Annotated in this window: 45 protein-coding genes (1 of these 45 running past the window's edge); 24 read left to right on the forward strand and 21 right to left on the reverse strand. The window is 70.0% G+C overall.

All coding sequences use genetic code 11. From position 1 onward, the window contains the following. Positions 1–115: 115 nt before the first annotated feature. Together ABZ948_RS27435 and ABZ948_RS27440 are read right to left on the reverse strand one after the other, a co-directional pair. A complete protein-coding gene (locus tag ABZ948_RS27435) occupies positions 116–649 on the reverse strand; it encodes an alkyl hydroperoxide reductase (protein WP_359763809.1) in 534 nt (177 codons plus the stop codon). A gap of 6 nt (positions 650–655) precedes the next feature. After that, positions 656–1,210, reverse strand: a complete 555-nt coding sequence (locus tag ABZ948_RS27440; RefSeq protein WP_020276563.1) for a peroxiredoxin — start codon at positions 1,208–1,210, stop codon at positions 656–658. A gap of 133 nt (positions 1,211–1,343) precedes the next feature. Between ABZ948_RS27440 and ABZ948_RS27445 the strand changes: the two genes are divergently transcribed. Next, positions 1,344–2,294, forward strand: a complete 951-nt coding sequence (locus tag ABZ948_RS27445; protein WP_359763811.1) for a LysR substrate-binding domain-containing protein — start codon at positions 1,344–1,346, stop codon at positions 2,292–2,294. Between the two features lie 18 nt (positions 2,295–2,312). Here ABZ948_RS27445 and ABZ948_RS27450 read toward each other — a convergent pair whose 3' ends face one another. The 5 genes from ABZ948_RS27450 to ABZ948_RS27470 all read right to left on the reverse strand — a co-directional run bounded on the left by ABZ948_RS27450 (position 2,313) and on the right by ABZ948_RS27470 (position 7,146). Next, the gene (locus ABZ948_RS27450) at positions 2,313–4,652 is read right to left on the reverse strand and encodes an ABC transporter permease (protein ID WP_359763813.1); all 2,340 of its coding nucleotides are present in this window, start codon (positions 4,650–4,652) and stop codon (positions 2,313–2,315) included. Further along, a complete protein-coding gene (locus ABZ948_RS27455) occupies positions 4,649–5,338 on the reverse strand; it encodes an ABC transporter ATP-binding protein (RefSeq protein ID WP_359763815.1) in 690 nt (229 codons plus the stop codon). The genes ABZ948_RS27450 and ABZ948_RS27455 overlap by 4 nt, the downstream gene beginning before the upstream one ends. Next, positions 5,335–5,859, reverse strand: coding sequence for a PadR family transcriptional regulator (locus ABZ948_RS27460; protein WP_031119687.1), 525 nt, complete (start codon positions 5,857–5,859; stop codon positions 5,335–5,337). Before ABZ948_RS27460 ends, ABZ948_RS27455 begins: the two co-directional genes overlap by 4 nt. A 112-nt stretch (positions 5,860–5,971) precedes the next feature. Continuing rightward, complete coding sequence (locus tag ABZ948_RS27465; RefSeq protein WP_435857619.1) at positions 5,972–6,265, reverse strand: type II toxin-antitoxin system antitoxin; 294 nt, start codon at positions 6,263–6,265, stop codon at positions 5,972–5,974. Continuing rightward, positions 6,211–7,146: an SPFH domain-containing protein gene (locus ABZ948_RS27470; protein WP_359763819.1), complete on the reverse strand. Its 936-nt coding sequence runs from the start codon at positions 7,144–7,146 to the stop codon at positions 6,211–6,213. Before ABZ948_RS27470 ends, ABZ948_RS27465 begins: the two co-directional genes overlap by 55 nt. 261 nt (positions 7,147–7,407) lie before the next feature. Between ABZ948_RS27470 and ABZ948_RS27475 the strand changes: the two genes are divergently transcribed. Beyond that, positions 7,408–9,693, forward strand: coding sequence for a transglycosylase domain-containing protein (locus ABZ948_RS27475; protein ID WP_359763821.1), 2,286 nt, complete (start codon positions 7,408–7,410; stop codon positions 9,691–9,693). 93 nt (positions 9,694–9,786) lie between these two features. Here ABZ948_RS27475 and ABZ948_RS27480 read toward each other — a convergent pair whose 3' ends face one another. The 4 genes from ABZ948_RS27480 to ABZ948_RS27495 all read right to left on the reverse strand — a co-directional run bounded on the left by ABZ948_RS27480 (position 9,787) and on the right by ABZ948_RS27495 (position 16,325). Next, positions 9,787–11,931: a SpoIIE family protein phosphatase gene (locus tag ABZ948_RS27480; RefSeq protein ID WP_359763823.1), complete on the reverse strand. Its 2,145-nt coding sequence runs from the start codon at positions 11,929–11,931 to the stop codon at positions 9,787–9,789. A gap of 466 nt (positions 11,932–12,397) precedes the next feature. Further along, positions 12,398–13,090, reverse strand: a complete 693-nt coding sequence (gene fomD, locus ABZ948_RS27485; RefSeq protein WP_359763825.1) for a cytidylyl-2-hydroxypropylphosphonate hydrolase — start codon at positions 13,088–13,090, stop codon at positions 12,398–12,400. 83 nt (positions 13,091–13,173) lie between these two features. Further along, positions 13,174–14,577 carry a class II fumarate hydratase gene (locus ABZ948_RS27490; protein ID WP_359763827.1) on the reverse strand — a complete coding sequence of 468 codons (1,404 nt, stop codon included), beginning with the start codon at positions 14,575–14,577 and terminating at the stop codon, positions 13,174–13,176. A gap of 77 nt (positions 14,578–14,654) precedes the next feature. Continuing rightward, on the reverse strand, positions 14,655–16,325 hold the full coding sequence (locus ABZ948_RS27495; RefSeq protein ID WP_359763829.1) for a fumarate hydratase: 1,671 nt from the start codon (positions 16,323–16,325) through the stop codon (positions 14,655–14,657). 167 nt (positions 16,326–16,492) lie between these two features. Between ABZ948_RS27495 and ABZ948_RS27500 the strand changes: the two genes are divergently transcribed. Together ABZ948_RS27500 and ABZ948_RS27505 are read left to right on the forward strand one after the other, a co-directional pair. Next, a complete protein-coding gene (locus ABZ948_RS27500; RefSeq protein WP_359763830.1) occupies positions 16,493–17,200 on the forward strand; it encodes a DUF1707 SHOCT-like domain-containing protein in 708 nt (235 codons plus the stop codon). A gap of 114 nt (positions 17,201–17,314) precedes the next feature. Further along, the gene (locus ABZ948_RS27505; protein ID WP_031119678.1) at positions 17,315–17,692 is read left to right on the forward strand and encodes a WhiB family transcriptional regulator; all 378 of its coding nucleotides are present in this window, start codon (positions 17,315–17,317) and stop codon (positions 17,690–17,692) included. Between the two features lie 79 nt (positions 17,693–17,771). On the opposite strand, the gene glpX is transcribed toward ABZ948_RS27505, so the two are convergent. Further along, complete coding sequence (gene glpX / locus ABZ948_RS27510; protein ID WP_351345385.1) at positions 17,772–18,806, reverse strand: class II fructose-bisphosphatase; 1,035 nt, start codon at positions 18,804–18,806, stop codon at positions 17,772–17,774. A gap of 127 nt (positions 18,807–18,933) precedes the next feature. Here glpX and ABZ948_RS27515 point away from each other — a divergent pair, with 127 nt between their 5' ends. Then, a complete protein-coding gene (locus tag ABZ948_RS27515) occupies positions 18,934–19,458 on the forward strand; it encodes a DUF4245 domain-containing protein (RefSeq protein ID WP_359763833.1) in 525 nt (174 codons plus the stop codon). A gap of 88 nt (positions 19,459–19,546) precedes the next feature. Here the strand turns inward: ABZ948_RS27515 and ABZ948_RS27520 are convergent, their stop codons facing one another. The 4 genes from ABZ948_RS27520 to ABZ948_RS27535 form a co-directional block, all read right to left on the reverse strand. Beyond that, positions 19,547–20,137, reverse strand: coding sequence for a malonic semialdehyde reductase (locus ABZ948_RS27520; RefSeq protein WP_359763835.1), 591 nt, complete (start codon positions 20,135–20,137; stop codon positions 19,547–19,549). 154 nt (positions 20,138–20,291) lie between these two features. After that, on the reverse strand, positions 20,292–20,537 hold the full coding sequence (locus ABZ948_RS27525; RefSeq protein ID WP_359763837.1) for an exodeoxyribonuclease VII small subunit: 246 nt from the start codon (positions 20,535–20,537) through the stop codon (positions 20,292–20,294). Between the two features lie 9 nt (positions 20,538–20,546). After that, entirely contained in the window at positions 20,547–21,755 is a 1,209-nt protein-coding gene (xseA, locus tag ABZ948_RS27530) for an exodeoxyribonuclease VII large subunit (protein WP_359763839.1), read from the reverse strand. Between the two features lie 47 nt (positions 21,756–21,802). Continuing rightward, a complete protein-coding gene (locus tag ABZ948_RS27535) occupies positions 21,803–23,185 on the reverse strand; it encodes an APC family permease (protein WP_359763841.1) in 1,383 nt (460 codons plus the stop codon). 102 nt (positions 23,186–23,287) lie between these two features. Here ABZ948_RS27535 and ABZ948_RS27540 point away from each other — a divergent pair, with 102 nt between their 5' ends. Both ABZ948_RS27540 and ppgK read left to right on the forward strand, forming a co-directional pair. Beyond that, on the forward strand, positions 23,288–24,313 hold the full coding sequence (locus tag ABZ948_RS27540) for a 4-hydroxy-3-methylbut-2-enyl diphosphate reductase (protein ID WP_359763843.1): 1,026 nt from the start codon (positions 23,288–23,290) through the stop codon (positions 24,311–24,313). 67 nt (positions 24,314–24,380) lie between these two features. Continuing rightward, positions 24,381–25,127 carry a polyphosphate--glucose phosphotransferase gene (ppgK, locus tag ABZ948_RS27545; RefSeq protein ID WP_359763845.1) on the forward strand — a complete coding sequence of 249 codons (747 nt, stop codon included), beginning with the start codon at positions 24,381–24,383 and terminating at the stop codon, positions 25,125–25,127. 47 nt (positions 25,128–25,174) lie between these two features. On the opposite strand, the gene ABZ948_RS27550 is transcribed toward ppgK, so the two are convergent. Next, positions 25,175–25,759, reverse strand: coding sequence for a DUF6542 domain-containing protein (locus ABZ948_RS27550; protein ID WP_359763846.1), 585 nt, complete (start codon positions 25,757–25,759; stop codon positions 25,175–25,177). A gap of 171 nt (positions 25,760–25,930) precedes the next feature. On the opposite strand from ABZ948_RS27550, the gene ychF reads away from it, so the two are divergent. From ychF to ABZ948_RS27565, 3 genes are all read left to right on the forward strand, one after another. Next, positions 25,931–27,019 (forward strand): redox-regulated ATPase YchF, encoded by a 1,089-nt coding sequence (ychF, locus tag ABZ948_RS27555; RefSeq protein ID WP_359763848.1) that lies wholly within the window; start codon positions 25,931–25,933, stop codon positions 27,017–27,019. Positions 27,020–27,513: 494 nt separating this feature from the next. Then, positions 27,514–31,179, forward strand: coding sequence for a laminin G domain-containing protein (locus tag ABZ948_RS27560; RefSeq protein ID WP_359763850.1), 3,666 nt, complete (start codon positions 27,514–27,516; stop codon positions 31,177–31,179). 177 nt (positions 31,180–31,356) lie between these two features. Next, entirely contained in the window at positions 31,357–37,914 is a 6,558-nt protein-coding gene (locus ABZ948_RS27565; RefSeq protein WP_359763852.1) for an RHS repeat domain-containing protein, read from the forward strand. 712 nt (positions 37,915–38,626) lie between these two features. Here the strand turns inward: ABZ948_RS27565 and ABZ948_RS27570 are convergent. Further along, a complete protein-coding gene (locus ABZ948_RS27570; protein WP_359763854.1) occupies positions 38,627–39,208 on the reverse strand; it encodes a Uma2 family endonuclease in 582 nt (193 codons plus the stop codon). 163 nt (positions 39,209–39,371) lie between these two features. On the opposite strand from ABZ948_RS27570, the gene ABZ948_RS27575 reads away from it, so the two are divergent. From ABZ948_RS27575 to ABZ948_RS27590, 4 genes are all read left to right on the forward strand, one after another. Next, the gene (locus tag ABZ948_RS27575) at positions 39,372–41,549 is read left to right on the forward strand and encodes a DEAD/DEAH box helicase (RefSeq protein WP_359763892.1); all 2,178 of its coding nucleotides are present in this window, start codon (positions 39,372–39,374) and stop codon (positions 41,547–41,549) included. A 293-nt stretch (positions 41,550–41,842) separates the two neighbouring features. Further along, on the forward strand, positions 41,843–42,292 hold the full coding sequence (locus ABZ948_RS27580; RefSeq protein ID WP_359763856.1) for a nitroreductase family deazaflavin-dependent oxidoreductase: 450 nt from the start codon (positions 41,843–41,845) through the stop codon (positions 42,290–42,292). Between the two features lie 181 nt (positions 42,293–42,473). Further along, the gene (locus tag ABZ948_RS27585) at positions 42,474–44,084 is read left to right on the forward strand and encodes an FAD-binding oxidoreductase (RefSeq protein ID WP_359763858.1); all 1,611 of its coding nucleotides are present in this window, start codon (positions 42,474–42,476) and stop codon (positions 44,082–44,084) included. A 26-nt stretch (positions 44,085–44,110) separates the two neighbouring features. Further along, on the forward strand, positions 44,111–44,965 hold the full coding sequence (locus ABZ948_RS27590) for an aldo/keto reductase (protein ID WP_359763860.1): 855 nt from the start codon (positions 44,111–44,113) through the stop codon (positions 44,963–44,965). A gap of 61 nt (positions 44,966–45,026) precedes the next feature. On the opposite strand, the gene rfbA is transcribed toward ABZ948_RS27590, so the two are convergent. Further along, positions 45,027–45,902: a glucose-1-phosphate thymidylyltransferase RfbA gene (gene rfbA, locus ABZ948_RS27595; RefSeq protein WP_078650605.1), complete on the reverse strand. Its 876-nt coding sequence runs from the start codon at positions 45,900–45,902 to the stop codon at positions 45,027–45,029. 286 nt (positions 45,903–46,188) lie between these two features. On the opposite strand from rfbA, the gene ABZ948_RS27600 reads away from it, so the two are divergent. Both ABZ948_RS27600 and ABZ948_RS27605 read left to right on the forward strand, forming a co-directional pair. Then, a complete protein-coding gene (locus ABZ948_RS27600; protein WP_114255073.1) occupies positions 46,189–46,443 on the forward strand; it encodes an acyl carrier protein in 255 nt (84 codons plus the stop codon). A gap of 269 nt (positions 46,444–46,712) precedes the next feature. Further along, positions 46,713–47,483 carry an AfsR/SARP family transcriptional regulator gene (locus ABZ948_RS27605; protein WP_359763863.1) on the forward strand — a complete coding sequence of 257 codons (771 nt, stop codon included), beginning with the start codon at positions 46,713–46,715 and terminating at the stop codon, positions 47,481–47,483. 79 nt (positions 47,484–47,562) lie between these two features. Here the strand turns inward: ABZ948_RS27605 and ABZ948_RS27610 are convergent, their stop codons facing one another. Further along, entirely contained in the window at positions 47,563–48,420 is an 858-nt protein-coding gene (locus ABZ948_RS27610; RefSeq protein ID WP_359763865.1) for a class I SAM-dependent methyltransferase, read from the reverse strand. A 187-nt stretch (positions 48,421–48,607) separates the two neighbouring features. On the opposite strand from ABZ948_RS27610, the gene ABZ948_RS27615 reads away from it, so the two are divergent. The 5 genes from ABZ948_RS27615 to rdmE are packed head-to-tail and all read left to right on the forward strand — an operon-like array spanning position 48,608 to position 53,474. Next, positions 48,608–49,045: a SnoaL/DnrD family polyketide biosynthesis methyl ester cyclase gene (locus ABZ948_RS27615; RefSeq protein ID WP_359763867.1), complete on the forward strand. Its 438-nt coding sequence runs from the start codon at positions 48,608–48,610 to the stop codon at positions 49,043–49,045. 41 nt (positions 49,046–49,086) lie between these two features. Next, entirely contained in the window at positions 49,087–50,190 is a 1,104-nt protein-coding gene (locus ABZ948_RS27620; RefSeq protein WP_359763868.1) for a methyltransferase, read from the forward strand. A gap of 4 nt (positions 50,191–50,194) precedes the next feature. After that, positions 50,195–51,091: an anthracycline biosynthesis tailoring methylesterase RdmC gene (gene rdmC / locus ABZ948_RS27625; protein ID WP_359763870.1), complete on the forward strand. Its 897-nt coding sequence runs from the start codon at positions 50,195–50,197 to the stop codon at positions 51,089–51,091. A 32-nt stretch (positions 51,092–51,123) separates the two neighbouring features. Beyond that, a complete protein-coding gene (locus tag ABZ948_RS27630; protein ID WP_435857624.1) occupies positions 51,124–51,837 on the forward strand; it encodes a class I SAM-dependent methyltransferase in 714 nt (237 codons plus the stop codon). Between the two features lie 41 nt (positions 51,838–51,878). After that, positions 51,879–53,474, forward strand: a complete 1,596-nt coding sequence (gene rdmE / locus ABZ948_RS27635) for an aklavinone 12-hydroxylase RdmE (RefSeq protein WP_359763874.1) — start codon at positions 51,879–51,881, stop codon at positions 53,472–53,474. Between the two features lie 255 nt (positions 53,475–53,729). Here the strand turns inward: rdmE and ABZ948_RS27640 are convergent, their stop codons facing one another. Next, positions 53,730–54,764, reverse strand: coding sequence for a Gfo/Idh/MocA family protein (locus ABZ948_RS27640; RefSeq protein WP_359763876.1), 1,035 nt, complete (start codon positions 54,762–54,764; stop codon positions 53,730–53,732). Positions 54,765–54,926: 162 nt separating this feature from the next. Between ABZ948_RS27640 and ABZ948_RS27645 the strand changes: the two genes are divergently transcribed. The 3 genes in view from ABZ948_RS27645 to rfbH are tightly spaced (at most 11 nt apart) and all read left to right on the forward strand, a layout consistent with a single transcriptional unit that may run on beyond the window. Next, the gene (locus tag ABZ948_RS27645) at positions 54,927–56,066 is read left to right on the forward strand and encodes a cytochrome P450 family protein (RefSeq protein WP_359763877.1); all 1,140 of its coding nucleotides are present in this window, start codon (positions 54,927–54,929) and stop codon (positions 56,064–56,066) included. Continuing rightward, entirely contained in the window at positions 56,063–57,382 is a 1,320-nt protein-coding gene (locus ABZ948_RS27650; RefSeq protein ID WP_359763879.1) for an activator-dependent family glycosyltransferase, read from the forward strand. The genes ABZ948_RS27645 and ABZ948_RS27650 overlap by 4 nt, the downstream gene beginning before the upstream one ends. An 11-nt stretch (positions 57,383–57,393) precedes the next feature. Continuing rightward, a protein-coding gene (gene rfbH, locus ABZ948_RS27655) for a lipopolysaccharide biosynthesis protein RfbH (RefSeq protein WP_359763881.1) crosses the window boundary here: on the forward strand, positions 57,394–57,671 show its beginning. It continues 1,024 nt past the right edge of the window; 278 of the gene's 1,302 nt are visible here — the first part of the coding sequence; its start codon is at positions 57,394–57,396; its stop codon lies off the right edge, out of view.

Below are 57,671 nucleotides of genomic sequence, written 5' to 3' on the forward strand. Positions count from 1 at the left end.
GCACTCGTAATGCGTAGGTCTCGGGTTCGAATCCCGAAGGCGGCTCCAGCAAAGGCCAGGTCAGATGCGTTCTGACCTGGCCTTTTGTACGACGAGTGAGGGGTGCGGCCGAGGGTTACTCGGACAGGACCGCCTCGGCGTCCAGCGTCACGCCGACCGCCTGGATCACGGACGCGATCTTGAACGCCTCCTGGATGACCTCGCGGTCGAGGCCGGCCTTGCGCAGGACCTGCTCGTGGGAGTCGAGGCACATGCCGCAGCCGTTGATCGCGGAGACCGCGAAGGACCACAGCTCGAAGTCGACCTTGTCGACCCCCGGGTTGCCGATGACGTTCATCCGCAGACCCGCGCGCAGGTTGCCGTACTCGTGGTCCGACAGCAGGTGGCGCGTGCGGTAGAAGACGTTGTTCATCGCCATCACCGCGGCCGCGGACTTGGCGGCCGTGTACGCCTCCGGCGACAGGTTCGCCTTGGCCTCGGGCTCCAGCTCGCGCAGGACGATCGGGGAACGCGAGGCGATGGCGGTCGCCAGCACCGTGCCCCACAGCTGCTGGGCGGGCAGGTCCGAGTTGCCGATGACCGAGCCCAGGTTGAGCTTCAGGTCCTTGGCGTAGTCCGGTATGGCGGACTTCAGTGCGTCGAGGGACATGTCAGATCACTCTCCGGCGAGCAGCGCGACCGGGTCCAGGGTCTCGTCGCCCTTGGACCAGTTGCAGGGGCACAGCTCGTCCGTCTGGAGCGCGTCCAGGACCCGCAGGACCTCCTTCGGGTTCCGGCCGACGGAACCGGCGGTCACCATGGAGAACTGGATCTCGTTGTTCTGGTCCACGATGAAGACCGCGCGCTTGGCGAAGCCGTCCTCGCCCTCGATGCCGAGGTCGCGCATCAGCTCGTGCTTGGAGTCGGCCATCATCGGGAAGGGCAGGTCACGCAGGTCGTCGTGGTCCTTGCGCCAGGCGTGGTGGACGAACTCGGAGTCGCCGGAGAAGCCGAGGACCTGGGCGTCGCGGTCGGCGAACTCGTCGTTCAGCTTGCCGAAGGCGGCGATCTCGGTCGGGCACACGAAGGTGAAGTCCTTGGGCCACGCGAAGATGACCTTCCACTGACCCTCGTAGGTCTTGTGGTTGATCTGCTGGAACTCCTTGCCCTTCTCCAGCGAGACGCAGGCGGTCAGGTCGAACTCGGGGAACTTGTCACCGACGGTGAGCACACACACTCCTTGCAGCGAAGAAACTCCCGGATCGCGGGGGTTTCCCATGGGTTGGACGGTGTTGATGTTGGCACAGGCTCGATTGATTACGGAAATAGCTACACTCGGTCGAGTTGATCGGAGGTAGTTATCAGTGACTGTGGGTAATAAGCGCAGGCAGCCGAGTCTCGCCCAGCTGCGTGCCTTCGCCGCCGTCGCCGAGCACCTGCACTTCCGGGACGCCGCCGGGGCGATCGGCATGAGCCAGCCCGCCCTCTCGGGCGCCGTCTCGGCGCTGGAGGAGACACTCGGAGTGACGCTCCTGGAGCGTACGACGCGCAAGGTGCTGCTCTCGCCCGAGGGGGAGCGGATCGCCGTACGGGCCAAGGCGGTGCTGGGGGAGGTGGGTGCCCTGATGGAGGAGGCCGAGGCCGTCCGGGCGCCGTTCACGGGGGCGCTGCGGCTGGGGGTCATTCCGACCGTGGCGCCCTACCTGCTGCCCACCGTCCTGCGGCTCGTCCACGACCGGTATCCGCACCTGGACCTCCAGGTGCACGAGGAGCAGACCGCCAACCTGCTCGACGGCCTGGCCGGCGGGCGGCTCGACCTGCTGCTGCTCGCCGTGCCGCTGGGGGTGCCGGGGGTGGCCGAACTGCCGTTGTTCGACGAGGACTTCGTGCTCGTCACCCCGCTCGACCACTGGCTCGGCGGACGCGAGGGCATTCCGCGTGAGGCGCTGCGCGAGCTGAACCTGCTGCTGCTCGACGAGGGGCACTGCCTGCGCGACCAGGCCCTCGACATCTGCCGGGAGGCCGGCCGCGACGACGTGCCCGTCACCACGACCGCCGCCGGGCTGTCCACGCTGGTGCAGCTCGTCGCGGGCGGCCTCGGTGTCACGCTGCTGCCGCGCACCGCCGTCAAGGTCGAGACCTCCCGCAGCAACCAGCTCCTCACCGGGTACTTCGCCGATCCGGCCCCCACCCGCCGTATCGCGCTGGCGATGCGGGCGGGGGCCGCGCGCGGCGGCGAGTACGAGGAGCTGGCCGCCGCCCTGCGGCAGGCCCTGCGACCGCTGCCGGTGCGGGTCCTGGACCAGGACGCCTGACTCGGCGCCGACCGGGGCCTACTCGGTCCGCAGCCCGTCCGGCCGCATCAGCTTCAGCAGCGGCGGCAGGCTCAGCAGCGTCACCACGAGGACGACGCCCGCGCCGATGCCGGTCATCGACAGCACGCTCGGCCAGTCCACCCGGACCGACGTGTTGGTCATCCGCAGCAGGACCGCGCCCAGGGCCATGCCCACCGTCGCCGCGAGCAGCAGACCCAGACCGATCGGGATCGCCGTCTGCCACAGCACCGACAGGCCGAGGGTCCGGCGCCGGGTGCCGAAGGCGACCAGCGACGACAGCAGCTTGCGGCGCTCGCGCAACTGCTCCAGCTGCGAGACCAGCATGCTCGCCCCGATCAACGCCAGGACACACGCCGCGCCGACGGACAGGCCCGTGCGGATGGCGGCGTAGCGGTCGTTGCTCTCGATGCTGTGCCAGGTCATCGGCGGGACCGTCGGGTCGAGCCGCGCGGCCGTGTTGCGCACGTGGTCGAAGGCGTCCGGCACCGAGGGATCCACGCTCAGGAAGAGCCGCGTGGAGGCGAAGGCGCCGAGCTTCTCGGGCAGTGCGCCGGGGGTCATCAGGATGCCGCCGCGTTCGTATCCCGTGGGGTCCTCGCGGGACTCGGCCTGCCGGATGTCCCGCGGCACGGTCCAGGAGACCGCGCGGTCGCCTGGGCGGCCGGAGTCGTCCGACTCGGCCCACAGGGTCGTGCCGGGCTTCGCCAGGCGCTCGCTGTCACCGTCGTACTGCGATCCCTTGACCGCGAAGACGTCACCGTCGCGGCAGTCGGGGAGCGTGGCCACTTCGCGCAGCGAAGCGCAGTCGGCCACGGTGATCTGGATGAGCGTCTCCGCCTCGCCGCGCCGGTCGCCGAGATGGAAGTCGGACAGGGCGGTGACCTTGCGCATGCCCTCGGTGTCGCGGTACTTCGCGATGATGGCCGCGGTGTCGGCGCGGTCCGGCACGTCCACGCTCATCTGGGCCCGGGAGACGTCGTACCGCGACGCCCTGGTGTAGGTGCCCTCGACCCCCGCGAACAGCATCTGCAGCGCGATCGCCCCGGCCACCGCCACCGCGATGCCGTTGACCATGCGGGCCGCCACACCGCTGCTCAACTGGAGTCGGCGCACGGCCAGTTGCCAGGCGACCCCGCCCGGGCCGAGCCGGGCGACGACCGTCTCCACGACCCAGGGAAGCAGCGCCGTGACACCGATCAGGAGCAGCATCACGCCGCCGACGACCAGATACTGGTTGAAGTTCCCGCCGTCGTCGCCCTGCCCGATCATCGGGTAGAGCAGCGCCAGCCCGCCCAGCGGCAGCAGCAGCCGCCACCACAGCCGGCGCCGCGCGGGCTTGGCCGTGCGCACCACGCCGAGGGGCTCGATGACCACCCCGCGCAGGGCGAGGATCGTCACGAGGACCGCGGCCGTCGGCACCGCCAGCGCGACCAGTACGGCCAGCAGGGGAGAGGGGTTCAGATAGCTCGGGAACACGCTGATCCGGAACACCTCGGCGGACGCCGCCAGTTGCCGTCCGAGCAGGAAGAACCCGGTGCCGAGGACGAGCCCCAGCACGGACCCGGCGAGGGCCTCGCCGGCGGCGATGCGCCGGGTCATCCGGCTGTCGGAGCCGACCAGCCGCAGCGCCGCCAGCCTGCGGTCGCGCCGCTCGCCGCCGAACCGCACGGCCGCGGCGATGAACACGGCGACCGGCATCAGCAACACCACGAAGACGACGAGGACCAGCAGGAGCAGCACCGGATCCCAAGGGTCCGACGACGCCAGGTCCGGGTTGCCGAAGCTGTCGATGCGGGCCCCGCCGGCGGGGCCCTCCAGTCGCTCCATGAGCCCCTTGCCGCCCGCGTAGTAAGCGAGTTCCTGCGAGCCGACGAGACCCTGTTCGCCGATGGTGCCCGCTATCCGGTAGGGCAGCCGCTCCCGCAGCAGCTTCCCGTCGTCGGAGGCGAGGAGTTCCTTGAGCGCGGGGGAGACGACCATCTCGCCGTCCGCCGGGAACGCCGCGACTCCCGGCGGCCGCGGAGCCTTGGCGCCCTCCGGCTCCAGCAGCCGCCCGCGGACGTCCCGGTCCCGGTACGTGGTGTCCGCGTCCACGACGACCAGGGTGTTGTCGGCCCTGGGCAGCTCCTGCTGGCCGAAGGTGTGGTCGCTGCGCGCCTCTTCCCGCCGGTCCCGTTCCGCCAGCGCGTTCGGGATGGCGGTGGTGAGCAGCAGCAGTGCCACGCCGAGTCCGACGCCGACGGCCGTGAGCAGCGCCCGGGTCCACCCCTCGCGCCCGCCCGCGAAGGCGAACCGGGCCCCCATGGCCAGATCCCGGCCCCACTGCCTCGCACTCATACGACGCGCTCCATGTCCCGGGACCTGCCGTCCCGTACGACGATCTCGCGGTCGGAGTAGGCGGCCACCCGGGCCTCGTGCGTGACGAGCACCACGGCCGTGTTCGCGGACCGGGCGGCGTCCGTGAGGAGTTCCATCACGCGTTCGCCGTTGAACGAGTCGAGCGCGCCGGTCGGCTCGTCGGCGAACACCACACGCGGGTTCGTCACCAGCGAACGGGCCACGGCGACCCGCTGTCCCTGGCCGCCGGACACCTCCCCGGGCCGCTTCTTGCGCAGGTCGTCGACCTCCAGCCGCTCCATCCACGCCAGGGCGGTCCGCTCGGCCTCCTTGCGGGAGGATCCGCTCAGGCGGAGCGGGAGCGCGACGTTCTCCACGCAGGTGAGTTCCGGCACGAGCTGCCCGAACTGGAAGACGAACCCGAACTCGGAGCGGCGCAGCGCGCTGCGCTCGGCGTCGCTCATCGCGGTCACCTCCCGCCCGTTGTAGGTGATCGAGCCCGAGTCGGGCGTGACGATCCCGGCGAGGCAGTGCAGCAGCGTCGACTTGCCCGACCCGGAGGGGCCCATCACGGCGACGACCTCGCCCGGGTGGATGGAGAACTCGGCTCCGTCGAGCGCGGTGGTCGGCCCGTACGCCTTGCGCAGGTCCCGGGCGACGAGGAGCGAACCGGCGGGAGCGGTCACCGGGCCACCGCCTCACGGAGCTTGTCCAGTCGGGCCGCGGTCAGCTCCAGCCAGCGCAGGTCCGCCTCCAGGTGGAACAGGGCGTGGTCGCAGATGAGCTGGTCGGCCAGGTCGCCCTTGCGCTTGCGGTCGGTGAGGATCCGCATGCTGCGCAGGTGCTCCGAGCGCTGGCCGTCGAGGATGTCGGCGGCGTCCCGGTGGGTGAGGAGCGCGAGGACGACCTTGGTGTAGAGGGTCGACTGGAGGTACGGCTCCGGCTTCTCGGGCGTGGCGAGCCAGCGCTCGACGTCGGTGATGCCGGCCTCGGTGATCGCGTACCGCTTGCGCTCGGGCCCGCCGCCCGCCTCGATGCCGTCGACTTCGACGAGCCCGTTCTTCAGCAGCCGCGACATCGTCGAGTAGACCTGGCCGTAGTGCAGCGGCCGGTCATGACCGAACTTCTCGTCGAAGGCCCGCTTCAGGTCGTAACCGTGCCGCGGGCCGGACTCCAGGAGTCCCAGGAGAGTGTGACCGATGGACATGACCCGGACAGTACACGGGGTGTATACGCGGCATGTATACGCGGAGTGTGCAGTCCCTGGCAGGGGGTGCGGGGGCGCAGGTCGGGGGCTGTTGTCACGGTTCCGCAACAGGCTATGTCTCGGGGTCGCGGGGTGGGCGTCCCCGCCGGGGCAGCGGTCCGGTGTCCCGCGGCAGGCGCCCCGCCTCGGCCAGGGCCCGGCGCAGCAGGAACTCGATCTGCGCGTTGGCCGAGCGCAGTTCGTCCCCGGCCCACCGCGCCAGCGCCTCGTACACCGCCGGGTCCAGCCGCAGCAGCACCTGCTTGCGCTGCTGCGGCCGTCCCTTGGGGGCGGAACCCTCGGAAGGGGCCGTCACTGGTAGAGCGTCCCGGCGTTGAGGACGGGCTGCGGGGCCCGGTCGCCGCACAGCACCACCATCAGGTTGGACACCATCGCGGCCTTGCGCTCCTCGTCGAGGGCGACGAGGTCCTGCTCGGTGATCCGGGCCAGCGCCGACTCGACCATGCCCACGGCGCCCTCCACGATCTGCCGCCGGGCCGCGACCACCGCTCCGGCCTGCTGCCGCTGGAGCATCGCCGAGGCGATCTCCGGGGCGTAGGCGAGGTGCGTGAAGCGCGACTCGATGATCTGCACGCCGGCCGCCTCGACGCGCGCGTGCAGTTCGACGGCGAGCTTCTCGGTGATCTCCTCGGCGTTGCCGCGCAGTGAGAGGCCGTCCTCCTCGTGGGCGTCGTAGGGGTACTCGATGGCGATGTGCCGCACGGCCGCCTCGGTCTGCGTGGAGACGAACTCGATGTAGTCGTCCACCTCGAAGGTCGCCTGGGCGGTGTCCTCGACGCGCCACACCACGACCGCGGCCAGCTCGATCGGGTTGCCGTAGGCGTCGTTGACCTTCAGGACGGCCGTCTCGTGGTTGCGCACACGCGTCGAGATCTTCGTGCGCGAGGTGAGCGGGTTCACCCAGCGCAGGCCGTCCTGGCGGATCGTGCCCCGGTACCGGCCGAAGAGCTGGACGACCCGGGCCTCGCCGGGCGCCACCATGTTCAGCCCGCACATGGCCAGGAACGCCGCGAGCGCGACCAGGATGCCGCCGATGATCAGGCCGGCCTTGGCGCCGGTGGCGTCCACCGTCGTGGCGGCGGCGATCAGGCCGGCGCCGGCCAGCAGTCCGACCAGGCCGAGCAGCAGGGCGAGCCCGCCGCCGATGCTGTGCGCGGCGAACTCCCGTACCCGGGGCGCCGGCATCTCGGGCACGTCGGCGGTGACCTGCGGTTGGTGTGCGGACATGGGTGATCCCCCGTTCCTCGCGGGAAGCCGTTCCTGCCTGGCTTCCATCTATCTAAGTGATATCACTTTTCGCCGTCCTGGCAACCCTGCGGGTGACTCGTACGTCGGTTCCGTTGGGGTGGGTGCTGATTGTCACGTCCGGAAAGAGCCGGATCGGCGGCCCTTTCTCTTATCTCCCGGTGTTAGCTTTCTGAGCTGACCTGAGCGGCGAACCTGTGTGACGCATGAGCACACATGAACGAAGCGGAGCGGATCGGACCCATGGGACGAGCGGAAGAGAGACGCGCCCGACAGCGCGGTGGGCGCCGGGCGGCACCCAGGCGCCGCCGTTCGTCGGACGCGGCCGGGAAGAGCGGCATACGCAGGCTCTTCACCTGGAAGAAGATGCTCGGCACCTTCCTCGGCGTGTGCCTGCTGGGCATGGGTGCCTTCATCGTGCTGTACATGGTGATCGACATTCCCGAGGGGAACGCCGACGCCAAGTGGCAGAGCAACGTCTACAAGTACAGCGACGGCACGCTCCTGGCCCGCACAGGTGACCGCAACCGCGAGATCGTGGACCTGGGCAAGATCCCCAAGCCCGTCCAGAAGACGTTCGTCGCCGCCGAGAACAAGACCTTCTACAAGGACGCCGGCGTCGATCTGAAGGGCACTGCCCGCGGCCTGTTGAACACGGTCTCCGGCAAGGGGGCCCAGGGTGGTTCCACCATCACCCAGCAGTACGTCAAGAACTACTACCTGACGCAGGAACAGACCGTCTCGCGCAAGCTGAAGGAACTGGTCATCTCGCTGAAGCTGGACCGCGAGAAGTCCAAGGACTACATCCTGGCCGGCTACATCAACACCAGCTACTACGGCCGCGGCGCCTACGGCATCCAGGCCGCCGCCCAGGCCTACTACCAGGTCGACGCGCAGGACCTCTCCGTCGAGCAGGGCGCCTACCTCGCGGCGCTGCTCCAGGCGCCGAACCAGTACGACTGGGCGATCGCCAGCGACGAGGGCAAGAGGCTGGTGCGGGCCCGCTGGAACTACGTCCTCGACAACATGGTCGAGGAGGGCTGGCTGAGCAAGGACAAGCGCGACGCCATGGAGTTCCCGGTGCCGAAGGCGCCCAAGAACGACCCCAGCCTGGAGGGCCAGACCGGCTACCTGGTGAAGTCGGCCGACGCGGCGCTGGAGAAGCAGCTGGTCGCCCAGGGCACCGCCGACGACCTGAAGACGGCCCAGGCGATGGTCGACCAGGGGGGCTGGACGCTCACCCTGAACATCGACAAGAAGAAGCAGGCGGCCCTGGAGAAGGCCGTCAAGCGGCAGCTGGACAGCAAGCTCGACCCGAAGAAGCGGTCGGTGGACGCGGACGTCCAGGCCGGCGCCGCCTCCGTGAACCCGAAGACGGGCGCGGTCGTCGCGATGTACGGCGGCGAGGACTACCTGCGGCACTACGTCAACAACGCGACCCGCACGGACTACCAGCCCGCCTCCACCTTCAAGCCGGTCATCCTGGCCGCCGCCCTGGAGGAGAACGCCGAGACCCAGGACGGCAGGCCGATCACGGCGAGGACGGTCTACGACGGCACGAGCAAGCGCCCGGTCGTCGACAACGGCACCAAGGTCGGGTTCGCCCCGGAGAACGAGGACGACCGGAGCTACGGGAAGGTCACCGTCCAGCGGGCGATGAACGATTCCATCAACTCCGTCTTCGCGCAGATGGGCGTCGACGTCGGCATGTCCGAGGTCGTGAAGGTCGCCGGCAGGCTCGGGATGGACACCGAGAACATGGAGGCCGTGCCCGCGCAGACCCTCGGCACCATGGGCGCGAGCCCGCTGCAGATGGCCGGCGTCTACGCGACCCTCGACAACCACGGCAGGAAGGTCACCCCGGCGCTCGTCAAGTCCGTCGAGCACAACACCCGGACGGTCACCTTCCCCGACCCGGTCGGTGAGCAGGTCATCAGCCGCGAGGCCGCCGACTCGGTCACGTCGGTGCTGACCGGCGTGGTCGACGACGGTACGGCCAAGAGCTCCGTGCAGGGCAACACCGCTCGCGACGGGCAGCAGGTCGCGGGCAAGACGGGTACGTCCGACGACAACAAGTCGGCCTGGTTCACCGGCTACACGACCGACCTGGTCACGTCGGTCGGTCTGTTCGGCGAGGACGACAAGCCGCCGCACGCGCAGGTCCCGATGTACAAGGCGGGCGGCGAGCCCCGGGTCAACGGCGGTGGTTTCCCGGCGCAGATCTGGGCGGCGTACATGTTCGGCGTGACGGCCCCGAACACCGAGTTCGATCTGGAGACCGACCAGGGAGCGGCCGTCCAGCCGACCTGGACGCCGACGCCGACGAAGGAGCCGACCACGCGGGCGCCGTCGCCGACGCCGACGACACAGAGCCCGTCCCCGACGCCGACGACGCAGCAGCCGTCCCCGACGCCGACCACGCAGGCGCCGTCCCCGACGCCGACGACCGGCCGGCCCTCGATACCGCCGACGGACGGGCCGACGGACGGCGGCAGCCTGGAGCCGCCGGGATTCGGCGACGACCAGTAGCGGCAGTGCGGCCCGCCGGCAGCAGAAAAGGACCGCCCCCGGAGAGACTCCGGGGGCGGTCCCGTGCTCTGTGCGCTCACGCGCCCGGGACGGTCAGCCGCGGTTGAGCTCGAACCACACGACCTTGCCCGTGCTGAGCCGGGTCGCGCCCCAGCGCCGGGCCAGCCGGTTCACCAGGTACAGCCCGCGCCCGCCCTCGTCGGTCGCGCGGGCCTGGCGCAGCCGCGGCAGCTGCGGGACGTCGTCGCCCACTTCGCAGCGCAGCACGTCCGTGCGCAGCAGCCGCAGGGTGACCGGCCGGGACGCGTACCGCACGGCGTTCGTCACGACCTCGCTGACCAGCAGCTCCACGGAGTCGCTGAGCTCCTCCAGGCCCCAGCGCTGCAGCGCGCGCCGGGCCAGCCGGCGGGCCCGGCCGGGGGCGGCGTCCTCCGGCTCCAGGAACCAGTACGCCACGTCGCTCGGCGCGATTCCGTCGAAGCGGGCGGCGAGCAGCGCGATGTCGTCGTCCCGGTCGCCCGGGCCGAGCATGTCGAGCACCTCGTCGCACAGCGCCTCCAGGGGCGGCGGGTGGTCCGGCCCGGTGAGCTGCGCGGTCGCGGCGAGCTTCTCCCGCAGTTGCTCGATGCCGGTCCACACGTCCCGAAGGCGCGACTCGACCAGGCCGTCGGTGTACAGCAGCAGGGTGGCCCCGGCGGGCGCGTCCAGCTCGACCGCCTCGAAGTCGACGCCGCCGACCCCGATGGGGGCACCGGCCGGCACGCGCAGCACCTCCGCCCGGCCGCCCAGGTGGAGCAGGACGGGCGGCGGGTGACCGGCGTTGGCGATGGTGATGCGATGCGATACCGGGTCGTAGACGGCGTAGAGGCAGGTCGCCATGCGGTCCACGCCGAGGCGCTGGGCCTGTTCGTCGAGGTGGTGCAGGACCTCCTGCGGCGGCAGGTCGAGGCCGGCGAGCGTCTGGGCCGTCGTGCGCAGCTGGCCCATGATGGCGGCCGACGTCATGGAGTGGCCCATCACGTCACCGACGACCAGGGCGACCCGGCTGCCGGGCAGCGGGATCGCGTCGTACCAGTCACCGCCGACCCGGGCGGTCTCCGCCGCCGGCAGGTAGCGCGAGGCGAGCCGCACGCCCGTGGGGCGGGGCAGCGTCTCGGGCAGCATGGTGCGCTGCAGCTCGTCCGCGATGTAGGCCTCGCGGCCGTACAGCACGGCCTTGTCGATGCCGAGCGCGCTGTGCGTGGCCAGTTGCGCGGCCACCAGCAGGTCGTCCGGCTCGAAGGCGATGCGCTCGGGGCGGCGCAGGAACAGGGCGGCGCCGATGACCCGGCGCCGGCCGCGCAGCGGCGCGAGGATCGCGCGCTGCCCGTCCGGTACGCCGAATTCGCCCCCCTCGCCGAGCAGTTCGGGCAGCGCCGCGCGGGCCGCGGGCGCGTCGGTGAAAACCGGGCGCACGCCCCGCAGGACCTCGGCCAGCGCGCTGCCGGGCCGCACCTCGCACAGCTCGGCGCCGACCGTGTCCAGCTCGTTCGGCTCGGGCTGCGCGGCCGGCAGGAAGCCGTTCTCGGTGTCGCGCTCCGCCGGTATCCGGTCGGTGCGGCGCAGCCGCAGCACCAGCGGGCCGGTGGGCCGCTCGTCGCCGACCGGCAGCGGGTCGCGCAGATAGACCAGGATCGCGTCGGAGAAGGTGGGCACGGTGGCCCGGCACAGCCCCATCACGATCTCGTCGAGGTCGATGCCGCGGGCGATCCGCCGGGTGGCGGCCCCGACGAACCTGAGCCGGTCGCCGTCCCGCCGCATGGGCGTGGGCCGGCCCGGCGGCAGACTCTGGCCGGAGCGGCGCTCCTGCCCGTCGGCGCTCGGCGCCTGCCGGTCCTGTTCGTCGGCCGGCTGCAGCGGAATGTGCTCGGGGGCGGGGCGCGGCCGAGGGGTGTCGCGCTCGGCGGTCTGCTCGGCACCCGGCTGGGAGTGCTCGGAGGCGGGGTCGCTCACGGTGTCCTTGCCCTTGCCGAACGGCGTGGAGGTGCCCGGCTCCGACGTGCCCGGCGAGAGGTGCGCCGTCGTGACCGGGGCGGTGACTTCGCCGCTGGAGCGGCTCTGTGCCGGTAAGGCGCCCGCGCCGGGCGCACGCGCCGGTGTCGAGGTATGCACGAGCGCCCCGCGGGGGTCCGCGGGGTCGACGCCCGGCTGGGGGCGCTCGAAGGAGGTCGGCTGCTCCGTCACGCGTGTCGAATCCATCCGTCCGGGGCTGCGCGCCGCGCGCGCAGTTGGTCCCGCCGAAACTCCGATACCCGGAATACGTGCCCCAGGAACGGAATTCCCGCGTGGTCAGAGGTTGTTCCTGTGCCACCGGCGGACCGTCTGCGGCCCTCAGGGGCCTTCTGATGGATCGCCGCAGCGTCGCGACGCCCGGCACGCCCGCTCGCCGCACGGTGCGCAGGGCCAGGTGGCTCCGCCACATGACCCTGCGCACCGCACGCCGATCGCACGCACCGAACGCCGCTCCTTCTCCTGCGGCGATCCATCAGAAGGCCCCAGGAGCCTGTGGCGCAGGCCCTGCCGGTGTTGCCCTCGTACCCCTCGCTCACGTCCTGCCGCCCCTCGGTGACGATCGGTCAAGCTCAGCGCGTGCTCCGGTAGTTGCCGCCGCGCGCCCTTGCGGAGGACGATCCTACGTTTCTTGCCCGGGGGCGCATCAAGGGTCTCATGAGGACAGATGCGCGGGCGTACGATCCCAGTCCTCCGGCAGTGACGGTACCCCCCAGGACGGATCCGGGCGCCAGTCCTGCCAGCCATCCGAGAACGGCGGCCCCCAGGCGCGGATCACCTCCACCGCGGCCCGGCCGGCCGTCCGTACCTTTTCGACCTGTTGGTCGTCCATCAGCCCGTCCCTCCGGGCCTGGGCGAACTCGTCCTCGTCGCGCCAGTGCCAACTGCGGTCGGGATGCACCGAGATGTCCAGGAAATGGTCCTCCGAGTCGACGCCGCCCTCCCAACGGGTCAGCGGCTCCTCCAGGTTCACGTACCAGTTCTTGAACAGCCAGCCCGGTTCCCAGAACAGCCAGACCGACCAGGGCTCGCCGGGCCGGGCGAGCTTCAGCACGCCCGTGCCGAACCACCGGTCGCGCTGCACGGCCCGCGGCTTGGTGTAGCGCGTCCGGAGCGGCTCCAGGTGCACGGGGGTGCCGTCGGCGAGCACGGGCTTCACGCACTCGGTGCCGGGCGCCAGCCAGACGGCGAGCAGATCCGCGTCGTCCCGTACGACGGTGACGGGGCGCGCGATGTGGACGTGCGTGCCGCCGTTCTCCCGGTACCGCCACAGGATCCGGCTCCCGGGCGCCCAGAAGCCCGCCGCACCACCCGTTTCCACGCGTCTCATCGCTCCACCGTCTGCCATGCACAGATATTAGGTGCCCTGGGCATACGACGCTGCGGCGCGTGTCACGGTTCACGCGCCGGGCGTACGTGTGCCGCGAAACGTCACGGGTGCGTCATCCGCAGGACATCCAGCGCCTCGTCGAGCTGCTCCAGGGTCAGGTCCCCGCGCTCCACGTACCCGCTGGCCAGGACGACCTGACGGATCGTCTTCCGCTCGGCGAGCGCCTTCTTGGCGACCTTCGCGGCCTCCTCGTACCCGATGTACTTGTTGAGCGGCGTCACGACGGAGGGGGAGGACTCGGCGTACTCGCGCGCCCGCTCGCGGTTCGCGGTGATGCCGTCGACGGTGCGGTCGGCGAGCAGCCGCGTCACGTTGGCGAGCAGCCGGATCGACTCCAGCACGTTCTTCGCGATGACCGGCAGCATCACGTTGAGCTCGAAGTTCCCGGCGGCGCCGGCCGTGGCGACGGTGGCGTCGTTGCCGACGACCTGCGCGCACACCATGAGCACGGCCTCGGGGATGACCGGGTTCACCTTGCCCGGCATGATCGAGGAGCCGGGCTGGAGGTCGGGCAGGGCGATCTCGGCGAGGCCCGTGCGCGGCCCGGAGGACATCCAGCGCAGGTCGTTGGCGATCTTCGTCAGGCCGACGGCGATGGTGCGCAGCTGGCCGCTGGTCTCGACGATGCCGTCCCGGGCGCCCTGCGCCTCGAAGTGGTCCCGCGCCTCGGTGAGGGGCAGTCCGGTCGTGCGGGCGACCTCCTCGATGACGGCGGCGGAGAAGCCGGGCGGGGTGTTGATGCCGGTGCCGACGGCCGTGCCGCCGAGGGGGAGTTCGGCGAGCCGGGGGAGGGAGGCCTCCAGCCGCTCGATCCCGTACCGCACCTGGGCGGCGTACCCGCCGAACTCCTGCCCCAGCGTCACGGGCGTGGCGTCCATCAGGTGGGTCCGCCCCGACTTCACGACGTCGGAGAACTCCCCGGCCTTGCGCTCCAGGGCGGCGGCGAGGTGCTCCAGGGCGGGGACCAGGTCGCGCGTCACGGCGGCGGTGGCGGCGATGTGGATCGAGGACGGGAAGACGTCGTTGGACGACTGGGAGGCGTTGACGTGGTCGTTCGGGTGCACGGGGCGCCCGAGCCGCTCGGTGGCCAGGGTCGCGACGACCTCGTTGGTGTTCATGTTGGACGAGGTCCCGGACCCGGTCTGGAACACGTCGACGGGGAAGTGCTCGTCCCACCGGCCCTCGGCGACCTCCCCGGCCGCCTCCTGGATCGCCTGGGCGACGTCCTTGTCCAAGACCCCCAGCTCGGCGTTGACCTTGGCCGCGGCCCCCTTGATCCGGGCCAGCGCCTCGATGTGCGCGCGCTCGATGCGCTGCCCGGAGACCGGGAAGTTCTCCACGGCCCGCTGGGTCTGCGCCCGCCACTTGGCGTGGGCGGGCACCCGCACCTCGCCCATGGAGTCGTGCTCGGTGCGGTACTCGGTCCTGTCCTGCTCGTCGGTCATCGACGATCACCTCCACGTGTCACAGCGTCAGCGCCGCGACCACTGTTCCCCGTGGAGGCGAATCGTCACCGTCCTCGTCAGGCGAGTCCGGGGCCGCGTACCGGAATGGACGTGAACGTCGGAGCCGGGGCCGGGTCCTGGAAGAAGTCGTTGCCCTTGTCGTCGACGACGATGAACGCCGGGAAGTCCTCGACCTCGATCTTCCAGACGGCCTCCATGCCGAGCTCCTCGTACTCGACGACCTCGACCTTCTTGATGCAGTCCTGGGCGAGGCGCGCGGCCGGGCCGCCGATGGAGCCGAGGTAGAAGCCGCCGTGGGTGTTGCACGCGTCGGTGACCTGCTTGCTGCGGTTGCCCTTGGCCAGCATCACCTTGGAGCCGCCCGCGGCCTGGAACTGCTCCACGTAGGAGTCCATCCGGCCGGCCGTGGTCGGGCCGAAGGAGCCGGACGCGTAGCCCTCGGGCGTCTTGGCGGGACCGGCGTAGTACACCGGGTGGTCCTTCAGGTACTGCGGCATCTCCTCGCCCGCGTCCAGCCGCTCCTTGATCTTGGCGTGGGCGATGTCGCGCGCCACGACCAGCGGGCCGGTCAGCGACAGGCGGGTCTTCACCGGGTACTTGGTGAGCTCCGCGAGGATCGTCTCCATCGGCTGGTTCAGGTCGATCTTCACGACGTCCGAGGACTCGTCGAGGTGCTCGTCCGTCGTCTCCGGCAGGAACCGCGCCGGGTCCGTCTCCAGCTGCTCCAGGAAGACGCCCTCGGCGGTGATCTTCGCGACGGCCTGGCGGTCGGCGGAGCAGGAGACGGCGATGGCGACCGGGCAGGAGGCGCCGTGGCGGGGCAGGCGCACCACGCGCACGTCGTGGCAGAAGTACTTGCCGCCGAACTGCGCGCCGATGCCGATCTTCTGCGTCAGCTCGAAGACCTTCTGCTCCAGCTCCTTGTCCCGGAAGCCGTGCCCCAGCTCGGAGCCCTCGGCCGGGATCTCGTCCAGGTAGTGCGCGGAGGCGTACTTCGCCGTCTTCAGCGCGTACTCGGCGCTCGTGCCGCCGACCACGATCGCCAGGTGGTACGGCGGGCAGGCGGCCGTGCCCAGCGAACGGATCTTCTCCTCCAGGAACTTCATCATGGAGGCCTCGTTCAGGACGGCCTTCGTCTCCTGGTACAGGAACGACTTGTTGGCCGAGCCGCCGCCCTTCGCCATGAACAGGAACTTGTAGGCGCCGCCGTCGGTCGCGTACAGCTCGATCTGCGCGGGGAGGTTGGAGCCGGTGTTCTTCTCCTCCCACATGGTGAGCGGGGCCATCTGCGAGTAGCGCAGGTTGAGGTTCTGGTACGCGTCGTAGATGCCGCGGGACAGGGCCTCCTCGTCGCGGCCCGCCGTCAGCACGTTCTGGCCGCGCTTGCCCATGACGATCGCCGTGCCCGTGTCCTGGCACATGGGCAGCACGCCCGCAGCCGCGATGTTCGCGTTCTTCAGCAGGTCCAGCGCCACGAACTTGTCGTTGCCCGACGCCTCGGGGTCGTCGATGATGCGGCGCAGCTGCGCGAGGTGGGCCGGGCGCAGGTAGTGCTGGATGTCGTGGATGGCCTCCTCGGCGAGCTTGCGCAGCGCCTCCGGCTCCACCTTGAGGAAGGTCCGCCCGTCCGGCCCCTCGACCGTGGAGACACCCTCGGAGGTCACCAGGCGGTAAGGCGTGGTGTCCTCTCCCTGGGGGAGCAGATCGGTGTACGCGAACTCAGGCATGTCGCCCATTCCTCACTCGACAGACGGCGGCCCGCCTCCATCGGCGAGCGCCCACCAGACTAGAACCCCGGCGGTGGCCGTGAGCTTGTGAGGTAAGGCTCAGTTCGTCACAGCCGGCCGCGATACGGGGGGTGTCGCGATCTATCGTGTTTCGGTACTCTGCTGTCGTGGACCTTCAGAAACAGGACCTTCAGAAGCAGGACCTTCAGAAGCAGGGCGCACCCGCCGCCTCCGAGTTCCGCGCCTCCGACGCCGAGCGCGACCGGATCGCCGACATCCTGCACGACGCCCTCGCCGAGGGCCGTCTCACCGCCGAGGAGCACGCCGAGCGCGTCGAGGGGGTGCTGCGCGCCAAGACGGTCGGCGAGCTGGAGGTCTTCATACGGGACCTGCCCGCGGCCCACCGCCGGGTTCCCGGCCCCACCGCCCCGCACCGCCCCACGGTCGGCGCCATCCCGATCGAGCCGGACGACAACGTCGTGGCGATCTTCAGCGGCGCCGTCCGCAAGGGCCGCTGGCGCGCGGGCCGCCGGATCCACGCCTACGCGATCTTCGGCAGTGTCGAGATCGACCTCAGCGAGGCCCTCTTCGACCACCAGCAGGTCGTGATCAAGTCCTTCGCGATCTTCGGCAGCGTCGAGATCCGCGTCCCGGAGAACGTGTCGCTGCGCGGCATGGGTGGCGGCGTGCTCGGCAGCTTCGAGGTCGACACCCTCGACTCGGGCGAACCGGAGGCTCCGGTCGTCTACGTCGACGGGTGGGCCGTCCTGGGCAGCGTCGAGGCGCGGCCCCGGCGCGGCAAGGTCGTCGCGGACATCCTGGACCGGGTGCAGCGCAAGGTCGACAAGAGTTTGCGCAAACACCTGGGGCATTGACAGTCGCGAATCCCTCGAAAGCGACGGATCGGAACTCAGTGCATAGGCGCGCGCACAGCGGGTAGGCCTTGCTGCATCGTCTCTCGCTCGCGAAGCCGTCGTCAGGAGTAGACCGTGCTGCAACCGCCGCATTCGTCCCTGCAGGTAGCTGCCGTTCCGGCCCCGCGGGTGCCAGCGCGAGACAGGGACCAGGACGCCCCGTGGCACACCGAGGCGGTGTGCCGGCGTGACGAGGCCGGCCTGTTCTTCGCCCCCTCCAAGGAGCCCACGGCCGCCCGGCTCTCCCGGGAAGAGGCGGCGAAACGGGTCTGCGCCCGCTGTCCGGTCATGGTCGAATGCCGCGAGCACGCCCTGCTCCAGCCCGAACCCTACGGCGTCTGGGGCGGCCTCACCGCCGCCGAGCGCCGCGTGGTCCTGGCCCGGCGCCGCCGCCGCGACCTGGAGCTGAAGAAGACGGCCCGCTCGGCGAACCGCATAGCGGCGGCCGGCTGACGGAACGAGATGCGCGAAAGGGCGTCCCCACCGCACCGGGGACGCCCTTTTCTTGCAGTAGACGCGGAGCCGGGTCGCGCTACTTCCCCTTGTCGAAGTCGATCGCGCTGTACGCCCGCAGCTTGGACAGCCGGTGCTCCGAATCGATTCTGCGCACCGTGCCCGACCGGGAGCGCATCACGATCGAGTCGGTCGTGGCGGTCTCCGCCCGGTACCGGACCCCGCGCAGCAACTCCCCGTCCGTGATCCCCGTCGCGACGAAGAACACGTTCTCCCCGGTGACCAGGTCCTCCGTGGTCAGTACCCGGTCGAGGTCATGCCCCGCGTCGACCGCCCGCTGCCGCTCCTCGTCGTCCTTCGGCCACAGCTTGCCCTGGATGGTGCCGCCCAGGCACTTCACCGCGCAGGCCGAGATGATGCCCTCGGGCGTGCCGCCGATGCCGAGCAGCAGATCGACCCCGGTGCCCTCCCGCAGCGCCAGGATCGAGCCGGCCACGTCACCGTCGGAGATCAGCTTGATGCGCGCACCGGTGTCCCGGATCTCCTTGATGATGCCCTCGTGCCGGGGCCGGTCGAGGATCACCACGGTGACGTCCTCGGGCGCGGACCGCTTCGCCTTGGCGACCCGGCGGATGTTCACCGACACCGGCGCGTTGATGTCGACGAAGTCGGCCGCCTCGGGCCCGGTGACCAGCTTGTCCATGTAGAAGACGGCGGAGGGGTCGAACATCGACCCGCGCTCGGCGGCGGCCAGCACCGCGATCGCGTTCGTCATGCCCTTGGCGGTCAGCGTCGTGCCGTCGATCGGGTCCACGGCGATGTCGCACTCGGGGCCGGTCCCGTCGCCCACGCGCTCCCCGTTGAACAGCATCGGGGCCTCGTCCTTCTCGCCCTCGCCGATGACGACGACGCCGTTCATCGAGACGGTGGAGACGAGGGTCCGCATGGCACGCACCGCGGCGCCGTCGGCGCCGTTCTTGTCACCGCGTCCGACCCAGCGGCCCGCGGCCATCGCCGCCGCCTCGGTCACCCGGACCAGTTCCAGGGCGAGGTTGCGGTCGGGGGCCTCGGAGGGCACATCGAGTTCGGACGGCAAGTGATGATGCTCGGTCATCGGAGCGCACCTTTCTGTACGACGACGGCCGGATGAGGGTGTTGTCGCCCGACTCTATCGCCGAGCCCGCAAAATGAGCAGGGGCCCCCACGGATGAGCGCGGCGGAGACCTGCGACGATAGGGGGCGTGGCAGGCACGAACGGTAAGCAGAAGACGGCGCGGGACATGATCCTCTCGATGGGGGTCATCGTCCTCGTGGCGGGCGTCATATACCTCTTCATCCCCCACGACGACAGCCCGCCCGACTTCAAGCGCGTCGACTACCGGGTCGAGCTGCTCACGGCCCGCCGCGCCGCCCCGTACCCCATCGCCGCGCCCCAGGGACTGCCCGACACCTGGAAGGCCACCTCCGTCCGCTACCAGGCCGACGAGTTCGACACCTGGCACCTCGGTTTCCACGACCCCGAAGGGGAGTACGTGGCGGTCGAGCAGTCCACTCAGCGGCGGCCCGTCTTCCTCGACGAGGCCACGCAGGGCGCGCGGGAGACCGGGAAGACGGAGAAGATCGACGGCCGGACGTGGACCCGCTGGGAGGGCGGCCGGTACGACGCGCTGGTCCTGGAGGGCACCGACGGCTCGACCACGGTCGTCACGGGCACCGCGTCGTTCGCGCAGCTGACGAAGATGGCGGGGGCGCTGGAGACGAAGTGACCGCGCGCGAGGACCGCGCACGAGGAAGGCCCCCGGCGAATTCGCCGGGGGCCTTCCTCGTGTCCGTGGCTCGGACGATGTCCGTGGCTCAGACGGTCGTGACGACCTGGTCGAACTCCAGGCGCGGGGAGCGCGGGTACCAGGCGTCCGGGCCCGGGCGGCCGATGTTGACGACCATCAGCGGGGTGTGGTCGTCGTCCAGGAACTCCTTGCGCACGCCCTCGAAGTCGAAGCCGGTCATCGGGCCGGCGGCCAGACCGGCGGCGCGGACGCCGACGATGAAGTACGCGGCCTGCAGGGCGGCGTTCAGCGCGGCGGCGCTCTCGCGGGCCGGGCGCTCGGCGAAGAAGGCGTCCTTGGCCTGCGGGAAGGCCGGGAACAGGTGCGGCAGCTCCTCGTGGAACTCGTTGTCCGCGGAGAGGATCGCGACCAGCGGGGCGGCGGCCGTCTTGGGCTGGTTGCCCTCGGCCATGTGCTGCACCAGGCGCTCACGGGCCTCGGGGGAGCGGACCAGGGTGATGCGCAGGGGGGTCTGGTTGAAGGCGGTCGGGCCGTACTTGACCAGGTCGTAGATCGCCTGCACCTGCTCGTCCGTCACCGGCTCGTCGGTGAAGGTGTTGGCGGTGCGGGCCTCGCGGAACAGGAGGTCCTGGGCTGCGGGGTCAAGAACGAGAGACATGAACGGAACCTTCTCGGGGTGTACGTCGGGTCCGGGGTGCCGGACCGGCTGACGTCTTCGACCGTACGGCAATGAAGTTCAACGTTCAACCATATCCAGGGTGTGGTGATTCACCTCACAGTGAGTCACCCATGGTCCCGTGGTTCCGGCGGAGCTACTCCGCGTCCTCGTCCTCCGCGGCCTCCTCCGCCAGCGCCGCGTCCAGCCGCGCCCGCGCCCCGTCCAGCCAGCGCCGGCACACCTTGGCCAGCTCCTCGCCCCGCTCCCAGAGCGCGAGCGACTCCTCCAGCGTCGTACCGCCCGCCTCCAGACGGCGGACGACCTCGATCAGCTCGTCCCGCGCCTGCTCGTACCCGAGCGCCTCGGCCGTGCCCGGCGTCTCTTCCACCTCGCTGGTCATCCACCCACCCTATGTGTCCACTCGTACGGAGAACTCACCCTCGGAGACCCGCGCGCGCAGGGCCTCGCCGGCCGCCACCTCGCCCGGGTCGCGGACGGCGTGCCCGTCCGCCTTCTGCAACACGGCGTACCCGCGCTTCAGGGTCGCGGCGGGGGAGAGGGCCACCACGCGCGCGTGCGTGTGCGTCAGCTCCGAGTCGGCCCGGTCCAGCTGGTGCCGCAGGCAGCGCCGGCCCCGGTCGAGCAGGTCCGCCACGTGGTCGGCGCGTTCGTCGATCATCCGGTGCGGATCCTCTATCGACGGCCGCGCGAGCGCGTGGGCCAGCCCCCGCTCCTCACGCTCCACCAGCGCCGCCACGCACCGCCGCGCCCGGTCCCGCAGCAGCCGCACCCGCTCGTACTCCTCGCCGACGTCCGGTACGACCTTCTTGGCGGCGTCGGTCGGGGTGGAGGCGCGCAGGTCGGCGACGTGATCGAGGAGCGGATTGTCGGGCTCGTGGCCGATCGCGGACACCACGGGCGTACGGCACTGCGCCACCGTCCGGATCAGCTGCTCGTCGGAGAACGGCAGCAGGTCCTCCACGCTGCCGCCGCCCCGGGCGACGATGATCACGTCGACGTCGTCGATCGCGTCCAGCTCCTTCACGGCCTGCACGACCTGTGGCACGGCGTGCACGCCCTGCACGGCGACGTTGCGCACCTCGAAGCGGACGGCGGGCCAGCGGTGCCGGGCGTTCTCCAGCACGTCCCGCTCCGCGGCCGAGGCCCGCCCGCAGACCAGCCCGACCAGCTGCGGCAGGAACGGCAGCGGCTTCTTGCGCTCCGGCGCGAACAGGCCCTCCCGCGCGAGGGCCTTCTTCAGCTGCTCCAGCCGCGCGAGCAGCTCCCCGACCCCGACGGGCCGTATCTCGGCGGCCCGCAACGACAACTGGCCGCGCGGGGCGTACCACTCGGGCTTCGCGAGGACGACGACCCGGGCGCCCTCGCTGACCACGTCCGCGACGGCGTCGAACACCTGCCGGTAGCAGGTCACGCTGACGGAGATGTCGTACGACGGGTCCCGCAGCGTCAGGAACACCACACCCGCGCCCGGCCGCCGCGACAACTGCGTGATCTGCCCCTCGACCCACACCGCCCCGAGCCGGTCGATCCACCCCCCGATGAGCCGCGACACCTCACCGACGGGCAGCGGGGATTCCGCAGACGTGTTCACAGCCATGCCCGCGAGCGTAGTGGCCACCACCGACAAACCCGATCAGCCGGCCATCAGCCGGCCATGGGGGGCAGTGCGGCCCGGCGTCGCTCCTGGACCATCAGGACCACCACTCCGGCCGCCAGCCACGCCGCGCCGGCCGTCCGGGCCGTGCTCGACGCCTCGGCGATCACGGCGACGGTGATCGCCGCTCCCGCCACCGGCACCAGCACGTGCCGCCACCAGATCACCGGCCCGCCCCGCCGCCGCACCGCGAACCAGCCGATCACGCTCGCGTGCAGCAGCGTGAACGCGGTCAGCGCGCCGATGGCGACCACCGACACCAGCTGGTCCATCCCGTCGTCTCGGCGCGCCGCCCACACCGCCGCCGTCAGCGTCACGACCGCCGCGCACAGCAGCGCCACCCTCGGCACCCCCGCGTGCGTCCGCGCCAGCACCCGCGGCAGCCGCCGCTCCCGGCCCATCGCGAACAGCAACCGGGCCGCCGCGGCCTGCCCGGCCAGCGCGGCGAACGCGGCACCGACCGCCTTGCTCACCGCCACCAGGTCGTGCAGCCAGGTGCCCACCGAGGCGTCCACGGTGTCGTAGAACGCCGATCCCTGCCGCCCCGGCTCCGCCGCGAGCCGTGCCGACGACACCGGCTCCAGCAACGCCACCAGGTACGTCTGCGCCACGAACAGCACCCCCGCCAGCGCCAGGCAGAACAGCAGCGCCCGCGCGATCCGCGCCGACCCGCCGGTGACCTCCTCCGCGAACGTGGCGATCGCGTCGAACCCCAGGTACGACAGCACCGCGACCGACACCGCCCCGAGCACCGCCGACAGCGCGAACGCGCCCTGCGTGCCGTCCCCCGACAGCGGCGACAGCCAGCCCCGCTCGGCGCCGTCCCGCGCCAGCACCACGAGCGCCGCCCCGACGAAGACGACCAGGACCACGACCTCCAGCACCAGCACCACGAAACCCACCCGGGCCGCGGCCCGTACGCCCCACAGGTTCAGCAGCGTCGTCACGACCACCGCGAGAACCGACCACACCCACCGCGACACCTCGGGGACCAGCGCGTTCATGGCGACCCCGCAGAACAGGTACGCCACCGCCGGGATCAGGACGTAGTCGAGCATCGCCATCCAGCCCGCCACGAACCCGGCCTCTTTCCCGAGCCCCACGCGCGCGTAGGCGAACACCGAACCCGCCTGCGGAGCCACCCGCACCATCTGGGCGTAGCTGAACGCGGTGAACGCCATCGCGACCGTGGCGACGAGGTACACCAATGCCACCGCCCCGTGCGACGTGGCGTCCAGCGTGCCGAACACGCCGACCGGGGCCATCGGAGCGATGAACAGCAGCCCGTAGACGACCAGGTCCCGGAAGCCCAGACCGCGCCGCAGGGCCTGTTCCCTACCGGTCGCGGGGGCCTCCGTCCCGGTCTCGGCCATCGTCCCTCCGCCGTCCGTGCCCGTCACTCACGTCACGCCCTGTCAGTCTTCCCAGGGACTCCACAGCGGCGCGATCTTTGACCCGCCGAACGCGGCCTTACGATGGGACGCATGTCTGCTTCGCCTGGCCGCCGTGTCCTGCTCGCCGCCCCCCGTGGCTACTGCGCGGGTGTGGACCGCGCCGTGATCGCCGTCGAGAAAGCCCTGGAGCAGTACGGCGCTCCGGTCTACGTCCGCCACGAGATCGTCCACAACAAGTACGTCGTGCAGACCCTGGAGAAGAAGGGCGCGATCTTCGTCGAGCAGACGGAAGAGGTCCCTCCGGGCAACATCGTCATGTTCTCGGCGCACGGCGTGGCACCCGTCGTCCACGAGGAGGCCGAGCGCGGCCGCCTCGCCACCATCGACGCCACCTGCCCGCTGGTCACCAAGGTCCACAAGGAAGCCGTCCGCTTCGCGAGCGACGACTACGACATCCTCCTGATCGGCCACGAGGGCCACGAGGAGGTCATCGGCACCTCCGGTGAGGCCCCCGACCACATCCAGCTCGTCGACGGCCCCGGCGACGTCGAGAAGGTCGAGGTCCGCGACCCGTCCAAGGTCGTCTGGCTCTCCCAGACCACGCTGTCCGTCGACGAGACCATGGAGACCGTCGACGCCCTGAAGGAGAAGTTCCCGCAGCTCATCTCCCCGCCCAGCGACGACATCTGCTACGCCACGCAGAACCGCCAGCTGGCCGTGAAGCAGATGGGCGCCGAGTCGGACCTGGTGATCGTGGTCGGCTCCCGCAACTCCTCGAACTCCAAGCGGCTCGTGGAGGTCGCCAAGATCGCGGGTGCCCGCGCCGCCTACCTCGTGGACTTCGCGGACGAGATCGACGAGGCCTGGCTGGAGGGCGTGACCACGGTCGGCGTCACCTCGGGCGCCTCCGTCCCGGAGGTCCTGGTCGAGCAGGTCCTGGAGTGGCTCTCGCAGCGCGGCTTCGAGGACGTCGAGATCGTCAAGGCCGCCGAGGAGTCCATCACGTTCTCCCTGCCCAAGGAGCTCCGCCGCGACCTGCGCGAGGAGGCGGCGGCGCTGGTCGCCGAGCGCGGCGGGGCTGGGACCGGTGAAGATTCCGCGAAGTGACCGTACGGGCCGGGCGGCGACCGCCGTCCGGCCTGTGACTGTCAGTCGTTCGTCGTAACGTAGGGCCATGCAGATCTTCGGTGTGGACATCGGCGGTTCCGGGATCAAGGGTGCCCCGGTGGACCTGGACAAGGGCGACCTGGCGCGGGAGCGCCACAAGGTCCTCACCCCGCACCCGGCCACGCCCGACGGGGTGGCCGACGGCGTCAAGCAGGTCGTCGACCACTTCGGCTGGACGGGACCGGTCGGGATCACGTTCCCGGGCGTGGTCACCGACGGAGCCACGATCCGCACGGCGGCGAACGTCGACGACAGCTGGATCGACACCGACGCCCGCGCGCTGCTCGGCGAGCGGCTGGGCGGCCTGCCGGTGACGGTGGTGAACGACGCGGACGCGGCGGGCGTCGCCGAGATGCACTTCGGCGCCGGCCGCGACCGCCGGGGCACGGTCATCCTGCTGACGTTCGGCACGGGCATCGGCAGCGCGGTCTTCGTCGACGGCGTCCTGGTCCCCAACACCGAGCTGGGCCACCTGGAGCTGGAGGGGCACGACGCGGAGAAGCGCGCCTCCAGCAAGGCCCGCGAGGACCACGACATGACGTGGGAGCACTGGGCGGTGCACCGCGTGCGCACGTACCTCGCCCATGTCGAGATGCTGTTCTCGCCGGACCTGTTCATCATCGGCGGCGGCGTCAGCCGCAAGTCCCACAAGTTCCTGCCCTACATCGAGGGCATCAAGGCGGAGATCGTCCCGGCGCAGCTGCAGAACAACGCGGGCATCGTGGGCGCGGCGATGCGGGCGGCCGGGCACTAACCGGCCGGGTACTAACCGGGTGGGCACTGACCGGGTGGGCGTCGCCGTCACACCGGCGGACGGGCCCCGGCCGTCCGCCGCCGGTGCACCAGCCTGATCCGCCGGACGATCACGATCAGTCCGGCGATCAGGGTCCCGCCGTACAGCCACCCGGCCTGCGTGGCGAGGGCCGTCACCAGCCCCATCAGCCTGCCGCCGGTCCCTCCGTCGCCCTCCGCCAGCGGCAGCAGCCCCACGGCGAACGCGATCGGCACGACCACGGGCGCCGTCATCAGGTCCCCCCGGCGCACCCAGAGGGCGGTCAGCACGCACACCGGCAGGAACAGCACGCCGTACGCCGTCAGCGACGCCCCGAACAGCGCGGCGCACAGCGCGCCCAGCAGGAACATCACCACCGCGCAGAACAGACCGCTGCCCAGCCCGGTCAGCCGCGGGTTCGGCAGCCGCCCGGCGGCGGGCGCCGGCGCGGGCGCGGGCCGCCGCACCGGCGCCGGACGGCGCTGCGCCCCCGGCGGCCGGGCCGTGCGCGCGGGTGCGCCGCCCGCCCCCCGTTTCGCCTGGGGCGGCAGGGGCGGCCTCGGCCGGTCACGTCGCGGTGCGTACTGAGCAGGTCGCGTCCTGTATTGCTCCACCGCACCAACTTAGGTCGTTCAATATGCCGAATGGCCCGTCAGACACGCCGGGGGCCGAGGCTTGGCCAAGCGTTCGATACGCCTCCCGGGGCCGTTCCGGGTACGCCGTAGACTGGTGGATCGGCCGGTCCCCTGGCCTCCTGGCCCTCTCCACTCACGGGAAGTCGCAACGTGTCGCTCACGATCGGAATCGTCGGTCTGCCGAATGTCGGCAAGTCGACCCTGTTCAACGCCCTGACCAAGAACGACGTGCTGGCGGCCAACTACCCGTTCGCCACGATCGAGCCCAACGTCGGTGTCGTCGGCGTGCCCGACCCGCGCCTGACGAAACTGGCCGAGATCTTCTCCTCACAGCGGGTCCTCCCGGCCACGGTCGACTTCGTCGACATCGCCGGTATCGTGCGGGGCGCGTCCGAGGGCGAGGGCCTGGGCAACAAGTTCCTCGCCAACATCCGCGAGTCCGACGCGATCTGCCAGGTCATCCGCGCCTTCAAGGACGAGAACGTCGTGCACGTCGACGGCAAGGTCTCGCCCAAGGACGACATCGAGACGATCAACACCGAGCTGATCCTCGCGGACCTCCAGACGATCGAGAAGGTCCTGCCGCGCCTCCAGAAGGAGTCGCGGATCAAGAAGGACATCGCGCCGAAGGTGAAGGCCGTCGAGGAGGCCAAGGAGATCCTGGAGAAGGGCGACACCCTCTTCGCGCACGGCATCGTCCAGGGCACCGAGCGCAACGAGCTCCTGCACGACCTGCACCTGCTGACCACCAAGCCGTTCCTCTACGTCTTCAACGTCGACGAGGACGAGCTGGTCGACGAGGACTTCAAGAACGAGCAGCGCGCCCTGGTCGCCCCCGCCGAGGCGATCTTCCTCAACGCCAAGCTGGAGGCGGACCTCGCCGAGCTCGACGAGGACGAGGCCCTGGAGCTCCTGCAGTCCGTCGGCCAGGAGGAGCCCGGCCTCGCCACCCTCGCCCACGTCGGCTTCCGCACCCTCGGCCTGCAGACCTACCTGACGGCCGGCCCCAAGGAATCCCGCGCCTGGACCATCAAGAAGGGCGCCACCGCCCCCGAGGCCGCCGGCGTCATCCACACGGATTTCCAGAAGGGCTTCATCAAGGCGGAGGTCATCTCCTTCGACGACCTGGTCGAGACGGGGTCGGTGGCGGAGGCCCGCGCGAAGGGGAAGGCGCGGATGGAGGGCAAGGAGTACGTGATGCAGGACGGGGACGTGGTGGAGTTCCGCTTCAACGTCTAACCGGTGACTTGACGCCACTTCGTTGATCTGGCAAACGGGCAGGTCAAAGGGGTCTGACTCTTCCGAGTCAGGCCCCTTGATTTTTTACTGTGCTGGACTCGTATTGGATGCCGACGGAACGCGCGGGCGTCACGAGCGTGCGTGCCGTGCGGCGGAGGCTGTAGCCCTGGCTGCCGGACCTGCGGCCGGCCTGGTGTGCACACCCGGTGAGTTGAGCACCGGGTCGCTCTCCACGGAGCACTCACATGCGCGAGCGGTGTCCAACTGCTGCACAGGTCAGCAAGTTATGTCTAGTGCATGCCAATAGGATTTTCGACACTATTGACCGTCGCGCCGGATCGTCACATGATCGCCACAGTGTGTTGTTAAGGAAAAATTAAGGGGCGGGTGGGGCGGGCGTGTTCACGCGAAGACGGCGGCACGGCTGGCGGCATGCGGCGGGTAGCGGTGCGGTGGCCGTTGCGTTACTTGGGGGAGCGCTCCCCGGAGTCGCGGTGGCGGGCGTTCCTGTCGCGGTGGCGGAAGGCCAAGCCGCCGCCGGAGCTGGAAAGACTGCGGAGTCGGTGGCAAGTGCCCTGGCAGCCGAGTCTGGTGAGCGAGTAGCCGTGGAAGGGGCGACGACCGAGTCCTCTCGGGTCTTCGCCAACCCGGACGGCACCTTCACGCAGGAGATGAACGCGGCTCCGATTCGAGCGCGCAAGGACGACGGTGCATGGGCCGCCATCGACACCACTCTCGTGCGCGACGCTGACGGCGAGATCCGGGCCAAGAACACGACGGCTGACGTCACCTTCGCGGGCGGGGGCAACGGTGATGGCCTGGTCAGGCTGGAGGACGAGGGCCACTCGCTGAAGCTCGGCTGGCCGACCGCACTCCCTGAGCCTGAACTCAAGGGTGCCACTGCCACCTACCCTGACGTCTTTCGAGACGTCGATCTGCAATTGACCGCTCTGAGCACCGGTTACACCTCGGTCCTCGTGGTCAAGACTGCGGAGGCCGCGGATAACCCGGCGCTCGCGAGCATCAAGATGACTGCCTCCGGCGATGACCTGGACATCGCCCCTACGGCCGACGGCGGCTTCGTCGCCAGGGACCAGGACGGCACCCCTGTGTTCGAGAGTCCGGCCGGACGGATGTGGGACTCAGCCGGCGACAGCCCGACCAGCACACCCGCCGAAGTGACCCCAGGGGTCAGCACGCAACTCGCACGCACGGCACCGGCAACCGGCACGAGGACAGCGGAAGAAGCGGAGCCCGGGGAAACAGCCCCTCTCCCCGAGGCCAAGGGTGAACCTTCACCTTCAGAGGGTCCTGGCAGCGGTGACGCGACGGCCGAACTCCCGCTCAAGGTGACGGACACGAGCCTGGAGATCACGCCGGATCCGGTCCTACTGCGCGGCGAGGACACCGTCTTCCCGCTCTACATCGACCCGCCGACCAAGGGCATAGCGCTGGGTGACTGGACTGCTCTGGCTTCGAACGGGACCAAGTACTGGGAGTTCGACGGGGACAAGGGAGTGGGGCGCTGCTCGAACTACGGCGGCTACCTGTGCTCCAACAGCCCGTACACCCAGCGCATGTACTTCGAGTACCCGCTGTCGTCGATACACGGCAAGAAGGTTCTGGACGCGACGATGGAGGTGTACCAGGAGTGGACGTTCACCTGTGAGCCGCGCTGGTACGACCTGAGCCGTGTGGACAAAGGCATCTCCTCCAGCACCACCTGGTCGTCCCGCCCCAACGCGGTGGACCTGATGGGTGACCGGGAAGTGGCCTACGGCCGGGGCGGCTTGTGCACTCCGCCGCAGCCGGCGAATTGGGTGCGCTTCAGCGACAACGTGGGGGACGAGAGCAACGAGAACCTCACCACCACCCTCGCGTCCTACGCCTCGAAGAAGGCATCGCAGATCACCTTCTCCCTGGCGGCGCACGACGAGTCGAACGCGGCGGCCTGGGCGCGGTTCCGCAACGACGCCAAGCTGTCGGTGACGTACGTTTCTTACCCGTCCAAGCCGACTTCGTACGGTGTTCAGCAGGGCACCACCGGGCGGGCCTGCAACGCATCGACGCAGTCCTTCGCCACCAGCGACACCACCCCGAAGATGCTTGCCGCGGTGCAATCGGCCGACGGCTCCAACTCCCAGCTGCGTGCCGCGTTCGAGGTGTGGAAGGCGGACGGATCCAGCCGCGCCTGGTCCGCCGCCTCACCGGACAGCACCTGGGTGGCCGACAACGCCCCCCGCACCGCGACGTCCAGCACGCTCCCGGCTCAGACGGACTACCGGATGCGGGTCAAGACGCAGGCGCACTACAAGACCGACCGTGGCGCCACCGGGGTCCTGGACTCTTCCTGGTCGTCCTGGTGCTACTTCCGGATCGACACCGACTCGCCCCCTCCTCCGGTGGTGAGCAGCGCGGACGGCATCTACAAGCCCGCTGAGACCGACCCCGCGGCGGGCGGCGTGGGCACGCCGGGCAAGTTCACCTTCACCCCCGGAGATGCCAACCCCACCACAGCCGGCATCCAGTCGGACGTGGTCACCTACAAGTTCAAGCTGAACAGCGGCGCGATGTCCCCGCCGATCCCCGTCGCCAAGGGCGCGGCCACCACCCAGACGATCACGCCGAACCAGGCCGGTGAGAACACCATCCAGGTCTGGGGCTTCGATGCCGCTGGGCACAGCTCGCTTACCGGCTACTACAGCTTCCTGGTGAAGGGCGCAGAGAAGCCCTCGGGCATCTGGCACCTGGACAGTTCCCTCACCGACGCCACCACGGCCACCCCGCATCCGCTGACCTCCTCGGGTGCCACCTGGGACTCCCTGTCCCGCAGCGGATCCGCCGCAGCGAAGTTCAACGGCACCACTGCCTACCTCTCCACTTCTGGTGCGGTGCTGGACACCACCAAGTCCTTCACTGTGTCGGCCTGGGCACGCCTGGAGAAGAAGGACGTCAACTACACCGTCCTGTCGCAGGCGGGAACGAACGCCTCCGGATTCCAGCTGTACTACTCCACCGCCTACAACGCCTGGATCTTCAACCGCCACCAGACCGACGTCACCAGTCCGACGATCGTGCGGTCGATCGGCACCAAACCACCCGTCTTGAAGGCATGGACACACCTGGCGGGCGTCTACGACGCCGCCGCGCAGAACCTGCAGCTCTACGTCAACGGCATCGCGCAGGGCAAGCCGGTACCGTTCACCGCCACACCCTGGAAAGCGTCCGGTGGTCTGCAGGTCGGACGGTTGTGGGACGACGCCGCAGGCAAAGAGAACTTCGCTGGGACCATCGACGAGGTGAAGGTGTGGTCCCGGGCGCTCGCGGACACCGAGGTCGCCCACGAGGCGTGGCTGGAGGACGAGGATCTCAGCGACGGCACCGCCGGCGATCCGGTCCCGGCGCTGGTCGCCAAGTGGGACGCCACGGACATGGCCAACGCGACCGGTACCACGGTCAAGGACACCAGCGGTTTCGGCCGTAACCTCACCCTCAACGGGGCCGCGCTCACCCACATCACCACCGGTGATCCGGAGATCGGCGAAGAGGTCACGACCACGCAGACGATGTCCCTGAACGGGATCAGCGCGTATGCCACTGCCACCGGCCCGGTCGTCGACGACTCCGGTTCGTTCACCGCGACCGCCTGGGTCACGCTGGACCCGGCCAAGTTCGCCGACATCAGCAAGTCCTACGCGGTGCAGGTGTTCGGGCAGTCCGGGACAAGCCAATCGTCCTGGGGTGTCTGGTACGAGCAGCCCTCCGGCAGCACGCAGGGGCGATGGACGTTCGGCCGACCCGACAAGGACGGCACCGGGGCGGCCTGGACCGAAAACGAGTCCACCGCATTCACCACGGCCCAACTGGGCGTACCGGTCATGCTGACGGTCGTCTACGACGCCCAGGCCGCAGCGGACCCCGACGACACCTCCCAACTCGGCGCGCTCAAGCTCTATGTAGACAGCGCACAGATGGGCGACGAGGACGGCGTTCCGTACTACGCCCCGTGGCAGGGCAGCGGAGCCTTCGAGATCGGCCGGGCGAAGATCAACGGCACTGCTGCCCGTTACTTCCCCGGAATGATCGACAGCGTGCGCGTTTGGGCCGGAGCCACCTCAGCCGACGTGATCGCCAACCGGCGCAACACCGAGCAGCAGTAGGAGTGAGGTAGGGCGGGCATCCCCGCCCTACCTCACTCCTCCTCTCCTCCGCCAGCTTCGGTGCTCGAACGGGCGCGCGTCCCAGCGCGGACGCCCCGCGAGATTAGGCATCTGGGCAGCGAGGCCGCTGCCAGGCGCATCCTTTTCTATTCCTTTTCCTAGAACCGGGAAGTCACCGTGTCCTCAAGACCCTTCCGCAAGCGGTTGCCAGGGGCGGTCGTACGCCGCTGGCTTGGCCGCGGCGCGGTCGTCGCCTCCCTCTCTCTGCTGCCCCAGGTCGTGGTTCCCTCGGGATACGACTTCGCTGCGCAGGCCCAGTCCGTGGCTGCTCGCAAGAAGCTCGAGGACCGGCCTGAGGCGAAGATCGACAAGGTAGGGGTGCTCAGGCCCGGCACGTCCAAAGCTCCGAAGGACAAGTCCGCCTCGGCGTCCCGCAAGACCCGCGAGAGGCTGAAGGAGGCTGCCTGGCCGAAGTCCGGGAAAGCAACCGCCGAGGTCACGGTGAGCTCCGAGGCCACTGTCACTGTCGGCGGGCTCGGAATGGAGCTGACGCAGGAGCCCGTCGCAACGACAGCCAAGTCCGCGAAGGCCGGGGCAAAGAGGAAGGCGACGGGGCCGGCGGAGAAGGTGGCGCTTCGCGTCCACTCCCGGGCAGCCGCGAAGAAGGCGGGCGTCAACGGCGTCCTGCTCACTGTCGACCCGTCGCACACCGAATCCAGGAAGGGGGCGGAGGACACCGACGGGCTCCGGGTCTCCCTGGACTACTCATCGTTCTCCGACGTCTACGGCGGAAACTTCGGCCCCCGCCTGAGCCTCGTGAAGCTCCCGGCGTGTGCGCTGACCACGCCGGAGAAGAAGTCCTGCCGCACCCAGACCCCCGTGGCCGGCACGGACAACGACGCCCAGTCCCAGACCCTGACCGGCACTGTGCCCGCCCGCAGCCTCAAGGCCGGCACGCCGATGCTGCTGGCCGCCGCGGCCGACAGCTCGGGTGGCGGGGGCGACTACAGCGCCACTCCGCTGTCCCCGACGGCGACTTGGGAGGCCGGCGGCAGCACGGGTGACTTCACCTGGAACTACCCCCTGCGAGTCCCCCCGGCCACGGCCGGTCCCTCGCCGAACCTGTCCATCTCCTACAACTCCGCATCCGTGGACGGCCGTACGGCCGGGGAGAACAACCAGACCTCGTTGATCGGTGAGGGTTTCTCGATCACCGAGTCCTACATCGAGCGCAAGTACAGCTCCTGCAAGGACGACGGCCAGTCCGGTAAGGGCGACCTGTGCTGGAAGTACGCCAACGCCACCCTGGTCCTCAACGGCAAGGCCGTCGAGCTGGTCAACGCCTGCGCCGACAAGTCGGCCTGTGACACCGCAGCCCTGTCCGAGGCATCCGGCGGCTCGTGGAAGGTGAAGAACGAAGACGGCACGCGCATCGAGCACCTCACCGGAGCCAGCGGCAACGGCGACAACAACGGCGAGTACTGGAAGGTGACCGACGCCTCCGGCACCCAGTACTACTTCGGCAAGCACCGGATGCCCGGCTGGAGCGACAAGGGCACCACCGACACCGCCGACGATGACCCGTCCACCTACTCCACCTGGGCCGTCCCCGTCTTCGGCGACGACTCCGGCGAGCCCTGCCACAAATCCAGCGGCTTCACCGACTCCTCCTGCAATCAGGCATGGCGCTGGAACCTCGACTACGTCGTGGACACCCACGACAACGCCAGCACCTACTGGTACAGCAAGGAGACCAACTACTACTCCAAGAACGCCGACACCACGGTCAACGGCACCGGCTACACCCGCGGCGGCTATCTCAACCGCATCGACTACGGTCTGCGCAGCGACCTGATCTACTCCAAGCCCGCCGCCCAGCAGGTCCGCTTCACATACGGCCAGCGCTGCATCGTCACCAATGGCTGCTCCAGCCTCACCGAGGACACCAAAGCCAACTGGCCCGACGTGCCCTACGACATGATCTGCGCGGCCAGCACCAAGTGCACCACCCAGATCGGTCCTTCCTTCTTCACCCGCCAGCGCCTCGTCGACATCACCACCTCGGTGTGGACCGGCACCGGCACCACCCGGCGGGACGTCGACACCTGGCATCTGTCCCACGACTTCCCCGACACCGGCGATGCCTCCTCGCCGAGCCTGTGGCTGAAGTCCATCCAGAACACCGGCAAGGCCAACACCACCACGGCCGCAATGCCGCCCGTCGTCTTCGGCGGCATCCAGATGCCGAACCATGTCGAAGGCAGCGGCCAGGACAACCTGCGCTACATCAAGTGGCGCGTGCGCACCATCAAGTCCGAGACCGGCTCGACCCTCACCGTCAACTACTCCGACCCTGACTGCATCTGGGGCAGCAGCATGCCCTCGGCGGTCGACAAGAACACACGGCGCTGCTTCCCTGTGAAGTGGTCCCAGTCCGGGACCACCCCGGTCACCGACTGGTTCCACAAGTACGTGGTCACGTCCGTTCTCCAGGACGACCCCTACGGTCACAGTGACACCGGCGAGACCTACTACGACTACCAGGGTGGCGCCGGCTGGGCCTACTCAGACGATGAGGGCCTGACCAAATCGTCCAACCGCACCTGGTCGCAGTGGCGCGGCTACGGCAAGGTCGTGACGACTTCGGGCAACTCGGAGGGCCCGCGCTCCAAGAAGTCGACGCTCTTCATGCGCGGCCTGAACGGAGAGAAGGAACTCGACGGCACGGCCCGCGTGGAGAAGGTGACCGACTCCACCGGCACCGCCATCGACGACTCCCGCCAGTACGCCGGCTTCGTCCGCGAGACCATCGCCTACAACGGCGCCGAGGAACTCAGCGGCACCATCAACACCCCCTGGTCTCACAAGACCGGAAGTCATACCTACGGCTGGGGTACCACCGAGGCGTGGATCGTCCAGGCCGGTGAGACAACCACCCGCACCAAGATCTCCACCGGCACCCGCACGGTCAAGCAGAAGACCACGTACGACACCACGTACGGCATGCCGATCACCGTTGAGGACAGCGGTGACGCCGCCAAGACCGGTGACGAGTCGTGTGTGCGGACCAGCTACGCCCGCAACACCTCGGCATGGCTGGTGGACAAGGTCTCGCGCACCGAGACCTACTCGGTGCCATGCGCGACCATCCCGTCGATCCCCGCCGACGTCGTCTCCGACATCACCACGGCCTACGACGCCAAGACGGTCGGCGCGGCGCCCACCAAGGGTGACATCACCGCCACATACCGAGTCGCCAGCTACGACGCGGCGGACAAAACTCCCGTCTACCAGCAGGTCTCCAGCTCTACGTTCGACAAGCTGGGGCGCCCGGTCACCGAAACCAACGCCCTCAACCGCACGGTCAAGACAAGCTATGTGCCCGACGACACCGGCTACGGACCGCTGACGTCCAAGACCACGACCGACCCCAAGCTCTTCACCGCCACCACCGAGGTGGACCCGGCCTGGGGAGCGGCCTCCAAGACCACCGACGCCAACGGCAACGTGACTGAGTGGTCCTTCGACGCGCTCGGCCGCCTGAAGTCGGTCTGGAAACCGGACCGCTCGCGCACGCTCGATGACGCGGCCAGCATCGTCTACGCCTACAGCATCAACAACGACAAGGAAACCTGGGTCCGCACCGACGCACTCAAGGCAGACGGCAAGACCTACAACAGCTCATACGAAATCTTCGACAGCCTTCTGCGGTCCCGCCAGAAGCAGGTCCCCGCGCCGAACGGCGGTCGGGTGATCTCCGAGACGCTCTATGACGACCGCGGCCTGGCGTACATCTCCAACGGCCAGGTTCACGACGACAGCGCCCCCTCGGGCACCCTTGCCAACACCTACACCGGTTCGGTCCCCGCCTCCACGGAGACGGTATTCGACGCCGCCGGCCGCGCCACCGACTCGGTCTTCCGCGTCTACGGGCAGGAGAAGTGGCGCACCAAGACCGACGCACAGGGCGACCGCACGGCCGTGACTGCCGCAGCAGGCGGCACCGGCACCCTCACGATCGTCGACGCCCGAGGCCGGGTCACTGAGCGACGCGAGTACGGCGGCCCGGCCCCGACCGGCACCGACTACACCCGAACCCTGTATGAGTACACCCCCGGCGGCCAAATCAAGAAGATGACCGGTCCGGACGGAGCGGTCTGGACCTACGGCTACGACCTACGCGGCCGCAAGACCACTTCCACTGATCCCGACAAGGGCAGCATCACCACCACCTACAACGACGCTGACCAGCCGCTGACGGCCACCACGACCCTCGACGACGTCTCCCGCACCCTGATCAACGACTACGACGAACTCGGCCGACCGATAGGCACCTGGGACGGGACAAAGGACAACGCCCACCAACTCACAAAGTTCACCTACGACTCCCTGGCCAAGGGACAGCCCACCGCGGCAATCAGATATGTCGGCGGCACCACTGGCAAGATCTACTCCCAGTCCGTCACCGGCTACGACGCGCTCAACCGCCCCAAAGGCACCAAGACCGTCATCGCCGCCACCGACCCCCTGGTCGCTGCCGGTGCGCCGCAGACCTTCATCACCTCCACCGCCTACAACATCGACGGCACTGTCCAGTCCACCTCGATGCCCGCGGTGGCCGGCCTGCCCGCCGAGACCGTCAAGAACACGTACAACAGCCTCGGGCTGCTCACCGGCACCGACGGCATGACCGACTACGTCCAGCACATCGGTTACTCGCCCTACGGTGAGATCGAGGAAACCCGCCTGGGCACCTCCACGGAAGCCAAGCAGCTCCAGGTTCTCAACCGCTATGAGGACGGCACTCGCCGCCTGGCCAACACCCACACCCTCGACCAGACCAACGTCGGCTACACCAGCGACGTCGACTACCTCTACGACGCCACCGGTAACGTCAAGTCGGTCACAGACAAGGCCAACGGCAAGGACACCCAATGCTTCGCATACGACGGCTATCGCCGCCTGACCGAAGCCTGGACCCCGTCCTCAAATGACTGCGCCACCGCCCGCTCTGCATCCGCTCTCGGAGGCCCGGCCCCGTACTGGACCAGCTGGACCTACAAGCCCGGCGGTCTGCGCGATACCCAGACCGAGCACAAGACCACAGGCGACACCAAGACCGTCTACGGCTACCCGGCCGTCAACGACTCTGGCACCGGCCAGCCCCACACCCTGACCTCCGTCACGGTGGGCAGCGGCAGCGCCAAGAACTACACCTACGACGAGCACGGCAACACCACCAGGCGCTACGGCCCTACCGGGACCGCGCAGAGCCTCACCTGGAACATCGAAGGAGAACTCACCCGCCTCACCGAAGGCGCCAAGACCACCGACTACCTCTACGACGCCAACGGCGAATTCCTCATCCGCCGCGGCCCCGACAAAACCGTCCTCTATCTGGCCGGTCAGGAACTGCACTACGACGCAGCCGCCGAGAAGTTCACCGCACAGCGCTACTACCCGGCCGGCGACGCCACCGCTGTCCGCACCGAGACCGGCCTGTCCTGGATGGTCGACGACCACCACGGCACCGCCTCCATGACGGTCGACGCGACCACTCAGGCGATTACCCGCCGCTACACCAAGCCCTTCGGCGAGGCCCGCGGCGTCGCACCATCGGCCTGGCCCGACGACAAGGGATTCCTCGGCAAACCCGCAGATGCTGACACGGGACTGACCCACATCGGCGCCCGCGAGTACGACCCGACGCTGGGGCGATTCCTCTCCGTCGACCCCGTCCTCGCCCCCGACGACCACGAGTCCCTCAACGGCTACGCATACGCCAACAACACCCCCGTCACGCTCTCCGATCCCACCGGACTCCGCCCCGATGGCATGTGCGGCGGATCCTCCAGCTCCTGCGGCGGAGGCACCGAAACCTGGACCTTGAACAGCAAGGGCGGTTGGGACTGGTCGTATACGAAGACGTACACCAAGAAGTTCACATATCAGACCGGGAACGGCGGTACCGGCACTGGCACCATGACCACCACCGTTCGCACGGAGGTGGGCCACAAATCTGTGCGGATCGTGTTCAAAAAGGGCCCCGAACCGAAGCCCGCGAAAAAGGACGGGCAGTGCAGGTCCTGCTGGGCCATGGGAACCAACCCGAATTACTCGCCAGGCGCCACCGACGACTGGATCGACCGACCCAAGCTTGAAACCTGGCAAAAGGTCGTGCTTGGCGCGATCTCGGTTGTGGCGGCCGGCGTGATCCTCGCTCCCGTGGCCATCGCCGTGGGACAGGGATGCCTGGCCGCAGCCCCAGTGTGCGCCGCGGAAATCGCGGAGGCAGCCACAGGCGGCGCATCTGGGGGGAGTGCGGTAGTGGGAGCCGGTGCGATCGCTGGCACAACCGGTCTCGCCCGTAGAACCACGAATACTGGTGCATTCTCCGAACTGCAGGTCCCGATGCAGAAGCGTGTAGTCAACGAAGTCGCTGGCAAAGCGGGTGTTGGACTCGATGGCGTCAAGGTCAAGATCAACCGTGACTCTGACTTGATCGGGCGGGGTCTGTACGGACACACCTCTCCGGATGGAACCATTACTCTTTACCCGGACGCGTTCTCTTCCACTGAGAACCTGGTCAAGACCCTTGGGCACGAGCGCATGCATGTCATGCAAACTCAGGTGTTCGGAAAGGCGTCGTCACTTGAGCAAGAAGCGGCCTGGGAGAAGGCTGCTTACGCGGCCGAAGAGCAGTTCTGGAACCTGTATAAAGGAAAGCTGGAGTGATGTCAGCTAGGCGGGACTGGTTGAGAGTGCTAGCCGCGGCGACAGATAGGGATGGCGATGTAAAGAGTATGTCGTGCCCGGACTGCGGGGCAAGCCAACTGGCGCTCCGCTATGTTGTCGATCCTGATACCAGGGTCGGATACGCGCTGCTGTGGTGCGACGCAAATTTGCACGGCATCACCGTATCTCGAGTGCACGCTCCTGAGGGAGCTTCGATTTTCCCAATCGGAGAGCCAGCTGCGGTGGAGGGAGTCCCGGACTTCTATCGGCATGAGTGAATTCCGTCGATGAGTGCTCGTGTTTCAATCTGTGCCTCAACGACTCGTGATGTAGCGGCCCACCTAGCGGTGGGTCGCTACCCGCATTTTCATGGCCACGCCGGCCTTCCAGGCCGCGTGACCGGACCTGTCCCCCGCACCTGTATCAGGCCCGATGGCTCAAGGCGAGAGCGACGTGCCGTCGTTGGCTTATGAGCCTGATGTGGTCTGTACGTGAGGCTCGCAGGCTTCGTGCTTATGCGGGCGCCGTCGGGTACATTTGGTGATCTTGGGTCTTTTCGTGCTAGCCGCGGCGCCCGTGCTGGATCGGTGCTGGATATTCGGGCATTTCCGCAGGTCAAATCCTTATGGAGGAGTTCCGCTTCAACGTGTGAGCGCCCGTGGAAGGGCTGGGCTCTGGCGAGCTCAGCCCTTCTGCGTTCCCGTGTTGACTCCTAGGCGCCCGTCGGCGGCGTCAGCTTGTCGAGATCCAGGCTGATCTCGAAGGGCACAGGACGCGTCAGAGTGCCTCGGAAAATGCCCGCGGGAGCATAGACGCCAGTCGGTTCGTCGAGTTCGTAGACGTGGACGACAGGGGCGCCGCCTTCGTCCTCGATGCACCAGTAATGCGGGATACCGGCCTCCGCGTACTTACGCAGCTTGACGGTGCGGTCCCGGTGCGCGGACTCGGGTGAGACGACCTCGATGACCAGTCGCACCTCGTCCGGCGCGAACCAGGTGCGGTCTCCGTCGTAGTCGGCTGTGGTGACCAGCAGATCCGGCTCGGGCCGGTTTCGCTCGTCGAGCTTTATGGTCATCTCGCGGCCGACCCTCACAACGCCGGGCGCCTGCTCCATAAGAGCGACGGTGAGCATGGTGACGAGGTGGCCGTGCCACCACCTCTGCGGCGACATCATGAAGACAAGCGCTCCGTCGATCAGCTCGGTGTGGCGGGGCGCCTCGGGAAGGCGGTCCAGGTCGTCCGCGAACCAGCCTTCCGCGCGCGGCGGGCGCATCCAGTCGGGCAGTGCGGTCATGGCTCAACCGTAGCGACTCCACGAGGACCGGGCCACGAGGCCGTCGACGGGAAGGCGGCGGCCCCGACCCATGGGCTCCGGTCGTGTGCAAAGCGCCGGGAACGTCCGTGGTACCGGTGTCGCGGTGGGAGGATCCGGGGAGGGCGGAAGAGGGGCGGGAGGCGTGGGGCGTGGTGAGAGGGACACCGTTGCGCGGGGAACGCGACTGTACGAAGCGGTGCGGGCACTGGTCGGTGATCACGGCAGGGCGGTCGAGGCGGTCCGGGCGGCGCTGAAGCCGATCCACGACGCGGCGGTGAAGCGGGAGCTCTACGCCATCCCTGTCGTCCGGCTGCAGGACGCCACCCAAGGGCGGCTGCGGTTGGCGAGCGTCGAGGAAAACGGGCTGCGCACAGTGGGCGGTGTCCTCGAAGCCGGTCCATACCGGTTGCGGCAGATTCCCGGTGTGGGGCAGCGCACCGCCGACCAGATGCTCGCCGCCGCCCGTCGGTTCTCCGAGGCCGTGCACGAGACCGTGGCCGTCCACATCGATGTCGACCGGCCGGAACCGAGCACCACCGCGCTCGTCACGGCCTTGCACGTACTGGTGGAGGCGGGGCCGGACGCTCGCCGGGCGGTCGACAAGGCCACCCTCCTGTCGAAACGGCTCGGTCCTCTGCTGGACGATGCCAGACCTGCGGCCGGGCGGTTCCGGATGCTGCTGGCGGGCCGGGACAAGAAGGCCCGCGCCTTTGCGGCGATCGCTGAGATCCGGCCGCTGGTGGACGAGGCGGAGCGGGCGGGTCTGCCCGAGCTGTTCGCCCAGGCATCGGTGGACTTGCTGCGCGGATCTCCGTCCGACATCGCGGCGTGGGCGGACTTCGAAGTCCGTTCCGCCGAGTACTACAGCCTGCTCGCCGAGATCTCCGGCCAGCTGCCCGAGGCGGCCGCCGCCGAGGGCTTCCTGCCGGACGAGATCGCCGAGCGGGTGCGGACCCAGCACCTCGACGACGCGCACCGGCGCGTCTCCCTGCGCGGTTACCAGGCGTTCGGCGCGCGGTTCGCACTCGCGCAGCGCAAGGTGATACTCGGCGACGAGATGGGCCTCGGGAAGACCATCCAGGCCATCGCCGTGCTGGCACACCTGGCGGCCGAAGGACAGAGTCACTTCATGGTCGTCTGCCCGGCGAGCGTCCTCGTGAACTGGACGCGGGAGGTCGAGGCTCGTAGTGCCCTGCGTGTCATGGTGCTCCACGGTCCTGACCGGTATGACGCGTTCGCCGACTGGAAGCAGCGAGGCGGCGTCGCGGTGACCACGTTCGATGCGCTGCGCGGTTTCCCCGCGCCGGGCGGCGGGGAGGTCGGACTGCTCGTGGTCGACGAAGCGCACTCCGTGAAGAACCCGAAGGCCAAGCGGTCCCAGGCGGTCGCCTCGTGGGCGGAGCGTTGCGGGCGCACGCTTCTCATGACGGGAACCCCGATGGAGAACAGGGTCGTCGAGTTCCGCAACCTGGTCCGGATGCTTGACGGCGACGTCGCGGACTCCCTCGGAGAGAGCGATGCGTTGGCCGGGTCGGTCGCCTTCCGCAAGGCCGTGGCGCCGGTCTACCTGAGGCGCAACCAGGAGGACGTACTGACCGAACTCCCGAGTCTCCAGCGGACCGACGAGTGGGAGGAGTTGAGCGCGTCGGACGAGGAGGCATACCGAGAAGCCGTACGCGCCGGCAACTTCATGGCGATGCGCAGGGCCGCGTACATGCGCCCGGAGAAGTCGGCCAAGCTGGGCCGGCTCCGAGAGATCGTTCAGGAGGCCTGTGAGAACGGGCAGAAGACGGTGGTCTTCTCCAACTTCAAGGACGTACTGGGCGTCGTGGAGGAAGCACTCGCGGCCGGAGCCATCGACGGCACCGCGGTGCTCGGTCCGCTCACCGGATCGGTCCCGCCCGGGCGGCGGCAGCAGATCGTGGACGACTTCGCCGGCGTCTCGGGCCCCGCGGTGCTCCTGGCCCAGATCCAGGCGGCAGGCATCGGCCTCAATCTTCAGGCAGCCTCCGTCGTCGTCATCTGCGAACCCCAGATCAAGCCGACCATCGAACATCAGGCGGTGGCCAGGGCTCACCGTATGGGTCAGGTCAGGCCGGTTCGCGTGTACCGTCTCCTCGCCACGGGAGGCGTGGACGAACGCATGGTGAAGATGCTGCAGGCCAAGACTCGCCTGTTCGATGCCTACGCTCGTCGCAGCGCGGTGGCCGAAGCCTCGCCGGACGCGGTCGACGTGTCGGACACGGAGTTGGCACGCCGGATCGTCGAAGAGGAGCAGGCGCGGCTCGGCATGGCGGATGAGAGGCTCACGGCACCGTAGTCGAAGGATCGGACGGCCCGACCGGGACCGGCCCGGGAGAAGGGCGCCTTCCCCAAGCGGGCGCCCGGTCCGGAGTGCGCTCGAGAAGCGATCGAGCCCCCGCCGCCGGTGTCCGGAACTCGTTGCGGCGGGCGGGTTTGTCGCGCATGCTCTAAACGCGTCCGCCGGTGCGGCCGGAAGCTGCTCCTCCGATCAACTCCCCCTCAAAACACGTCCGTTGGGGGATCCATGGGAGATACTCAAATTTAAGTGCCCGGTGGTACGGTGTGGCTTCCGACGGACGGAGTGGGTGCATGGACGAACAGGACGAGGTGCTCGACAGCCCGACCGGCTGGGTGGCTACGCATGTGCGTCGGTACGTGGCCAGCGAGGGCGCGAGCGGGCACATCTGGTACGGCAAGCCCACGCTGCTGCTGACCACGCGGGGGCGCACGTCCGGGGCGCTGCGGCGGACCGGGCTGATCTACGGGGAGGACGGGGGGAACTACGTCATCGTCGGGTCCAACGGCGGATCCGACCACCATCCCCACTGGTACCTGAACCTGCTCGCGGAGCCGCGGGTGCGGGTGCAGGTGGCCGCGGAGACCTTCGAAGCGGTCGCCAGGGAGGCGGAAGAGGGGGAACGGGCTCGCCTGTGGGAGGCGATGACCGTGATTTTTCCGCAGTACAAGAGCTACCAGAAGAAGACCGACCGGAAGATCCCCGTCGTCGTGCTGGAGCCCCAGGGGCCCGCACAGGGGTGACGGGTGTCCCACGCCTCCGGTGAGGGGGCGGCGACGGCGATGCTCGGGGGAGTGCGCGTCGGTCGGGGGCCCGGTTCCGCCGGGTGCCGCGCGCGGACGGCAGGGGGCCGTGCCGTGAGGGGGGACGCGTCACAGCGCCGTTCCACCCATTCGTTTCTCATCGAAGGGTTGGGGATGTGTCATGGGCGGATTCAGTCGTCGCGGATTTCTGAGAACGACGGGGGCCGGTGCCGCCGCGGTCGCCACGACGGGGGCCGCGGCGGCACCGGCCGAGGCGGCGCGGACCAAGGCCGCCGTGTGCGTGCCGGAGTCGCCCGCCGCCACGGTCGGCGCCGCCGACCCCCGGTACGCGGAGTTGGTCAGCAGGGGATTCAACAGCCGCTTCGTCGGGTCGCCGGACCTCGTGCACGTCGTCCACACGCCCCGGCAGATCGAGCAGGCCGTCACGGACGCCGTCGCGGCCGGCAAGCAGATCGCGGTCCGCAGCGGGGGGCACTGCTTCGAGAACTTCGCCGACCACCGCGACGTCCGCGTGCTGATCGACACCTCGCCCATGCGCGCGGTCTACTTCGACAAGGAGCACCGGGCGATCGCGGTGCAGCCCGCCGCCACGCTGGGCGAGGTCTACCGCACGCTGTTCTACGACTGGGGCGTGACCCTGCCCGCCGGGGTCTGCCCCCAGGTCGGTGCCGGCGGGCACGTCGCCGGCGGCGGCTACGGGCCGCTGACGCGCCGCGACGGAACCGTCGTCGACCATCTCCACGGCGTCGAGGTCGTGGTCGTGGACGCCGCGGGCAAGGCCCGCACCGTCACCGCCACCCGGGAGCCGGACGACCCCAACCACGACCTCTGGTGGGCGCACACCGGGGGCGGCGGCGGCAACTTCGGCATCGTCACGCGCTACCTGTTCCGCACGCCCGGGGCCACGGGCGCCAACCCCGCGGCCCTGCTGCCCAAGCCGCCCACCCGGCTCCGCTCCACCTTCGTGACCTGGTCGTGGGCCGATCTGGACCTGGCCCGGTTCACCCGCCTCGTCACCAACTTCGGCAAGTGGTACGAGGCCCACCACGCCGACCCCCGGTACGGCAGCCTCTACAGCACCCTGCACCTCAACACCCACGCGGTCGGCTCCGTGTCCCTGGAGGCCCGCTTCGACGGCGGCCGCGCCGACGCCGCCGCACTGATGGAGCGCTACGTCGCCGCCGTCAACGCGGGGACCGGCCTCGAACCGGCCATCGAGCACCAGGACGACCTCTGGCTCCAGGCCACCCTCGGCGCGCGCTTCGACACGGGCGGGTACGACCGGCACAAGTCCAAGAGCGCCTACCTGCGGCGGACCTGGACCCCCGAGCGCATCGCGACCGTGCACAAGCACCTGACCGACCCGGCGTTCGACGGCTGGGGCGCCGTCGACCTCTACTCCTACGGGGGAAAGGTCAACACCGTGGCGCCCGGAGCCACCGCCCTGCCCCAGCGGGACTCGATCCTCAAGGCCTGGTTCTCGGCCACCTGGATGGATGCGGCCCTCGACGACCAGCACCTCACCTGGATCCGCGAGCTGTACCGGGACGTCTTCCGCGACACCGGCGGCGTCCCCGTGCCCAACGACGAGCACGACGGCTGCTACATCAACTATCCCGACACCGATCTGGCCGACCCGCGCTGGAACACCTCCGGCGTGCCCTGGCACACCCTCTACTACAAGGACGGATACCGCCGCCTCCAGCAGGTGAAGGCGAAGTGGGACCCGCGCGGCGTCTTCCGCCACCCGCTCTCCGTCCGGCTCCCCTGACCCCCGGCTGAAAGGAAACCGTCACCGTGCGACCCGGCCGAGCCGTCGGTACACACATCACCCTGGGAGGCGACCTCACCGTGGGCCGCCTCGGGTTCGGGGCGCTCCGGCTCACCGGGCCCCACCACTGGGGTCCGCCCGCCCGGCCGGACAAGGCCGCCGAGGTGGCACGGTGCGCGGTCGAACTCGGCGTGACGTTCATCGACACCGCCGACGTCTACGGACTCGGGGCCAACGAGGAACTGCTCGCCTCGGCGCTCCACCCCTACCCGCCGGGCCTGGTCGTCTCCACCAAGGCGGGCGAGGTCCGGCCGAGCCCGCACCAGTGGCGGGTGCTCGGCCGGCCCGACTATCTGCGCCAGCAGGCCGAACTCAGCCTGCGCAGGCTGCGGCTGGAGCGGATCGAGCTCTTCCAGCTGCACCGGGTCGACCCCCAGGTGCCGCTGGAGGACCAGGTCGGAGCGCTCAGACAGCTCCAGGACGAGGGCAAGATCCGCCACATCGGGCTCTCCGAGGTGACGGTGGAGCAGATCGAGCAGGCCCGCGGCGTCGCGCGCATCGCGAGCGTGCAGAACAAGTACAACCTCTACGACCGGCGCTACGAGAAGGAGTTGGCCCACTGCGAGCAGGAAGGCATCGCCTTCATCGCCTGGAAGCCGCTCGCCGGCACCGCCCGGCCCGCCCCGGACAGCGCCCTCGCCCGGGTGGCCGCGCAGACGGGGGCGACGACGACGCAGGTGGCGCTCGCCTGGCTGCTGCACCGCTCGCCGGTCGTGATGCCGATCCCGGGCACGGCGTCCCTGTCCCATCTGCGGGCGAACATGGCCGCGGCGGACATCGCCCTCGACGACGAGCAGGTGACCCTGCTCGACGAGGGGTGAGGACCGCGGGGACGGCCGGGCCGGGGGCGACCGTCCCCGGCCCGGCCGAACGCGCGGCCGGTCAGGCGCTCATCTCGTTCGCCACGGCCATGACGTACTCGCCGTACCCCGAGCGTGAGAGTTTGGCGCCGAGCCGGTGGCAGGCGTCGGCGTCGATGAAGCCCATGCGCAGCGCGACCTCCTCCAGGCAGGCGATCCGCACGCCCTGCCGGTCCTCCAGGGTCTGCACGTACTGGCCGGCCTGGAGCAGCGACTGCGGGGTGCCGGCGTCGAGCCAGGCGAACCCCCGGCCGAACGTGACGAGTTTGGCCCGGTCCTGTTCCAGGTAGATCCGGTTGACGTCGGTGATTTCCAGTTCGCCGCGCGCCGACGGGCGTATTCGGCGAGCGATCTCCACGACGTCGTTGTCGTAGAGGTAAAGCCCGGTGATGGCGAGATTCGACCTCGGTTTCTCGGGCTTCTCCTCCAGGGAGAGGAGCCGGCCGGTTTCGTCGACCTCGCCCACGCCGTAGCGCTCGGGATCGGTGACCGGATATCCGAAGAGGACGCACCCGTCGATGTCCCGGGAGTGCGCCGCGAGAAGGTCGTAGAAACCGTTTCCGTGAAAGATGTTGTCACCGAGGACGAGGGCGACCGAGTCGTCGCCGATGTGCTCGGCCCCGGTGAGGAAGGCCTGTGCCAGTCCGTTGGGCACGGGCTGTTCGGCGTAGGTCAGGGAGATCCCCAGGTGGCTGCCGTCGCCCAGCAGCCTGCGCAGCTGGGGGATGTCGCCGGGCAGGGCGATGATGAGGATGTCCCGGACGTCGGCCAGCATCAGGGCCGAGAGGGGATAGTAGATCAGCGGCTTGTCGTTGACGGGGAGCAACTGCTTCGAAACAGCCAGGGTGATCGGGTGTAAACGGCTTCCATAGCCGCCCGCCAGGACAATTCCTTTCACTGGCTCCTCCTTTGTCTGGGCATTCTCTGTGACAGTAGGCCGGAAGCCTCCCGGCGGACAACAATCGTCCTTCCGGTATTGACCGTGCTGCGAGGTGAGGGCGCCGTGATCGCCTTCTGATCGAGTCCGCTCGATCGGTTCTCGAGTCTGGCCCTTCCGAATCTGCATAGGGTGCACTTCATGGCCGTTGCTGACCGAGGTGATGTGACATCGGCTCGGTAACCGAACAAGTCGGCCGGCACCGCACGAACGAGAGGTATCGGCCCCAAGGGGAGGAAGAACTGTCGTGGCGGCACTGACGAGCGAGAGACTTTTTGCCATCCTGCGCGAGTGTGCGGGGGAAGAGGAGTCCGTAACCGGGGCGGAAAACGCGGTTGACCTGGAATTCACAGACCTCGGATACGACTCGCTGGCGCTCCTGGAGACCGCCGCCCGGGTCTCGCGCGAGTACGACGTGGAGATTCCGGAAGAGGACCTCTCCGAGGTGACGACCCCTGCCGGATTCCTGGCTGTCGTCAATGCACTGCTGAAAGTGGCTTGAATCGTTCGGTGGTTCTCGTCCCACTCGGGCCGGATTGTTGATTGTGCAACGTGTTGGTTGTCTCGGCAACTGACTCCGGTGCCGACAGCGCTTTCTGTATCGGGCGAAAATCGGGTTTCCTTGTGGGGAACTCGTGAACGTCCTGAGGCGTCATGCTCGGTAGACCAGTAGCTTTCTGCGATCTATGGGGGAACGTCGTGAAGCTGGGTGTTTTAGGCCCACTTTCCGTGCAGGTCGAAGGCGATCTGCACACTCCGAGCGCACCGAAGATGAGAAGCGTTCTGGCCACACTGCTGGTGCACGCCGACCAGGTGGTACCGGTGTCGTCACTGATACGCGAACTGTGGGACGAGGAGCCACCGGTCAGCTGCCTGACCACGCTGCAGACCTACATCCTCAACCTGCGCAAGTTGCTGGCGTCCGCGACGGGAATGACCGCCCGTCAGGTCGCCGCCGAGATCCTCGTGACCCGGTCCGGGGGGTACCTGTTCCGGACCACCCAGGGCGACCTGGACGTCCACCGGTTCCACCAGCTCGTCGCCGACGGACGCAGGGCGCTGTCGTCGGGGGACGACAGCACCGCGCTGTCCACGCTCTCCAGCGCGCTGCAGCTGTGGCGCGGACCCGCGCTCGTCGACGTCGTCGCCGGGCGGATCCTCGAGGGCCGCCGCCAGCAGTTCGAGGAGTCCCGGCTGGTCGTCCTGGAGTACCTCGTCGACACTCAGCTGCGGCTCGGCATGTACCGGGAGGTGCTCACCGAGCTGGCGGCACTGACGGCCGACAACCCGTACCACGAGGGGCTGCACGCCCAGTACATGCGGGCGCTCTACCTCAACGGCCGGCGGGCGCAGGCCCTGGAGCTCTTCCAGCGCCTGCGGGTCAACCTGGTGAACCACCTCGGTCTCGAACCCGGACCGATGGCCCAGGAACTCCATCGCTCCATCCTCAACGCGGAGTCGATCGACGCCCAGGGCAACCTCCGCAGGCCGACCGGGGACATCGTGCGCATGTCGTCCTCCGGCGCGGTGCGGGTCTACTGACCCGCCGGAGCCCGGTCCGGCCGGCGGCGGACCGGGCTCCGTGCGAGCGGCGGCGCGGCGGGCGGGCGCCCGCCGGCCGTCAGCCCGCGATCGAGGCGTGGACGAACCTGACCGGCGTGGGCAGATGCAGGGGGCCGTCGCCGCGCAGCCGGTCCAGTTCGGTGGTCAGGCGGTGCCGCAACTGCCGGTTCTCGTACTCCGGGAGGTGCTGCCACAGCAACCGCATTCCCTGGGTGTGGGACCAGTCGACCCAGGTCCGGCCGTCCGGCGCGCGCAGATCGATGTGCTCGTCGGCGATCTCCACGTCGTCGAACCCGGCGCGCACCATCGTCCGGGTCAGGTCGTCGGTGTCCTGCAGCCAGCTGTTGAACCGCCGCTTCAGCGCGTCCGGGCGCCAGTCCGCCGGCAGGTTGCGCAGCAGCCGCTCCGGGATGAGGTCCGTGAACACGGGCGGCAGGAAGGGGAACGTGTCCTCCGTGAAGACCGGGCTGGTGAAGGCGATCCGGCCACCCGGCCGCAGCAGGGCCGCGTACCGGGGGAGCGCGGCCGGCGCGTCGGGCAGGAAGATCAGGCTGTAGCTGCCGGTCACCACGTCGAACGAGGCGGGCGGCAGGTCGGGGTGCTCGCCGTCCATGACCCGGACCTCGACGTGCCGGACGCCGAGCGCGCCGGCCTGCCGGCGGGCCTCCTCCACCATCGCGGGCGCGATGTCGATCCCGAGCACATGGCCGGACGGGCCCACCCGTTCCGCCGCCACGAACAGCGACGCGCCCCGGCCGCACCCGACGTCCAGAACACGCTGCCCGGGCCGCGGATCGGCCCTTTCCACGAGTCGCCGGCCCATCGGTGTGAAGAACTCGACGCCCAACTGGTCATAGGTCGCCGCGGCATTGTTGAACGCCTCGGTGACCGTCGATTTGTACATCGTCTTGTCCATGGGTCCTCCAGGTGGCGAAAGCCGACTCGACCACCCTGGCCGGTCCGTCTGAAATGTGGGTCGGAATGCGCTCGGTGGCCGCTCGAAACCGGCTTGTCGACGGGTCGAGCCGGTGCGGAAACGCATTGTTGGAAAGAGCCGCGGAAGTCAGGATGAAGTCATCGACGACCGACAAGGAGTGCCGACCGTGAGTGATCACATCGACATTGTTCGACGCATGGTGAACAGCTACAACACCGGAAAAACCGATGACGTCGCCGAGTTCATTCACGAGGAGTACCTCAATCCCGGCGCCCTGGAACACATGCCGGAACTGCGCGGCCCCGAGGCGTTCGCACTCGCGGTGAAGTGGCTGAAACTCACGTTCTCCGAGGACGCGTATCTGGAGGAGACCAGTTACGAGGAGAAAGGCAGCTGGGTGCGGGCGAAACTCGCCCTGTACGGCCGCCAGGTGGGCGAACTCGTGGGGATGCCCGCCACCGGGCGCCGCTTCTCCGGGGAGCAGATCCACCTCATCCGCATCGTCGACGGCAAGATCCGCGACCACCGCGACTGGCCGGACTACCTCGGCACCTACCGCCAGCTCGGCGAGCCCTGGCCCAAGGAGGAGGGCTGGCGGCCCTGAGCAGCGCGTCCGGCACACCCACGCCCAAGGGAAGGAACACGGTGAGCTCTTCCTCACCCGGGGAACACCTGGAACCGACCGACCAGGACCTCGACGTACTCCTCAAGAACCTCGGCAACCTGGTGACCCCGATGGCCGTCCGGGTCGCCGCGACGCTCCGCCTGGTCGACCACCTGCTGGCCGGAGCCGGCACCGTCGCCGACCTCGCCGCCCGCACGGACACCCACCCCCAGGCGCTCGCCCGCCTGGTCCGCCACCTGACCGTGGTCGGCGTCCTGGAGGGCGGGGAGCCGGGCCGGCCGCTGCGCCCGACCCGGCTCGGGCTGCTCCTCGCCGACGGACACCCGGCACAGCAGCGTGCCTGGCTGGACCTGGACGGGGCCGTCTCCCACGCCGACCTGGCCTTCACCGGCCTCCTGGAGGTGGTCCGCACCGGCCGTCCCGCCTACTCCGGGCGGTACGGGCGGCCCTTCTGGGAGGACCTCTCGGCGGACCGGGCGCTGGCCGACTCGTTCGACGCGCTCATGTCCTGCGACGAGGACCTGGCCTTCGAGGCCCCGGCCGACGCCTACGACTGGTCGGCGGTGCGGCACGTCCTCGACGTAGGCGGCGGCAACGGCGGCCTGCTCGCGGCGATCGCCCTGCGGGCACCGCACCTCCGGGGCACCCTGGTCGAACTGGCGGGCCCCGCCGACCGCGCCCGGCGCCGGTTCGAGGACGCCGGAGTGGACGACCGGGTCACCGTGGCGGAGGGCGACTTCTTCAAGCCGCTGCCCGTCACCGCCGACCTCGTCCTGCTCTCCTTCGTCCTGCTCAACTGGTCCGACGAGGACGCGCTGACGATCCTCCGCCGCTGCGTCCAGGCGCTCGAACCGGGCGGCAGGATCCTCGTCCTGGACCGTGCCGACGTCGAGGGCGACGGCGCCGACCGGTTCTTCAGCACCCTGCTCGACCTGCGGATGCTGACGTTCATGGGCGGCCGGGTGCGCACCCGGGACGAGGTCGTGGCCCTCGCCGGGGCGGCCGGACTGGCCCTGGCCTCGGAGCGCACCAGCGGCTCCGCCACCCTCCCGTTCGACTTCTCGATCCTCGAGTTCACCGCCGCCCCCGAAGGGGCCGCCCCCGTCCTCCCAGCACAGGAGTAGACACATGTCCGAACGCATCGTGCCCAGTGGGGACGTCGAGCTGTGGAGCGACGACTTCGGCGACCCGGCGGACCCGGCGCTGCTGCTCGTCATGGGCGGCAATCTCTCCGCCCTGGGCTGGCCCGACGAGTTCGCCGAGCGGCTCGCCGGCGGCGGCCTCCACGTCATCCGCTACGACCACCGCGACACCGGGCGCTCCACCACCCGCGACTTCGCCGAGCACCCCTACGGCTTCGGCGACCTGGCCGCCGACGCGGTCGCCGTCCTCGACGGCTGGGGCGTCGACCGCGCCCATGTCGTCGGCCTGTCGATGGGGGCGACCATCGCGCAGGTCATCGCGCTCGACCACCACGACCGGCTGAGCAGCCTGACCATGATGCTGGGCGGCGGGCTCGACATCGACTTCGACGCCAACATCGAGCGCGTGATGCGCGGCGAACCCACGCCCGACGGGCTGCCCGGGCCGCAGCAGCCGTTCCTCGACGCGCTCGCCCTGATGCAGCAGCCGGCCGAGGGACGCGCCGCCGAGGTGGCCAAGCGCGTGAGCAAGTGGCGCATCCTCTCCGGGACGGGCGTGCCGTTCGACGACGCCGAGTACGCGCGGTGGGAGGAACGGGCGATCGACCACGCGGGCGGTGTCCTCACCGAGCCGTACGCGCACTACTCGCTGACCCTGCCGCCGCCGGAGCGGGCCGCCGGACTGCGCGACGTCACCGTGCCGGCCCTGGTCATCCAGGCCGAGCACGACCCCATCGCGCCCGCGCCGCACGGCAAGCACCTGGCCGGACTCATCCCCGCCGCCCGTCTGGTGGAGATCCCCGGCATGGGGCACGCCCTGCCGTCCTCGGTCCACGGCCCGGTGGCCGAGGCCATCCTCGCCCACACCCGCGGGGCGTCATGACCGTGGCGGACGAACAGCGGGCGGGGGAGACGATGTACGGGGCGGACCTCGCCCGGGTCTACGACCTCGTGCACCGGGAGCGGGGCAAGGACTACCGCGCCGAGACCGAGGCGGTCGCCGCCGCCGCCCGGCAGCGCCGGCCCGGCGCCGGGCGGCTGCTCGACATCGCGTGCGGCACCGGCGGCCACCTGCGGCACTTCACCGAGCTCTTCGCGCACGTGGAGGGGGTGGAGCTGTCCGCGCCGATGGCCGAGGCGGCGCGCGCCGCGCTGCCCGGGGTGACCGTGCACCGCGGCGACATGCGCGACTTCCGCCTGGACACCACCTTCGACGTGGTGACCTGCATGTTCGGATCCATCGGCTATATGACGTCGGTGGCCGAACTGGGCCGGGCGCTCGCCGTGTTCGCCCGGCATCTGGAGCCCGGCGGGGTGGCCGTCGTCGACCCGTGGTGGTTCTACGAGACGTTCGCCGACGGCCATGTCTCGGCCGACGTCGTGACCGTCGACGGCGTCACCGTCTCCCGGGTCTCGCACTCCGCCCGGCGCGGCCGCACCTCGCACATGGACGTGCACTTCGTGGTCGCCGAACCCGGCGCGGGCGCCCGGCACTTCGTCGACACCCACATCATCTCCCTGTTCAGCCGCGCCGAGTACGAACAGGCGTTCCGGGAGGCCGGCTTCGCGGTCGAGTACCTCCCCGATGCGCCGTCGGGCCGCGGCCTGTTCGTCGGTGTCCGGGTGTGAAGCGGCGACGGGACCCCGCAAGCAACGACGAGAGGAACGACATGAACGACCACGAGGTCGACGTTCTGGTGGTGGGTGCGGGCCTCGGCGGCCTGTCGACGGCGATGTTCCTCGCCCGGCAGGGGGTGCGCGTGCTCGTGGTGGAGCGCAGGTCCGGGCTCTCGCCCTATCCGCGGGCCGCGGGGCAGAACCCGCGCACCATGGAGCTGCTGCGCATCGGGGGCGTCGCCGACGAGGTGACCCGGGCCGACGACATCCGCGGCGCCCAGGGCGACTTCGTCATCCGGCTCGCCCAGAGCGTGCGGGGCGAGATCCTGCGGACCGTCTCGGAGAGCTTCGACGACATGGTGGCCGCGACCCGGCCCTGCACCCCGGCCGGCTGGGCGATGCTGTCCCAGGACAGGCTGGAGCCGATCCTGCTCGCGCAGGCGGAGCGGCACGGCGGCGCCATCCGCTTCGACACCCGGCTGGTGTCGTTCGAGCAGGACGCGGACGGCGTCACGGCCCGGCTCCAGGGGCCCGAGGGCGCGTACGACCTGCGCGCCGGCCACCTCGTGGGCGCCGACGGCAACCGCAGCCTGGTGCGGGAGTCGCTGGGGATCGCGCGGTACGGGCACGGCACGCTGACCCACATGGTCGGCGTCATCTTCGACGCGGACCTCTCCGGCATCATGGAGCCGGGCACGACGGGCTGGTACTACCTGCACCATCCGCAGTTCACCGGCACGTTCGGGCCGACGGACCGGCCCGACCGGCACACCCTCTTCGTCGAGTACGACCCCGACGAGGGCGAGCGCCCCGAGGACTTCACGCCGGAGCGCTGCGTGGAACTGATCGGCCTCGCCCTGGACGCTCCCGAGGTGAAGCCCGAGCTGGTCGACATCCAAGGCTGGGAGATGGCGGCCCGGATCGCCGAACGCTGGCGCGAAGGGCGGGTGTTCCTCGTCGGGGACGCGGCGAAGGTGACGCCGCCGACCGGGGGCATGAGCGGCAACGCGGCCGTCGCCGACGGGTTCGACCTGGCCTGGAAGCTGGCGGCGGTGCTACACGGGCAGGCCGGGCCGGGACTCCTCGGCACGTACGAGGACGAGCGCAAGGTCGCCGCGGAGCTGGTCGTGGCGGAGGCGCTGGCGATCTACGCGCAGCGGATGGCGCCGCACATGGCGGACGTGTGGGACAAGTCGGTGGGCTACCCCGAGACGCTGCTCGGCTTCCGCTACCGCTCCTCGGCGGTGCTGGCCACGGACGACGACCCGGCGCGGGTGGAGAACCCGATGACCCCGAGCGGCCGCCCCGGCTTCCGGGGGCCGCACGTCCCGGTGACCCGGCACGGCGAACGGATCTCCACGGTCGACCTGTTCGGCGACGGCTGGACCCTGCTCGCCGGTGAGCTGGGGGCGGACTGGGTCGCGGCGGCGGAGACCGTCTCGGCGGAGCTGGGCGTCCCGGTGAGGGCGTACCGGATCGGTGCCGGTCTCACGGATCCCGAGGCCGCGGTGGCCGACCGGTACGGCATCGGCAAGGCGGGCGCGAGCCTGGTCCGTCCGGACGGCATCGTCGCCTGGCGCACGGACGAACCGTCGTCCGACGCCGTGGACGCCCTCGGCGGAGTCCTGCGCAAGGTCCTCTCCCGCTGACCCCGTCCCGCGGCCGGGCAGCGCGCCGCCCCCGCACCCCGCCGGGCTGACCGGCGGGGTGCGGGAGCGGGTCCGTGCGGAGTTCTGGGGGCGGGGGGCTGCGGTCCCGGGGCCCGGCGCTGCCCGGAGGGCGAGCCTCGTCGATGGTGTGCCGGAACGGGAAGGGCCGGACGACTCCGGCCCGGCTCAACGGTCACGCCCCGGCCCGGACGGGGCACGTCCGGGCCGGGGCGCAGGTCCTCCGCCTGTCTCCTGTCAGGCCGGGTCCTCCGCCAGGACGTCGCTCGGGCGGGTCTTCGGATCGCCCACGAGCGTCGCCGCGCGGCGGACGCGGTCGACCAGGAGGGCCTGGCGGTGGATCACCGACGTGTCGGTGAGGGGACCCGTGCCCGTGAGGGCCGCGCGGACGAAGGCGTCCATCGCGTTGTAGACCTGGTTGTCCTCGGGCAGCGACCGCTCCGTCACCACGTCCTGCTGCTCGATCCGGACCACCGGCTTCAACTGCTCCGGCGGCGTGAAGGCCCGCCGGACGCTCACCCGGCCCCGGTCGCCCCACAGCGCGTAGGTCGACCGGTAGGAGTGCTCGAAGCCGAAGTCCAGCTGGGCCGTCACCCCCCGCTCGTCGCACAGCAGCACGCTGCCCGCCACGTCCACCCCGGTCGCCTCGTCCACCCGCAGACACGCCCCGAGCACATCGAGCTCCCCGGCCAGGTACAGCTGGGCCGCGCGCAGCGGATACACCCCCACGTCGAGCAACGCGCCCCCGCCCAGCGCCGGCTGGTACCGGAACGACTCCGGGGCCAGCGGCGGCACGGCGAACGACCCGGAGAACAGCCGCAGTTCCCCCACGGTCTCGTCGAGCATCGCGTGTACCGCGGTGTGCTGGGAATGGTGCAGGAACATGAAGTTCTCGGCCAGCACGAGTCCGAGTTCCGACGCGGTCGACATCAGCTCGAGCGTCTTCTCGTACGTGTCCGACATCGGTTTCTCGACCAGCACGTGCTTTCCCGACCGCAAAGCCCGCAGGGCCCACTCGTGATGCATGGCGGGCGGCAGCGGAATATAGATGGCGTCCAGGTCGTCCCGCTCGACGAGCTCCGCGTAATCCCCCACGCCGTGGCAGCCGAATGCGGCTCCCACCCGCTCGGCCCTCGCCTTGTCCCGGCTGGCCACCGCGACGAGGTCCACCTGGTCGTGCGCGGCGAGAACGGGCATGATCCGGCGCATCGCGATGTTCGCCGTACCGATCACGCCCATTCGGAGCGCCCGTTGCTGACGGTGCTCTGGCATAGGGATCCTCATCACCTCGCGGGAGTCCAGTGGCTTCCCCACCGTAGGACCGGGAGATCAAGCACTGCTTGAGGAACGGTGGACGCGGAAAAAGGCAGTTCGAGTGTTCTTCTAATACGGCCCCGTACCTTGCCGAGGGAATCGGATGACGGAGGTGGCGGGGTGACGGCGGCGACGAATGCCCTGGGGCGCGAACTGCAACTCGTCCACGCGGCACAGTGGCTCTACGCGATCAACGGCGAGCCGTTCGTGCCGGGGGAGGGCGACCCGTACGCGCGGCTGGTACGGGGATTCGACAGCGGCGAGGACCGCACGGACGGCACGGGCGGGCTCCTCGCGCCGGTCGCGGAGCGGGGGCCGGTGTGGCGCAGCCGGCTCGACACCTGGGTCGTCACCGGACCCACGGTGCTCCGGGAACTGTCCGGCAGCCGGGACCTGGCGGTGTCCGCCGCCGTGCCGCAGGCGGAGGAGTGGCTGCCCGACCTGGCGCGCCAGCGCACCACGGCGCTGGTCCGGGACCTGGTACTGCGGGGCGGGACGAGGGCCGTGCGCGGCCACGCCGGGGCACTGCGGGAACAGGCCACGCGGGCGGCGGCCCGGCTCGGCCCCGGCCCGGTCGACCTGATGGCCGGCTTCGCCGAGCCGCTGACCGCGGCGGTGTACGCCGTCCTCCTGGACGTGCCCGAGGAGCGGCACGCGGCGTTCGCCGCCGGCCTCGCCGGGACCGCACCGGCCGTGGACGCGCTGCTCTGCCCGCAGACCCTGGAAGCGACGCGGCGCCTCGCGGCAGGCGTACGCGGACTGCGGGAGCTGTTCGCCGGCAGCGACCGGGCGGAGGCGGACCTGCTGCTCGCCGTGGCCGGGGCCCGGGCCGCGGCGGACCTGCTCGGCAACGCCCTGCACATGCTCCTCGACCGGCCGCGGGACTGGGCGCTGCTGCGCTCGGACCCCGCGCACGCGGCCCGGGTCGTCGAGGAGGCCCTGCGCGGCCGGCCGCTGTGGCGGGCGCACCCCCTGGTGGCCTGCGCCCCGGCCGAGGTGGCCGGGGCCCGCATCGAGACCGGCGACCCCGTCACGGTCGTCACCATCGCGACCGGCGGCGGCCCGGCCCCGCTGCCCGTGCCCGCCTGCGCCGCCCTGCTCCCGGCCGCGACCGCGCAGGCCGAGCAGGCGCTGGCGGCGCTGGCCGAGCGGTTCGAGCGCTTGCGGCCGGACGGCGAACCGGTGCGCCTGCGCCGGGCGCCCGTGACCCGGCGCCTGGTCAGGCTGCCGGCCCGACTCGGCGAGGAGGAGACGCGATGAAGGTTCTGTTCACCTCACTGGCCCACCACACCCACTACTACCCACTCGTGCCGCTGGCCTGGGCGCTGCGCACCGCGGGCCACGAGGTGCGGATCGCCAGCCAGCCCGAGCTGACCGACGTCATCACGGGCACGGGACTGACCGCCGTGCCCGTCGAGTGGTCGCTCGGCGCCCTGGAGGACCTCGGCCTGCTCGGCAAGCTCCACGACGAGGCCTCGGCCCACGTGCAGGGCTTCGACTACGCCGCCCGGGGCGAACACCCCTGGACGTACGAGCAGTTGCTGGCCCTGGAGAACGTGATGGTGCCGACGCTCTACGGCGCCCTCAACAACGACACCATGGTCGACGCCCTGGTGGACTTCGCCCGCTCCTGGCAGCCCGACCTCGTCGTCTGGGAGACCTTCACCCTCGCCGGGGCCATCGCGGCACGGGTGACGGGCGCCGCCCACTGCCGGCTGGTCTCCGGCCCCGACATCAGCGTGCGGGCCCGCAAGGAGTTCCTGCGCCTGGCCGCCGAGCAGGAGCCGGAGCACCGCGAGGACCCCACCGCCGAATGGCTGGAGCGCACCCTGCGGCGGCTGGGCTGCGAAGCCGGCTTCGACGAGGACATGGTCACCGGCCAGTGGACCGTCAACACCACGCCGCCCAGCACCCAGCTCGACCTGGACCTGCCGACCGTCCAGGTGCGGCACGTGCCGTACAACGGTCCCGCGGTGGTGCCGGACTGGCTGCGCACCCACCCCGGGCGCAGCCGCGTCTGCGTGACGCTCGGCTCCTCGGCCTCGGACGTGGGCGTCGACATGGCCGAACTGCTGGCGCACCTCGCGGAGCTGGACGCGGAGATCGTCGCCACCGTCGACGAGGCGACCCGCGAAGCGGCGCAGGACCTGCCGGACAACGTGCGCCTGGTCGACTTCGTCCCGCTCAACGACCTGCTGCCCACCTGTGACGCGGTGGTCCACCACGGTGGCGTCGGCACCAAGGCGACCGCCGAACTGCACGCCGTGCCCCAGCTGATCCTGGCCTTCGGCTGGGACACCGAGGTCATGGGCCGCGGCCTCGAGGACATCGGCGCCGGTCTGTGCGTGCCGAGCGACGGCCTGCTTCCCGACGTGCTGCGCAAGCAGGTCCAGCGGCTGATCACCGAGCCGTCGTTCGCCCGCGGGGCCCGGCGGCTCCAGGAGGAACTGCTCGCCGTGCCCAGCCCCAACGAGGTCGTCCCGGTGCTGGAGCGGCTGGTCGCCGAACACCGCGACGACCCGGGGGCGGCAGCGGCGGCGCACGACACGACCGGGTTAGGCAACGACCGACGATGAGGGGTTCAGAGGTGACGGACACCAAGGCGCTGGTGCTGGAACTGGCGCGCAAGTACCACAAGGAACAGGAAACGCGCGCTTTCGAACCGGGAGTCACGCCGATCCTGTCCTCGGGCGCGGTCCTCGACGAGGAGGACCGGCACGCCTTGGTCGAGGCCGCACTGGAGATGCGGATCGCCGCCGGCGTGCGCACCCGGAAGTTCGAGAGCGAGTTCGCCCGCTACTTCCGGCTGCGCAAGGCGCACATGGTGAACTCGGGATCGTCGGCCAACCTGCTGGCCGTCAGCGC

It is taken from the genome of Streptomyces olindensis, from assembly GCF_040645895.1.
GTDB lineage: Bacteria > Actinomycetota > Actinomycetes > Streptomycetales > Streptomycetaceae > Streptomyces > Streptomyces olindensis.

Coding starts and splice junctions, on each gene's coding strand:
- rdmC (WP_359763870.1), top strand. CDS start 50,195: ATGTCCGAACGCATCGTGCCCAGTGGGGACGTCGAGCTGTGGAGCGAC.
- rdmE (WP_359763874.1), top strand. CDS start 51,879: ATGAACGACCACGAGGTCGACGTTCTGGTGGTGGGTGCGGGCCTCGGC.
- ABZ948_RS27435 (WP_359763809.1), bottom strand. CDS start 649: ATGTCCCTCGACGCACTGAAGTCCGCCATACCGGACTACGCCAAGGAC.
- ABZ948_RS27450 (WP_359763813.1), bottom strand. CDS start 4,652: ATGAGTGCGAGGCAGTGGGGCCGGGATCTGGCCATGGGGGCCCGGTTC.
- ABZ948_RS27630 (WP_435857624.1), top strand. CDS start 51,124: ATGTACGGGGCGGACCTCGCCCGGGTCTACGACCTCGTGCACCGGGAG.
- ABZ948_RS27495 (WP_359763829.1), bottom strand. CDS start 16,325: ATGCCTGAGTTCGCGTACACCGATCTGCTCCCCCAGGGAGAGGACACC.
- ABZ948_RS27475 (WP_359763821.1), top strand. CDS start 7,408: ATGGGACGAGCGGAAGAGAGACGCGCCCGACAGCGCGGTGGGCGCCGG.
- ABZ948_RS27540 (WP_359763843.1), top strand. CDS start 23,288: ATGGGACGCATGTCTGCTTCGCCTGGCCGCCGTGTCCTGCTCGCCGCC.
- ABZ948_RS27640 (WP_359763876.1), bottom strand. CDS start 54,764: ATGCCAGAGCACCGTCAGCAACGGGCGCTCCGAATGGGCGTGATCGGT.
- ABZ948_RS27525 (WP_359763837.1), bottom strand. CDS start 20,537: ATGACCAGCGAGGTGGAAGAGACGCCGGGCACGGCCGAGGCGCTCGGG.
- glpX (WP_351345385.1), bottom strand. CDS start 18,806: ATGACCGAGCATCATCACTTGCCGTCCGAACTCGATGTGCCCTCCGAG.
- ABZ948_RS27580 (WP_359763856.1), top strand. CDS start 41,843: ATGGACGAACAGGACGAGGTGCTCGACAGCCCGACCGGCTGGGTGGCT.
- fomD (WP_359763825.1), bottom strand. CDS start 13,090: ATGGCAGACGGTGGAGCGATGAGACGCGTGGAAACGGGTGGTGCGGCG.
- ABZ948_RS27460 (WP_031119687.1), bottom strand. CDS start 5,859: ATGTCCATCGGTCACACTCTCCTGGGACTCCTGGAGTCCGGCCCGCGG.
- ppgK (WP_359763845.1), top strand. CDS start 24,381: ATGCAGATCTTCGGTGTGGACATCGGCGGTTCCGGGATCAAGGGTGCC.
- ABZ948_RS27490 (WP_359763827.1), bottom strand. CDS start 14,577: ATGACCGACGAGCAGGACAGGACCGAGTACCGCACCGAGCACGACTCC.
- ABZ948_RS27570 (WP_359763854.1), bottom strand. CDS start 39,208: ATGACCGCACTGCCCGACTGGATGCGCCCGCCGCGCGCGGAAGGCTGG.
- ABZ948_RS27535 (WP_359763841.1), bottom strand. CDS start 23,185: ATGGCCGAGACCGGGACGGAGGCCCCCGCGACCGGTAGGGAACAGGCC.
- xseA (WP_359763839.1), bottom strand. CDS start 21,755: ATGGCTGTGAACACGTCTGCGGAATCCCCGCTGCCCGTCGGTGAGGTG.
- ABZ948_RS27470 (WP_359763819.1), bottom strand. CDS start 7,146: ATGTCCGCACACCAACCGCAGGTCACCGCCGACGTGCCCGAGATGCCG.
- ABZ948_RS27610 (WP_359763865.1), bottom strand. CDS start 48,420: ATGGACAAGACGATGTACAAATCGACGGTCACCGAGGCGTTCAACAAT.
- ABZ948_RS27480 (WP_359763823.1), bottom strand. CDS start 11,931: ATGGATTCGACACGCGTGACGGAGCAGCCGACCTCCTTCGAGCGCCCC.
- ABZ948_RS27520 (WP_359763835.1), bottom strand. CDS start 20,137: ATGTCTCTCGTTCTTGACCCCGCAGCCCAGGACCTCCTGTTCCGCGAG.
- ABZ948_RS27605 (WP_359763863.1), top strand. CDS start 46,713: ATGAGAAGCGTTCTGGCCACACTGCTGGTGCACGCCGACCAGGTGGTA.
- ABZ948_RS27650 (WP_359763879.1), top strand. CDS start 56,063: ATGAAGGTTCTGTTCACCTCACTGGCCCACCACACCCACTACTACCCA.
- ABZ948_RS27585 (WP_359763858.1), top strand. CDS start 42,474: ATGGGCGGATTCAGTCGTCGCGGATTTCTGAGAACGACGGGGGCCGGT.